The 42,962-nt window shown below is 57.2% G+C and carries 43 protein-coding genes, 2 tRNA genes and 1 pseudogene; 29 read left to right on the top strand and 17 right to left on the bottom strand.

What is annotated here, in order from left to right; translation table 11 throughout:
* Nucleotides 1-242 (bottom strand): hypothetical protein (locus ACTG4M_RS08950; RefSeq protein WP_439123306.1); only part of this gene is annotated, 242 nt, incomplete at its 3' end.
* Nucleotides 242-934: an ABC transporter ATP-binding protein gene (locus tag ACTG4M_RS08945; protein WP_439123305.1), complete on the bottom strand. Its 693-nt coding sequence runs from the start codon at nucleotides 932-934 to the stop codon at nucleotides 242-244. The genes ACTG4M_RS08945 and ACTG4M_RS08950, both read right to left, overlap by 1 nt.
* Before the next feature lie 69 nt (nucleotides 935-1,003).
* Between ACTG4M_RS08945 and ACTG4M_RS08940 the strand changes: the two genes are divergently transcribed.
* Both ACTG4M_RS08940 and ACTG4M_RS08935 read left to right on the top strand, forming a co-directional pair.
* Complete coding sequence (locus ACTG4M_RS08940) at nucleotides 1,004-1,627, top strand: arylesterase (protein WP_439123304.1); 624 nt, start codon at nucleotides 1,004-1,006, stop codon at nucleotides 1,625-1,627.
* Nucleotides 1,627-2,238: an SOS response-associated peptidase gene (locus tag ACTG4M_RS08935; protein ID WP_439123303.1), complete on the top strand. Its 612-nt coding sequence runs from the start codon at nucleotides 1,627-1,629 to the stop codon at nucleotides 2,236-2,238. Before ACTG4M_RS08940 ends, ACTG4M_RS08935 begins: the two co-directional genes overlap by 1 nt.
* A 6-nt stretch (nucleotides 2,239-2,244) precedes the next feature.
* Here the strand turns inward: ACTG4M_RS08935 and ACTG4M_RS08930 are convergent, their stop codons facing one another.
* Complete coding sequence (locus tag ACTG4M_RS08930) at nucleotides 2,245-2,451, bottom strand: cold-shock protein (protein WP_072776069.1); 207 nt, start codon at nucleotides 2,449-2,451, stop codon at nucleotides 2,245-2,247.
* Nucleotides 2,452-2,699: 248 nt separating this feature from the next.
* On the opposite strand from ACTG4M_RS08930, the gene ACTG4M_RS08925 reads away from it, so the two are divergent.
* Nucleotides 2,700-2,963: a hypothetical protein gene (locus tag ACTG4M_RS08925; RefSeq protein ID WP_439123302.1), complete on the top strand. Its 264-nt coding sequence runs from the start codon at nucleotides 2,700-2,702 to the stop codon at nucleotides 2,961-2,963.
* A 371-nt stretch (nucleotides 2,964-3,334) separates the two neighbouring features.
* Here the strand turns inward: ACTG4M_RS08925 and ACTG4M_RS08920 are convergent.
* Nucleotides 3,335-3,897 (bottom strand): annotated as a pseudogene (locus ACTG4M_RS08920) (L,D-transpeptidase).
* 252 nt (nucleotides 3,898-4,149) lie between these two features.
* Nucleotides 4,150-4,356, bottom strand: coding sequence for a cold-shock protein (locus tag ACTG4M_RS08915; RefSeq protein WP_299784372.1), 207 nt, complete (start codon nucleotides 4,354-4,356; stop codon nucleotides 4,150-4,152).
* Nucleotides 4,357-4,604: 248 nt separating this feature from the next.
* Between ACTG4M_RS08915 and ACTG4M_RS08910 the strand changes: the two genes are divergently transcribed.
* Both ACTG4M_RS08910 and ACTG4M_RS08905 read left to right on the top strand, forming a co-directional pair.
* On the top strand, nucleotides 4,605-5,027 hold the full coding sequence (locus ACTG4M_RS08910) for a thioredoxin family protein (RefSeq protein WP_439123301.1): 423 nt from the start codon (nucleotides 4,605-4,607) through the stop codon (nucleotides 5,025-5,027).
* Between the two features lie 62 nt (nucleotides 5,028-5,089).
* Entirely contained in the window at nucleotides 5,090-5,569 is a 480-nt protein-coding gene (locus ACTG4M_RS08905; protein WP_439123300.1) for a DUF2938 domain-containing protein, read from the top strand.
* A gap of 55 nt (nucleotides 5,570-5,624) precedes the next feature.
* Here the strand turns inward: ACTG4M_RS08905 and ettA are convergent, their stop codons facing one another.
* The 4 genes from ettA to putA all read right to left on the bottom strand — a co-directional run bounded on the left by ettA (nucleotide 5,625) and on the right by putA (nucleotide 11,952).
* Nucleotides 5,625-7,280, bottom strand: coding sequence for an energy-dependent translational throttle protein EttA (gene ettA, locus ACTG4M_RS08900; protein WP_439123299.1), 1,656 nt, complete (start codon nucleotides 7,278-7,280; stop codon nucleotides 5,625-5,627).
* A 109-nt stretch (nucleotides 7,281-7,389) separates the two neighbouring features.
* A complete protein-coding gene (locus ACTG4M_RS08895; protein ID WP_439123298.1) occupies nucleotides 7,390-7,758 on the bottom strand; it encodes a GFA family protein in 369 nt (122 codons plus the stop codon).
* Nucleotides 7,758-8,498 (bottom strand): rhomboid family intramembrane serine protease, encoded by a 741-nt coding sequence (locus ACTG4M_RS08890; RefSeq protein WP_439123297.1) that lies wholly within the window; start codon nucleotides 8,496-8,498, stop codon nucleotides 7,758-7,760. Before ACTG4M_RS08890 ends, ACTG4M_RS08895 begins: the two co-directional genes overlap by 1 nt.
* Before the next feature lie 31 nt (nucleotides 8,499-8,529).
* Nucleotides 8,530-11,952: a bifunctional proline dehydrogenase/L-glutamate gamma-semialdehyde dehydrogenase PutA gene (gene putA, locus ACTG4M_RS08885; protein WP_439123296.1), complete on the bottom strand. Its 3,423-nt coding sequence runs from the start codon at nucleotides 11,950-11,952 to the stop codon at nucleotides 8,530-8,532.
* 111 nt (nucleotides 11,953-12,063) lie between these two features.
* Between putA and ACTG4M_RS08880 the strand changes: the two genes are divergently transcribed.
* From ACTG4M_RS08880 to ACTG4M_RS08815, 14 genes are all read left to right on the top strand, one after another.
* Nucleotides 12,064-12,534 carry an Lrp/AsnC family transcriptional regulator gene (locus ACTG4M_RS08880; RefSeq protein ID WP_439123295.1) on the top strand — a complete coding sequence of 157 codons (471 nt, stop codon included), beginning with the start codon at nucleotides 12,064-12,066 and terminating at the stop codon, nucleotides 12,532-12,534.
* A 31-nt stretch (nucleotides 12,535-12,565) separates the two neighbouring features.
* A complete protein-coding gene (locus tag ACTG4M_RS08875; protein WP_439123294.1) occupies nucleotides 12,566-13,114 on the top strand; it encodes a tetratricopeptide repeat protein in 549 nt (182 codons plus the stop codon).
* 77 nt (nucleotides 13,115-13,191) lie between these two features.
* Nucleotides 13,192-13,277 (top strand) — tRNA-Leu (locus ACTG4M_RS08870).
* Between the two features lie 169 nt (nucleotides 13,278-13,446).
* Entirely contained in the window at nucleotides 13,447-14,613 is a 1,167-nt protein-coding gene (locus ACTG4M_RS08865) for a M20 aminoacylase family protein (RefSeq protein ID WP_439123293.1), read from the top strand.
* The gene (locus ACTG4M_RS08860) at nucleotides 14,610-15,542 is read left to right on the top strand and encodes an acetamidase/formamidase family protein (RefSeq protein WP_439123292.1); all 933 of its coding nucleotides are present in this window, start codon (nucleotides 14,610-14,612) and stop codon (nucleotides 15,540-15,542) included. Before ACTG4M_RS08865 ends, ACTG4M_RS08860 begins: the two co-directional genes overlap by 4 nt.
* Nucleotides 15,543-15,565: 23 nt before the next feature.
* On the top strand, nucleotides 15,566-15,805 hold the full coding sequence (locus tag ACTG4M_RS08855; protein WP_439123291.1) for a hypothetical protein: 240 nt from the start codon (nucleotides 15,566-15,568) through the stop codon (nucleotides 15,803-15,805).
* Nucleotides 15,806-15,943: 138 nt separating this feature from the next.
* The gene (locus tag ACTG4M_RS08850) at nucleotides 15,944-16,546 is read left to right on the top strand and encodes a Rieske 2Fe-2S domain-containing protein (RefSeq protein WP_439123290.1); all 603 of its coding nucleotides are present in this window, start codon (nucleotides 15,944-15,946) and stop codon (nucleotides 16,544-16,546) included.
* Entirely contained in the window at nucleotides 16,543-17,379 is an 837-nt protein-coding gene (locus ACTG4M_RS08845) for an aromatic ring-hydroxylating dioxygenase subunit alpha (RefSeq protein WP_439123289.1), read from the top strand. The genes ACTG4M_RS08850 and ACTG4M_RS08845 overlap by 4 nt, the downstream gene beginning before the upstream one ends.
* Nucleotides 17,376-17,990 (top strand): glutathione S-transferase family protein, encoded by a 615-nt coding sequence (locus ACTG4M_RS08840; protein ID WP_439123288.1) that lies wholly within the window; start codon nucleotides 17,376-17,378, stop codon nucleotides 17,988-17,990. The genes ACTG4M_RS08845 and ACTG4M_RS08840 overlap by 4 nt, the downstream gene beginning before the upstream one ends.
* Nucleotides 17,987-19,372, top strand: a complete 1,386-nt coding sequence (locus ACTG4M_RS08835; protein WP_439123287.1) for an amidohydrolase — start codon at nucleotides 17,987-17,989, stop codon at nucleotides 19,370-19,372. Before ACTG4M_RS08840 ends, ACTG4M_RS08835 begins: the two co-directional genes overlap by 4 nt.
* Before the next feature lie 2 nt (nucleotides 19,373-19,374).
* Nucleotides 19,375-20,469: a BMP family ABC transporter substrate-binding protein gene (locus ACTG4M_RS08830; RefSeq protein ID WP_439123286.1), complete on the top strand. Its 1,095-nt coding sequence runs from the start codon at nucleotides 19,375-19,377 to the stop codon at nucleotides 20,467-20,469.
* The gene (locus tag ACTG4M_RS08825) at nucleotides 20,466-21,965 is read left to right on the top strand and encodes an ABC transporter ATP-binding protein (RefSeq protein ID WP_439123285.1); all 1,500 of its coding nucleotides are present in this window, start codon (nucleotides 20,466-20,468) and stop codon (nucleotides 21,963-21,965) included. The genes ACTG4M_RS08830 and ACTG4M_RS08825 overlap by 4 nt, the downstream gene beginning before the upstream one ends.
* Nucleotides 21,966-22,006: 41 nt before the next feature.
* Nucleotides 22,007-23,032, top strand: coding sequence for an ABC transporter permease (locus tag ACTG4M_RS08820; protein ID WP_439123284.1), 1,026 nt, complete (start codon nucleotides 22,007-22,009; stop codon nucleotides 23,030-23,032).
* Nucleotides 23,029-23,904: an ABC transporter permease gene (locus tag ACTG4M_RS08815; RefSeq protein WP_439123283.1), complete on the top strand. Its 876-nt coding sequence runs from the start codon at nucleotides 23,029-23,031 to the stop codon at nucleotides 23,902-23,904. The genes ACTG4M_RS08820 and ACTG4M_RS08815 overlap by 4 nt, the downstream gene beginning before the upstream one ends.
* Nucleotides 23,905-23,947: 43 nt before the next feature.
* On the opposite strand, the gene ACTG4M_RS08810 is transcribed toward ACTG4M_RS08815, so the two are convergent.
* The 5 genes from ACTG4M_RS08810 to ACTG4M_RS08790 form a co-directional block, all read right to left on the bottom strand.
* Entirely contained in the window at nucleotides 23,948-26,476 is a 2,529-nt protein-coding gene (locus ACTG4M_RS08810; RefSeq protein WP_439123282.1) for a trypsin-like peptidase domain-containing protein, read from the bottom strand.
* Between the two features lie 69 nt (nucleotides 26,477-26,545).
* Nucleotides 26,546-28,339, bottom strand: coding sequence for a peroxidase family protein (locus tag ACTG4M_RS08805; RefSeq protein WP_439123281.1), 1,794 nt, complete (start codon nucleotides 28,337-28,339; stop codon nucleotides 26,546-26,548).
* Nucleotides 28,340-28,450: 111 nt separating this feature from the next.
* Nucleotides 28,451-30,517 (bottom strand): S8 family serine peptidase, encoded by a 2,067-nt coding sequence (locus ACTG4M_RS08800; RefSeq protein ID WP_439123280.1) that lies wholly within the window; start codon nucleotides 30,515-30,517, stop codon nucleotides 28,451-28,453.
* Between the two features lie 3 nt (nucleotides 30,518-30,520).
* A complete protein-coding gene (locus ACTG4M_RS08795; RefSeq protein WP_439123279.1) occupies nucleotides 30,521-31,639 on the bottom strand; it encodes a phosphatase PAP2 family protein in 1,119 nt (372 codons plus the stop codon).
* A 27-nt stretch (nucleotides 31,640-31,666) separates the two neighbouring features.
* Nucleotides 31,667-33,268, bottom strand: a complete 1,602-nt coding sequence (locus tag ACTG4M_RS08790; protein ID WP_439123278.1) for a hypothetical protein — start codon at nucleotides 33,266-33,268, stop codon at nucleotides 31,667-31,669.
* Nucleotides 33,269-33,442: 174 nt separating this feature from the next.
* Between ACTG4M_RS08790 and ACTG4M_RS08785 the strand changes: the two genes are divergently transcribed.
* The gene (locus ACTG4M_RS08785) at nucleotides 33,443-33,634 is read left to right on the top strand and encodes a hypothetical protein (RefSeq protein WP_439123277.1); all 192 of its coding nucleotides are present in this window, start codon (nucleotides 33,443-33,445) and stop codon (nucleotides 33,632-33,634) included.
* A 67-nt stretch (nucleotides 33,635-33,701) separates the two neighbouring features.
* On the opposite strand, the gene ACTG4M_RS08780 is transcribed toward ACTG4M_RS08785, so the two are convergent.
* Nucleotides 33,702-34,478 (bottom strand): transporter substrate-binding domain-containing protein, encoded by a 777-nt coding sequence (locus ACTG4M_RS08780; protein WP_439123276.1) that lies wholly within the window; start codon nucleotides 34,476-34,478, stop codon nucleotides 33,702-33,704.
* A gap of 128 nt (nucleotides 34,479-34,606) precedes the next feature.
* Here ACTG4M_RS08780 and ACTG4M_RS08775 point away from each other — a divergent pair, with 128 nt between their 5' ends.
* The 3 genes from ACTG4M_RS08775 to ACTG4M_RS08765 are packed head-to-tail and all read left to right on the top strand — an operon-like array spanning nucleotide 34,607 to nucleotide 36,497.
* Nucleotides 34,607-35,347 carry an amino acid ABC transporter ATP-binding protein gene (locus ACTG4M_RS08775; protein WP_439123275.1) on the top strand — a complete coding sequence of 247 codons (741 nt, stop codon included), beginning with the start codon at nucleotides 34,607-34,609 and terminating at the stop codon, nucleotides 35,345-35,347.
* Nucleotides 35,348-35,357: 10 nt separating this feature from the next.
* Entirely contained in the window at nucleotides 35,358-36,128 is a 771-nt protein-coding gene (locus ACTG4M_RS08770; protein WP_439123274.1) for an amino acid ABC transporter permease, read from the top strand.
* 12 nt (nucleotides 36,129-36,140) lie between these two features.
* Nucleotides 36,141-36,497, top strand: a complete 357-nt coding sequence (locus tag ACTG4M_RS08765; RefSeq protein WP_439123273.1) for a carboxymuconolactone decarboxylase family protein — start codon at nucleotides 36,141-36,143, stop codon at nucleotides 36,495-36,497.
* Nucleotides 36,498-36,544: 47 nt separating this feature from the next.
* On the opposite strand, the gene ACTG4M_RS08760 is transcribed toward ACTG4M_RS08765, so the two are convergent.
* Nucleotides 36,545-37,129: a TetR/AcrR family transcriptional regulator gene (locus ACTG4M_RS08760; RefSeq protein ID WP_439123272.1), complete on the bottom strand. Its 585-nt coding sequence runs from the start codon at nucleotides 37,127-37,129 to the stop codon at nucleotides 36,545-36,547.
* A gap of 97 nt (nucleotides 37,130-37,226) precedes the next feature.
* On the opposite strand from ACTG4M_RS08760, the gene ACTG4M_RS08755 reads away from it, so the two are divergent.
* The 6 genes from ACTG4M_RS08755 to ACTG4M_RS08730 all read left to right on the top strand — a co-directional run bounded on the left by ACTG4M_RS08755 (nucleotide 37,227) and on the right by ACTG4M_RS08730 (nucleotide 42,323).
* Nucleotides 37,227-37,508, top strand: a complete 282-nt coding sequence (locus tag ACTG4M_RS08755; protein WP_439123271.1) for a hypothetical protein — start codon at nucleotides 37,227-37,229, stop codon at nucleotides 37,506-37,508.
* A gap of 75 nt (nucleotides 37,509-37,583) precedes the next feature.
* The gene (locus ACTG4M_RS08750) at nucleotides 37,584-38,870 is read left to right on the top strand and encodes a homoserine dehydrogenase (RefSeq protein WP_439123270.1); all 1,287 of its coding nucleotides are present in this window, start codon (nucleotides 37,584-37,586) and stop codon (nucleotides 38,868-38,870) included.
* 86 nt (nucleotides 38,871-38,956) lie between these two features.
* On the top strand, nucleotides 38,957-39,922 hold the full coding sequence (gene glpX / locus ACTG4M_RS08745; RefSeq protein ID WP_439123269.1) for a class II fructose-bisphosphatase: 966 nt from the start codon (nucleotides 38,957-38,959) through the stop codon (nucleotides 39,920-39,922).
* Nucleotides 39,923-39,932: 10 nt separating this feature from the next.
* Nucleotides 39,933-41,690 carry a single-stranded-DNA-specific exonuclease RecJ gene (gene recJ, locus ACTG4M_RS08740; protein WP_439123268.1) on the top strand — a complete coding sequence of 586 codons (1,758 nt, stop codon included), beginning with the start codon at nucleotides 39,933-39,935 and terminating at the stop codon, nucleotides 41,688-41,690.
* Between the two features lie 128 nt (nucleotides 41,691-41,818).
* A tRNA-Glu gene (locus tag ACTG4M_RS08735) sits at nucleotides 41,819-41,893 on the top strand.
* 115 nt (nucleotides 41,894-42,008) lie between these two features.
* Nucleotides 42,009-42,323, top strand: a complete 315-nt coding sequence (locus ACTG4M_RS08730; protein WP_439123267.1) for a hypothetical protein — start codon at nucleotides 42,009-42,011, stop codon at nucleotides 42,321-42,323.
* A 234-nt stretch (nucleotides 42,324-42,557) separates the two neighbouring features.
* Here ACTG4M_RS08730 and ACTG4M_RS08725 read toward each other — a convergent pair whose 3' ends face one another.
* Nucleotides 42,558-42,827, bottom strand: a complete 270-nt coding sequence (locus ACTG4M_RS08725) for a hypothetical protein (protein ID WP_439123266.1) — start codon at nucleotides 42,825-42,827, stop codon at nucleotides 42,558-42,560.
* Nucleotides 42,828-42,962: the final 135 nt, after the last annotated feature.

The raw sequence follows: 42,962 nt of genomic DNA, 5'->3' as shown, positions 1-42,962 counted from the left end.
ATGCTTTCGAGATATGCACGTTCTTCAGGTTCGGCAAAGCGGTAAGTGAATTCAACCGACGCATCGCCGCCCAGGAGTATGGAGCCTTGCGCCTCTAGACCCGACTGAATTGCTGATCGTACGGACCCGACGCCAGCGATAGCAGCGACGCCAAGAGCGAGACACGCCAGAAAAATGCGAAAGCCCTTGAGACCTCCGCGCAGTTCCCGGCGGGCGAAGCGGGCCGCAGTCGTCAAAGCCATTATTCGGCAGCCTTTAGTTCATTGTCAGCAATGTGCCCGTCCGTCAGCCGGATCACGCGGTCGCATTTCGCCGCCAATTCGCGGCTGTGCGTTACAAGTACCAATGTTGCGCCATGGCGGTCACGCAGACCAAACAGCAAATCGATGATTGCCTGACCGTTTACGCCATCAAGGTTGCCTGTGGGTTCATCGGCAAGCAGGATTTCGGGCCGTGTGACAGATGCGCGGGCCAAGGCGACCCGCTGCTGTTCGCCGCCGGACATCTGGGCGGGGTAATGATCGGAGCGATGTGCCAATCCAACCGCCTCAAGCTCTGCCTCGGCGCGGGCATAGGCATCTTTCTCGCCTGCTAGCTCTAATGGGGTTGCGACGTTTTCCAGCGCTGTCATAGTTGGGATCAGGTGGAATGACTGAAACACAACGCCCATGTGGTCGCGCCGGAATCGGGCCATTTTGTCTTCGTCCATCGCGGTCAAATCCTGACCCAGAGCAAGAACGCTTCCCGACGTAGCATTCTCAAGTCCGCCCATGACCATCAGCAGCGAGGATTTGCCCGATCCAGACGGGCCGATCAGGCCCAAAGTCTCGCCCTTGTGAACAGAAAGCGTGATCCCATGTAGGATCTCGACCATTCCGGCATTGCCCTTGAGGCTGAGCGTGACATCTTTGAGGTCGAGAACGGACTGGGTCATGGGATACGAGGCTTTATGATGTTGCAATGGTTCACATATGGGGCGTCACAGGTGTTGAGCAAGGTGCGCATGACCGTTGTGTGTCTTTGCACAGTGACCGCCGCGCAGGCCGATACCGTCGAAGTGATCGCTTTGGGCGACAGCCTGACGGCTGGGTATGGCCTGATCGACCAGAACGGGTTTGTCCCGAAAATGCGCGAATGGCTTGAAGAACGCGGTCTTGATGTACGTCTGGTCAACGCAGGAGTGTCGGGTGATACCACTGCGGGTGGTCTTTCGCGGGTTGCGTGGTCGCTAAACCCGTCGACCGATGCGCTTATTGTTGCATTGGGTGGCAATGATCTGCTTCGTGGGCTCGATCCGGCTGTGTCGCGTGCCAATCTGGATGGCATTCTGACGGTGGCCCGCGACAACGACCTTGAGGTGCTTGTGGTTGGGATGGAAGCGCCCGGAAATTATGGCCCCGAATACAAAGCCGAATTCGATGCGATGTATCCTGAATTGGCCGAAAGCTATGGCGCGCTGTATTTTCCCCGGTTTTTCGAGGGGCTTTATAGCGTGGGCGAAACCCCGGCAGAGTTGCGTGACGTAATGCAAATGGACGGCATCCACCCGAATGCGGAAGGTGTCGACCTGATTGTGGAGGCGATGGGCCCGGCCGTGGCGGAACTGGTAGACCGCGCGTCAGACTGATGCCTGGGCGGTTCTACTTGGTTCGCGATACGTCCGAGTTGGCCAAAACTGTAAGCGTGCCTATGCCCGACGCAGAGCCACCGCGCAGCAATATCCAGCCTGGGCAGGACATTCTGGTTTTAACAGCCAACGGGTTTCAAAAGATGCGCTGGGGGATGATCCCAACAGGCCGCAAAAACGCCCGCGGGCGTCCTGTGATGGAAACGATCATCAATGCGCGATCCGAGACTGTGTTCGACAAAAGCGCTTTCGACGACCTGCGCCGCGCCGTGGTACCGGTTGATGGGTGGTACGAATGGACGGGGCAAACACGTCACAAAACTGTTTGGGATATTCGGCCCAAAGACGGGTCACCGCTTTGGTTTGCGGCCATCTTTGACGTTTGGCATGGCCCCGGCGGGATCAATGTGCCGCAGGTGGCAACGCTGACGTGTCCGCCCAATGGGGATTTGCGGGGCATTCATGATCGGATGGGTGTCGTTCTTGCGCCAGACACGGTCGACGATTGGCTGACGGGCGACGAAGAAGCCGCCCGTGCGTTGTTTCGGCCTTGGCTAAACGGCCGTCTATTGATCACCGACGCCAAGGATGTGGACTGGGCTAAGCCCTGAACGCAATCAGGCGAGCGAGATATTCACGGCCGCCTCGCGACCATCGCGACCTGCTTCGAGGTCAAAGGTCACTTTCTGATTGTCCGCTAGTCCTGTGAGACCTGACCGTTCAACTGCGGAAATGTGGACAAAGACATCTTTGCCGCCGCCGTCCGGTGCGATGAAACCGTAGCCTTTTGTGGTGTTGAACCATTTGACGGTGCCAGTGGCCATCCGTTCTACTCCTGTCTGTCATATCTTCCGTCGGGCAAGTCGGCACGACGGGCGCTGTCAGTCAAATTCGCTTAACTGAGCCGTGTCGGAGCAGTGGTCGAAAATGGTAACTTTGCGATACAATTTTTCAGATGATTCCAATTGCGACGCAAGAAAAAACCAGGGTCGTCGCTTTGATGTGAAACGGGGTTGCCTTGAGGGTAATCTGCCCCATCCTTAAACGGTCTTTGACTTATGGGAGAGTGACAATGTCAGGTATGGATGCACGGGTGGCTGCCAAGACTGAACAACAAGCGCTGGAAAAACGGTATGCCGAAGCCCGCGCTGATATTGAGCGTAACCGTTTGATTGAAAACGGGCAATCTGGGGCATTGTTATATGCTGCGATGGCTTATGGTGACGCGCTTGAGGAAAATACGCTTTTTCGCACTGCGTCGCATTGGGCAAAACTGTTTTGCATTGCCGCGGTCTGCATTATCCCGAACCTGCTGGTCATTCATGTATTGCTGTAACGCCTGACAGCATCCGCAAATAAAAAGTGCGCGATCCTCACATTGGGATTGCGCCTTCTTTTTAGGCGCATCTCCTCCGCTCTGAGGGCGGACACAAGATGGTGACAATCAAGAATGCCAAGCTGGTCAGCAGGAACATGACAAAGGCCGTCGACGCGACCGCACCCGCTATCAAGGCTAGGATTGCAGCTATCCAGCCAAGAACGCTGCCCACGATGAGTGCTATTGCCGCCATGTCCAAGCCCCTTCTGCGTCTACTACGGAATAGTCCGTCACCAGCCTTGCAATGGTCAACGATCGTGCTCAGTTTGTGGCAGCGGGTGGACAAACCGGAGGCACGTGCATTTCGCGCCCCGGTTTGAAGGGCTTTTTTACAGAACCGTCACAACCGTACCAATTGGGACGCGGTCATACAGGTCTTCGACATGGGTGTTGAGCATACGGATACAGCCATTCGACACCGACTGACCAATCGACCGTGGTGACGTTGTGCCATGGATGCGGAAGAACGTGTCGCGGCCATTCTGGAACAGGTACAGCGCGCGCGCGCCCAAAGGATTTCCCGGCCCGCCGGGTTGGACATAGTCGTTATCGACGAATTTTGAGTAGGTGTTCGGCTCGCGCTCAATCATCTCGTTCGTGGGACGCCAAGTGGGCCATTCTTTTTTAACGGCGATTTCGGCTGTGCCCGTGAACTCGAGGCCTGCGCGACCAACACCAACGCCATAGCGCCGGGCAACGCCGGATTGAGTCACGTGATATAAAAAGTGCGCGCGCGCGGCAGGATCAGGATCTGGCCCGGCGCGATATCAGCTTTGATACGCACGTTCTGTGGGCGGAAGACGGGGTCAATCTGAAACGCTTGCGCGGATGCGATGCTTGGGGCGGCCAAAGTGGCGGCCGAAGCGGCGATAAAGTGGTGTCTGGAAATCATGGGCAGCACTATTCCTTGTGGTTCTGGTCTTTAGACACTCGATAACAATCGCAATTTTGCCACTGATTTACTTGGAAACAAGCGGTATCGCACATGGTTTCACCATCGTCATGGGGCTGTTGCGGCACAAAGGTCACAAACCAGCAAATGGTAACCAGAGAGATGAGGCCACTGGTCCCTGTGCAGCGCAAAGAAAAACCGCCCGAAAACGATGTGCTCTCGGGCGGTTTTCGATCCGAAAATCTGTGTGGCTTATGCCAGCGCGAGGTTGATCGCGCTTTCGCGGCCGTCACGGCCTGCTTCGATGTCGAAGGTCACCTTCTGATCGTCGCTGAGACCTGTGAGGCCCGAACGCTCAACAGCGGAGATGTGGACGAAAACGTCCTTGGATCCGCCATCGGGTGCGATAAAGCCGTAGCCTTTGGTGGTGTTGAACCATTTCACTGTGCCAGTGGCCATGTGAAGTATCCTTGTGTTGTCCGTTGCCCACAGTATGCGGCAACCCGGCAAAGTCACGTCTGGATCGAAAGCTGCGTGCCGGTGTCGGAAAACAGAAGGTCGAGTAGAAGATCGTTAGCGCAGTAGATATGACAGGTTGACGCGAGTCTCACAAGATAATTCTCTCGCTGGATCAGCATGAGCGGGGACTTGCTGACGGATTGCGCAATACATATATCGTGTTTCGAATGTAACTGGAGGTTGCTGCGATGGCTGGAAAGAAACTCACTTGTCTAGATTGCGGTCAAATCAATCGCGTGCCTGTGGAACGGTTGGATGCTACCCCGAAATGCGGAACCTGCGGCGCGGTGCTGATGCCAGGCAAAGCAGTTGAGGTCGATTGGACGACGTTGCAAAAGGCTGCCCGCAATGACGAGGTGCCGCTTGTCGTGGATTTCTGGGCGCCTTGGTGCGGCCCCTGCAAAATGATGGGGCCAGAGTTTTCAAAGGCTGCGAGCACCTTGAAAACCCGCGCACGACTGGTGAAAATCAATACAGAAGACTTCCCGCAATCGGGCCAAGCATATGGCATCAGGGGTATTCCGACAATGATCCGCTTTGAAAAGGGCCGCGAAGGCGCACGCCAATCTGGGGCCATGCGCGCCGAACAGATCGTTGGCTGGGTGAGCTAACACTGCATTGGCATTTGTGACCCAATCTGTACTCTGTTCTTTCAATCGGAGGGGAGAACAGAATGGACTGGCTGACTACAGGGGTTCTAATGGGCATTGGCGGCACATTGGCCATGGATATCTGGGCGCTTTTGCTGCGGCAGCTTGTAGGGATGCCCTTGCCTAACTGGGGCAATGTTGGCCGTTGGTCGGTACAGGCGACCAAAGGACAAGTCTTCAACGACGATATCAGCGCGGTTGCCCCGGTCACTGGCGAAACCAGTATTGGCTGGGCGGTGCATTACGGCGTTGGCATTATCTATGGTGTTCTGTTTCTCGTGATTTTTGGACCAGACTGGCTTGTCAACGCTGCGTTCCTTCCGATCTGGATCTTCTCGATCCTGACCATTGCAGCCGGTTGGTTCCTGCTTCAGCCCGGCATGGGCCTTGGCTGGGCAGCCAGCAAAACAGACACACCGTGGCGTGCGCGCATTATGGGATTAATTGCACATACGGTCTTTGCGCTGGGGATGTGGGGCGTGGCCTTGCTAGTCGCTGCCTAAATGAAAAAGGGTGGGTAAAACCCACCCTCGTTCGGCCCACTGGTTCTAAACGATTTCAGCGCACGAATTTTTTAAACTTCACCCGCTTTGGCTCAAGCGCGTCAGCACCAAGACGGCGCTTCTTGTCTTCTTCGTAATCCTCGAAGTTCCCCTCAAACCACTCTACATGCGCATCGCCCTCAAATGCCAGGATATGTGTGCACAGACGGTCGAGGAAGAAGCGGTCGTGGCTGATCACCACTGCACACCCGGCAAAATCGGAAATGGCGTCTTCAAGCGCGCGAAGCGTTTCAACGTCCAGATCGTTGGTCGGTTCGTCAAGGAGAAGAACGTTGCCACCTTCTTTGAGAAGGCGCGCCATGTGCACCCGGTTGCGTTCACCACCTGACAGCAAGCCGACCTTCTTCTGCTGGTCGCCGCCTTTAAAGTTGAACGATCCGCAATAAGCGCGAGAATTCACCTCGGCATCACCCAGATTGATGATCTCCGCACCGCCCGAGATCGCTTCCCAGACGGTATCATCTGGGTTCAAATCATCGCGTGACTGATCGACATAGGCCAGTTGCACAGTATCGCCGTATGAAACGTCACCGTCGTCGGGTTGTTCGTGGCCCGTCAACATCTTGAAAAGAGTCGATTTACCTGCACCGTTGGGGCCAATCACACCGACAATACCGCCCGGCGGCAGGCTGAACGACAGGTCTTCGATCAACAGTTTGTCGCCCATTGCTTTCTTCAAGCCATTGACGTCGATCACTTTTGACCCAAGCCGTGGACCATTGGGAATGATGATCTGCGCGCGCCCGACGCGTTCGCGTTCGGATTGACCTGCCATTTCCTCATAGGCCTGAATACGCGCCTTCGATTTGGCCTGACGGGCTTTCTGCCCCTGCCGCATCCATTCCAATTCGCGCTCAAGCGTTTTTTGCTTGGCTTTGTCCTCGCGCGCTTCCTGCTCAAGCCGCTTGGCCTTTTGTTCAAGCCAGCTGGAATAATTGCCCTCGTAAGGCACACCGCGCCCACGGTCGAGTTCGAGAATCCAACCCGTGATATCATCAAGAAAATAGCGATCGTGTGTGACGATCAGGATTGTGCCCTTATATTCTATCAAATGGTTCTGCAGCCAAGCGATCGTTTCCGCATCAAGGTGGTTCGTCGGTTCGTCAAGCAGCAGCATATCGGGCGCTTCGAGCAGCAGCTTGCACAGCGCGACACGACGCTTCTCACCACCTGACAACGACTCGACGTTTGCGTCATCCTGTGGGCAGCGCAAGGCTTCCATTGCAACGTCAATCTGGCTGTCCAGATCCCATAGGTTGTTGGCGTCGATTTCGTCTTGCAGGTTGGCCATTTCGTCAGCGGTTTCATCGCTGTAGTTCATTGCCAATTCGTTAAAGCGATCCAGCTTGGCCTTCTTTTCAGCCACGCCCAGCATGACGTTTTCCCGCACATTCAGTGATGGATCAAGCTGCGGTTCCTGCGGCAGGTAGCCAACTTTGGCACCTTCGGCCGCCCACGCTTCGCCAGAAAAATCGGTGTCGAGACCGGCCATGATCTTGAGCAGCGTCGATTTACCGGCGCCGTTAACGCCCACGACACCGATTTTGACACCGGGAAGAAAGTTCAAGTGGATGTTTTCAAATGTTTTCTTGCCACCGGGATAAGTCTTGGAAACCCCGCTCATGTGGTAAACATACTGGTAGGAGGCCATGATCGCGTTCCTTTGAATTTTGATTTTGCCGAGGGATACACGCGCAGGCGGACCCGTGCAATCACGCGTGTTCAGGCTTTGTTTGGATTTGGTCCCTATCGTGGTCGGATCACTGATCCGAGGGGTGATTCACGCCGTCATGCCAGCCGATGGGTTCATAATCCTTGGGGTTCACGCCATCTATGCAGCCCATGTTCACCCCGTATTCTTCTGGGTCAGAGCGGCGTTGGTGATGCGTGTAGATGCCACAAATCTTGCAGAAATAGTGTTTCGCCGTGTGCGTTCCGAAACTGTACAAGGTCAAGGCGTCTTGCCCCTTTACTAGGGTCAGGTCTTGGCGGTTAACGGTTGCTGTCGGGGTCCCCCGGCGCCGGCAATACGAACAATCACATCGCCGGGCGTCTGACAGTTTGCCGGTCAGACGGATCACAAGTTCGACAGCACCGCAGTGGCACGTGACTTTACTTGGTGACGTCATCACCGGCGCACTTTTGGGATGTTTGAGCGGCTCAATTTGTATGTCGCCTCGGGATGCGGTGGGTGGCCTTCGGTGCGGTCCCAATACGTTGCACCACCGAGCCGGAGCCAGAGCGGCACGGTCAGTGCCAGACCGATCACAAACCCGCCGACATGCGCCCAATAGGCAACACCGCCTTCATCAGCTGCTGTGCCAAAACCGCCAAAAACCTGTATGGCGAACCAGAGGCCCAACATAATCCAGGCGGGTATCGGAAAAATGCGAAAGATGATGACGATGATGATCAGGATGTCGACCTTCGCCTTTGGAAAAAGCAGTAGATACCCCCCCATTACGCCTGCAATGGCACCTGATGCGCCGACGGTCGGAACAGGAGAGCCCGGCGCGCTGATGTAGTGGATAAAGCCGGCCCCCAAACCCGCCGCTAGATAAAACAGGGTAAAGCCGGCATGCCCCATTTCATCTTCCATATTATCGCCAAAGATGAACAGGAACAGCATGTTGCCGATCAGGTGCATCCAACCACCATGCAGGAACATCGACGTCAAAAAACCGCTCCACCCCTGACCTTCGCTAATCAGGGCCGGGATGAGCGCCCAGTCAAAGTAGAAGCGCAGGATTTCCTGATCGCTTTGCATCACCGGCCAATAGCTTAGGAAAATGCCCACATTCGCGACAATCAACGCGTAGGTGACAAACGGCGTTCGGCCTGATGGGTTGTGATCACGGATCGGAAACATGCCGCGACACTTGTGCCAAAGCGACGGCGCGTCAAGCCGCGCCGCTCAGGAGTTGTGCGTTTCCACCCGAGGCGGTGGTATCGACGCAGACATGACGTTCGCGGCAAGCATGGCCGGCGTCCGGTAATCCAGTGATCAAAGGAAGGATCGGCCCGGCCCTTGTCGCGAGTGCCGCCCGCAGGTCACGGGCGGTGCCAGCATCGCCCCACCACAGCGCGCCTTCCATCGGCAACTCTGACAACCAGTCGGGATCCACGTCACCGGCGCAGACCACCGCAACACCACCAACGGCGTTGACAGCTTTAGCTTGCGCATTCGCTGCGTCTTGGCCCGGCCCCATGCAGAGCAAGGGCCCGCGTGACAGAGCGGTCAACACGTTCGATTCTCCGGTGGGGCCCGGCAAGGTTGTCGTACTGACAGGTTGGTCTGATGTCGCGGCTGCGAAGGCTTTTGTCAGACGTTTTTGGTCGTCTTGTTTACTCCAGTCTTTACCAACCATTGCTGCTGGTTGTTTGCGGAACCGGGCAAGATAATTCGGCCCGCCTGCTTTTGGCCCCGTACCTGAAAGGCCCTCCCCACCGAAGGGTTGGCTCCCGACAATCGCACCGATTTGGTTGCGGTTCACGTAGATATTGCCGGCCTCAATCCGATCTGACACATGCTGGACACGATCATCAATGCGAGTTTGCAGGCCAAAGGTCAGGCCGTATCCGGTGCTATTGATCGCATCAATAATCTTGTCGATATCTTTGGATTTGAAGGTTGCGATGTGCAGCACTGGGCCAAAGATCTCGCGCTCCATGTCTGCTATACCGCCGACTTTAATCAGCGTCGGCGGCACAAATGTGCCACCGCCGGGCAGCGGCAGTCGATGCAAAACGCGGCCTTCGGCCTCGGCGGTATCAATGTAAGACATGATCCCATCTCGTGCCTCGGCATCAATCGCGGGGCCAACGTCCGTCCCATAGACCCATGGATCTTTAATCACCAACGCATCCATTGCACCGGTCAGCATTTCCGTAAACGATTTGGCAATGTCTTCCTGCACATAAAGGCACCGTAGGGCCGAACAGCGTTGACCTGCGGATTGGAAAGCGGATTCGACAATGGCCTGCACGGCTTGTTCGGGCAGGGCTGTGCTGTCCACGATCATGGCGTTAAGGCCACCCGTTTCGGCAATCAGGGGCGCGCCCGGGTCAAGATGGTCTGCCATACTGCGATGAATGATCTGCGCTGTTTGCGTGGAGCCTGTGAAGGCCACGCCTTTGACGACCGGATTCGAGGTGAGGGCGGCACCGACGTCACCCGCACCAGGCAAGAGCTGTAGGGCACTGCGCGGCACACCTGCTTCGTGCAGCAGTTCTGTCGCGCGATGGGCGATCAATGGGGTTTGTTCAGCAGGTTTCGCCAGCACGGCATTCCCTGTCGCGAGCGCTGCTGAAATCTGGCCGGTAAAGATTGCGAGGGGGAAATTCCATGGACTGATACAGGCAAACACACCTTGAGGATCTGGGCCTTCCGCACGGGCGGCGTAGTACCGCAGAAAATCCACTGCTTCGCGGAGTTCGGCCACTGCATCCGGCAAGGATTTACCAGCCTCGCGTGCCAAAACCGCAAAGAGTTCGCCGTAATTTGCCTCGTACAAATCTGCGGCCCGGTGCAGAATCGCTGCGCGTTCATCTGCCGCCGCAGACCAAGGTTTTGCCGCGGCGCATGCCGCTGCGACGGTTTCAGCCGTGGCCCATGTGACCTTGCCCACGATGTCGCTGGGCCGGGCGGGATTGGTCACTTTGTCAGAGGCGCCAACGCTGGCTTTGGTGGCCAGTAGCGGTTCAGCTTTCCAAGATGCAGATGCGAACGGCCCACGTGCGTCTTCGATTGCCACGCGTGTCGGTCGGTGGGCCAAATCCCAGCCCATAGAGTTCGGGCGTTCGGGCGTAAACAGGTCTGGTCCAGTTGGCAGCTTCGGTATCGATTGGGCGTCGAACGGATCTGCTGCAACCTCGGATGGTGGCACATCCGTATCGACGATTTGGTTTACAAACGAACTGTTTGCGCCGTTCTCCAGCAAGCGGCGCACAAGGTAGGCCAGCAGGTCCCGGTGGGCCCCGACGGGTGCGTAGATGCGGCAGCGGCTGCCTTCGGCGTCCTTGACGATGTCGTGCAATGCCTCGCCCATACCGTGAAGGCGCTGGAATTCGAAAGAGGATCGGTCTTTTGCCATGTGTAGGATCGCTGCAACCGTGTGCGCATTGTGCGTCGCGAATTGTGGGTAGATGCGATCAGTCATACCCAAAAGTTTTTGCGCATTTGCGATGTAGCTGATGTCGGTGTGATGCTTGGCGGTAAATACAGGAAAGCCGGGGAGGCCAGCAACTTGGGCACGCTTGATTTCAGTGTCCCAATACGCGCCCTTGACTAGACGCACCATGATCTTGCGATCAAGCCGTTCGCCAAGGTTGTATAGCCAGTCAATGACGTGTCCAGCACGCTGACCATAGGCTTGTACAACGACGCCAAATCCGTCCCACCCTTTGAGTGATGGTTCGGAAAGCACGGTTTCGATCACATCAAGCGAAATAGACAGCCGGTCCGCTTCTTCTGCATCGATGTTAAGGCCGATCCCGGCAGAGCGCGCCAATTGTGCCAATGTCCGAAGGCGTGGAACGACTTCGGTCATGACCGTTTCATGCTGTGCTTCTTCGTAGCGTGGGTGCAACGCCGAGAGCTTGACAGAGATGCCGGGGTTTTCACGGATGTCTTTGGACGTGGCTGCTTCGGCGATTGCGCTGATCGCCCGCGAATAAGAAAGGTGGTAGCGCCGTGCGTCGGTTTCCGTGCGTGCCGCTTCGCCTAGCATGTCGTAAGAATAGGTATAGCCGTTGGCTTCGCGCTTGGCGGCGCGCGCCATGGCTGACTGTATGGTTTCTCCTAGAACGAATTGCGCCCCCATTTCTTTCATCGCGCGACCGACGGCGGCGCGGATGACCGGTTCGCCCAACCTTTTGATTGCTCCGCGCAGGTGGCCTACAGGGCCGGGTTGTTCGTCCTGCAGAACCTTACCCGTCAGCATCAACGCCCAGGTTGACGCATTCACCAGCGGAGAGGTGCTTTCGCCCAGATGGCTGGCCCAGTTCGACGGGGCGATCTTGTCTTCGATCAGCGCGTCAATGGTGGCTGCGTCCGGCACGCGCAACAACGCTTCGGCCAAACACATCAGGGCGATGCCCTCTTCGGTCGATAACCCATATTCGCTCAGGAAGACTTCCATCATACCGGGGCGCGAATCTTCACGGATAGCCGAGACCAATTTGGTCGCACGCGACGTTATGGCATCACGATCATTCTGCGCGACTTGCGCGGTGCGTCGCAGTTGATCGACGACATGGCTCTCATCGGCATATGTGGTTTCGTCGATGAGGGCACGGAGGTTGGGCAGGTCATCACGGGGCATGGCGATCTCCAGTCATATCCCCTACAGTACCGTGTGATATGCAGAAAAAATGCCGGATTATTTCAATTTGGTGCTGTATTTGAACTGAAATTGAGCTGAAAGGCGGGCGATTTGATTATTTCTGATCTGGATAGATTCGATCGGGCGATCCTACAGGAAATGGCACGGGATGGGCGGGTGTCGATAACCGAGCTGTCCCGCAGGATCGGCTTGTCGAAATCCCCAACCCAAGCGCGCTTGCGTCGCCTCGAAGAGATGGGGGCGATCCAAGGATATCGCGCTCTGCTTGATCCGATCCGGCTTGGATTGGATCACATCGCCTTTGTCGAAGTGAAAATGACCCACACGAGAGAGGCGGCACTGGCGGCGTTCAACGAGGCAGTGGCTAAGATTCCCGAGATCGAACAGGCGCATTTGATCGCGGGCAATTTTGATTATCTACTCAAGGTGCGGACTGCGAATATGCGGAGCTATCGCAAGGTGCTGGCCGAACGGATCTCGACCTTGCCGCATGTGGCAGCGACCTCGACCTATGTTGCGATGCAAGCGGTCAAAGAAGAGACTTTCGGGAACGTGACTTGACCCCGGCGGCACCGGCTTAGTTTATATAGTCATGCGAAAGTTCCTTGCTTGCCTCATCGTTCTGAGTTCCGCGTCAAGCGCATTTGCTGACGGATGCCCCGTGGCGCCGGATCATACTGCTGCATTGGATGATTTGTATGCCGAGGTGCAACGGGCGCCGAACGAAATGATTGCGCGGCAGTTTTCGAACCAGATGTGGGATTTGTGGCTCGAGGCGCCGGACGAGCCGTCGCAGATGATGTTGGACGCAGCTCTTCGTGCAATGCGGGTGGGCGATTACCTAAGGGCGATGGACCGGCTGGACACCTTGGTGTCATACTGCCCGTTCTACCCCGAAGGCTACAATCAGCGGGCTTTCGTGAACTACCTGCGCGGTGACTACCCCGCCGTGTTGCCAGATATCGATCAGGCGATTGACCTGAACCCCCGCCACACGGGCGCTTTGACCGGCAAAGCCTTAACCCTTATCGCCTTGGGGCGCGAAGACGAGGCGCAGGATGTCTTGAAAGACGCCGTCGAACTGAATCCGTGGCTGGGCGAACGCGCGCTGATCAAAGAGCCGCTGGGCGACGAACTTTAATCGCAACGGATTTTTCCACAATTTCAGCATTCCAAACCATTGTTTTCACCAAACCTCCCGGCTAGGGATAAGCACACGCGGGCGTGATGGAATGGTAGACATATCGGACTTAAAATCCGAAGGCCTTAGCGCCGTGTGGGTTCGAGTCCCACCGCCCGCACCACGTTTACTGGGCATTCTTTTGCCGTTTGATCAGGACGAATTTGATCAATCCCTGTGCGCTGTTTCAGTTCACCCATTGTCAAACGAAGCCCCGCGATTTTCTCGTTTGCCCCTGACGTCTATATCGGGTCTGATGTCGGCATTCCCCGCGACCAAGGACTCGATATCTTATGCCCATTCGAAATCGTTTTGCCGAATTGCACCCTGAAATCACCGCATGGCGGCGGGATCTGCACGAAAATCCGGAATTGCAGTATGACCTGCCCAGAACGGCTGGGATCGTTGCGGAAAAGCTTCGGGCCTTTGGCTGCGATGCGGTGGTCGAAGGGATCGGGCGCACAGGTGTCGTTGCGCTCATCGAAGGCAAGACCAACACATCCGGTAAGACCATCGCGTTTCGCGCCGATATGGACGCATTGCCGATCCTTGAGGCATCGGGAGCACGGCATGCGTCCAAGACGCCCGGCAAGATGCATGCCTGCGGGCATGACGGGCACACGGCGATGCTCTTGGGGGCGGCGCAGTACCTAGCTGAGACGCGCAATTTTGATGGCACTGTCGCAGTGGTCTTCCAACCCGCTGAAGAGGGCGGCGCCGGGGCCGAAGCAATGGTGCAGGATGGTCTGATTGAAAAGTTCGGCATCGCGGAAATTTATGGCCTCCACAACTCGCCGCTTTTGCCATTAGGTCAGTTCGCGATCCGACCGGGCGCGTTCTATGCAGCAGTTGACAGTTTCCACATCAATGTGCGCGGCAAAGGCGGACATGCTGCGCGCCCCAATAACACGGTGGACACCACGCTTGCGGCGTCTGCGATAGTGATGGCGCTGCAATCCGTGGTGTCGCGCAACACGGATCCACAGCAGCCTTTGGTTGTATCTGTCACGTCGTTTCGAACGGAATCGGACGCATTCAATGTGATCCCCGAACACGTCATTCTGCGCGGCACTGTCCGTAGTTTCGACATGGACGTGCGCGCAAAGACGATGGACCGGATCAAGGCGCTCGCGACCCTGACAGCCGAGAGCTATGGCGCAGAAGCGGAGTTTGGGTTCGATGAAGAACCCTATCCCGTGATGGAGAACCACGAGGTCGAAACCGAATATTGCATCAGTGCAGCCAAAGACGTGGCTGGCGTTTGCATCACCGATGCGCCTCGTACCACGGGTGGTGAGGATTTCGCCTATATGCTTCGGGCATGTCCGGGCGCATACATCCAGCTTGGAATCGGTGAGGGGCCGGGGCTGCACCACCCGGAATATGATTTCAACGACGATGTGATTCCAACGGGCTGTTCATATTGGGTGACCCTTGCTGAACAGAGGCTGCCGACATGATCATCAATGCTGGGCCGAAGAACTGCCATTGGGGTTATTTCGACGCGTCGCTTGATCCGGTTGCAACCATTGCCAGCGGGAGTGAGGTGACGATGAATACCGTCTCAGGCGGCAAAGCTGTTTTGCCAGGTGACGGGTTTCACGTTCCGCCAGAGCTTTTGGAGATGCACAAAGCCGGAGAGCCGACCGCGCCGGGGCATATCCTGACAGGACCGGTTGCCATTGAGGGGGCGAAGCCTGGGGACGTCCTCCAGATTGATATACTTGATGTCCAGTTGCGACAGGACTGGGGGTACAACTTCATCCGTCCGCTTGCGGGCACATTGCCGCTCGATTTTGATCAGTTTCACCACAACACCATCCCGCTAGATATCGAACGTGGTGAGGCGAAAATGCCATGGGGTGCCAAGCTCTCGCTTGCGCCGTTCTTTGGGGTAATGGCCGTCGCACCGCCGCCTGAGTGGGGGCGCATTTCAACGATCGAGCCGCGTGCGCATGGCGGCAATCTGGATAACAAGGAACTGGTTGCTGGCACGACGCTTTACTTGCCGGTGTTTACTGAAGGCGGGTCGTTTTCCTGTGGCGACGGGCATGGCGCACAGGGCGATGGCGAAGTCTGTGTCACCGCGATTGAAACCGCATTGCAGGGCAAGTTCAGGCTGACGGTGCGCCGTGATCTGGATGTGACTTATCCTGAAGCTGAAACACCAACGCATTACATCACCATGGGCATGCATCCCGATCTCGACGTTTGTGTCGAGATCGCCTTACGCCGGATGATTTCAGTTCTGTCAGACCGCCTCGGGATCAGCCGCGCCGACGCATACATGCTGTGTTCCTTGGCTGGTGATTTGCGCATCACGCAATCGGTGAACCGCGAAAAGGGTGTTCATATGATGATGGCCAAATCGCATTTGACCAAAGACTAGAGGTGAAACCGGTGTCCTCCATCGTGTCGGCTAAAATCCACTTGACCGGCGATGTGCACAGTGACGACTTTCTGAACTGGATTGCCAAGCACGCGCACAAGCTAGGATTGGTCGCAGTGAAAACGCAATCGGTTGCAACGGGCCTTGAGGTCACGGCGCAGGGGGCAGAGGAAATGCTGCAAGCTTTGGCGCTTGGGGCGAGTCTTGGTCCTGAAAGCGTGTTGGTCGAAACTGTGACGATCACAACCGATGCGTGCGCCTGAAAAGGTAAGCGATCACATTTTCATCGCTTAGTGCAATAATTGGGCAAGTGCTTCGGTTTTTGCCCTAGTTTCAACGATCCAGTGATTGATAAGTCAAAGCGGCTCTGTCTAGTCTGGCGCGACTTACGTGGAGCGGACATGGACTGGATTGCTGTTGCTTTGAAAGAAGATGTCCCGCCCGGCATCGTAATCCCAAGCCGCATAGATGATACGGAACTTGCCATCTGGTGTACGCCGTCCGGCGTCTACCATGCGTGGTCTGACCGCTGCCCACATCGCGGCATGCGTCTGTCACATGGGTTTGTGCGCGGCGAAACGCTGGCCTGCATCTACCATGGCTGGCAATATAACGAGGCGGGCACTTGCGACTACATCCCAGCCCATCCGAAACTCACACCTCCAGATACGATTTGCGTTCCGACCTACCGCTGCGTTGAGGCTGGTGGTGTTATTTGGGTTTCGCTCGGCGACACGGATCAACCGCCGCCGGACGTTGGGGCGCGCAAGCCCGTTCGATCGCTGCCAGTCCTCATGTCGGCGGCAAACCTTGCGGCGCATTTTGGGGCAGGGGCATCGACAACTGTCGCAGTGGTATCTGATTATGATGCGCTATTGGCCGTGCAACCCTGTAGCGAGACCCAATGCGTCGTGCATGCGCTCGCGGCACCGGAACATGATCGCAAAGATGTTTCGCGCTGGCTCGAAGAGATGAGGGTTATGCTAGAGGGGGCTGTGAAATGAGCGATGCAATAGACAACCATTGGTATCCCGTTGCGATGATCTCGGGCATCGACGCACCGCGCGAAACGTTGCTGCTGGGACGCAAGATCATTCTGGGTCTTGATGATGGGACATGTTGGGTCAAAGATGCTGCAGGTAAGGCACTGCCGACAGTCGAACGTTTTGGCCATCTCTGGACCAGCCCGGGTCAGCCCAATCGTGATCTGTTCACCATTCCCGAAGTCGACGCACCCGGGCGTCGGTTGGTCGATGTCGGGTCGGTTCGGGTAAAATGCTCACCCTTGCGCGCAGTAGAGAATTTCCTTGACATCGCGCATTTCCCGTTTGTGCATACCGACATTCTTGGAGCCGAGCCGCATACCGAGGTAGATCGCTACGACGTGAAGATCCGAGAAGAGGTGGATGAAGTTTGGGCAACCAAGGTCAAGTTTTTTCAACCGCAAGCCGCCAAATCCGCAGAAGGCGGGATTACTACGGAATATATGTACCGCGTGCCTGCACCGACCTGTTCGGTGCTTTACAAGACGTGCCCGCCGCGCCCCGGCGAATGGGATATCATCACGCTGTTCGTTCAGCCATTGACTGATGAATGGTGCGAGGTTTGGCCGTGGATGGCGCTTTATGATGATGATTCCACGATGGCCGAGATGGTCAGTTTTCAGCAACTGATTTTCATGCAGGACAGATCGATCCTTGAAAATCAGATCCCACGTAAGCTGCCGTTGGATCCGGGAATGGAGGCACCAACACAGGCTGATATGACATCGGTCGCGTATCGCCGTTGGCTCAAAAAAATTGGGTACACCTATGGCGCGCAGTTGGTGGCAGCATGATCCTATACGACTACGTTCTCAGCGCCAGTTGCTACAAAATACGCTTGATGGCAGCGCTGCTGGGCAAAGACCTGTCATTGCGGGCCGTTAATTTTCATCCAGCCCGCGAACACAAATCGCCCGAGATGTTGGCCCTGAACCCCAAAGGAACATTGCCGATCCTGCAAGACGGGGATGTCATCCTCACCGACAGCGCCGAAATACTACGACACCTCATCGCCGACACGCCAACATGGCAAAGCGACGATGATGACCATTGGCTGTCATTTGCGTCTGGCTTGAACGACACCCTTGGGTTGGCGCGTCTGCACGACATATTGGGATATGACGCCGATATCGACGTGGTGCGTACACAGGGCAATCTGGCGCTTCGCCAACTGGAACAGCGATTGACCGAACAACGATTTGATGGCGAGACGTTTCTGACTGGTTCACAGCCAACCATCGCCGACATTGCCTGCTTCCCGAACACGGCGCTGGCGCCAGATGGCGGTGTCAGTCTTGATCCATACCCGTCGATCCGGCTTTGGATGCGGGCGATCCGTTCCTTGCCCGGGTTCATTGAAATGCCAGGTATCCACCGTTTGCACGAATTGGCGCATCCGGCATGAGCATTCTCCTTCTCAAATCCTGCGAAGCAATCATCACGTCTGCAAACGACCCGGTTCTTTGGCGTCAGGATGTTCTGTGCAAAAACGGTGCGATCAGTGCGATTGGTCCGGACTTGTCGAAAGACGCGCCCGAAGGGACCGAGGTGATAGATGCCACTGGGCACTTCATTTATCCCGGACTCGTCAATACGCATCATCACTTCTTTCAGTGCTTCGTCCGCAACCGGGCTGAGCTGGACTGGACCCGCTATTCAGTGATCGAATGGCTGGACCGCATCTATCCGATCTTTTCGCGCCTGACTGAGGACTGTTTTTACCACAGTTCGGTCGTGGCGATGGCCGAGCTAATCAAGCACGGCTGCACTACGGCGTTCGACCACCAGTATTGCTTTCCCCGACATGCCGGATCGCGGATCATCGACCGCCAATTCGAAGCAGCAGAGCTTTTGGGCATGCGGTTTCACGCAGGTCGAGGGGGCAACACGCTGCCTAAATCCGAGGGCAGCACGATCCCAGACGAGATGCTCGAAAGCACAGACGAATTCATTGGCGATTGCGAACGGGCGATCGATGCGTTCCATGATCCGTCGCGGTTCTCGATGCGTCAGGTTGCGGTCGCGCCCTGTCAGCCGGTCAATTGCTACCGCGAAACGTTCGAGCAATCCGTCAGCCTTGCTCGCGACAAGGGCGTGATCCTGCACAGCCATGTTGGCGAGGGCGAAAGCCCGGTCGTTGAGCAGGTGCATGGCATGCGCACTGTGGACTATTGCGCCGAGATTGGCTTTGCCGGGTCGGATACGTTTTATGCCCATGCTTGGGAACTGACCCGCAACGAACTTGCCAAGCTTGCCGCGTCAGGCACCGGAGTTTCGCATTGTCCGGAGCCCGTCTATCTGGTCGGGGCCGAAGTGACCGACATTCCAGCGATGGACGCGCTGGGCGTCCGAGTTGGGTTGGGCGTTGACGGTGCTGCGTCGAACGACAATTCGAACCTGATGCACTGTGTGCATTCTGCCTACATGCTGCAGTGCCTTGTGGCGTCAACGCGGCAGGACGGCGTGCCAGTGCCGGGGCAATTCCTGCACTATGCCACTGAAGGTGGTGCATCGCTTTTGGGACGGAATGATATCGGCGCGCTGCGCCCGGGTATGGCGGCGGACTTGTTCGCCATCGACACCCGCAAGCTTGATTACATCGGCACGCGCCACGATCCGATCAGCCTTTTGGCCAAAGTCGGCGTCGGCTCGCCTACTGACCTGACAATGATCAACGGTCGCATCGTCTGGCAGAACGGAGAGTTTCCGGGGCTCGACGAAGGCGCGTTATTTGCCGCTGCCGAAGACACACTTCACACAATTCTGCCAAACACCAACAGGGGATAACCATGTCTGATACACTCAAACGCCGAAGCTTTCTCAAAGGCTCGCTCGCTGCCACAACCGCGATCGCTTTACCACTGCGCGCTGCCGCGCAGGACGTGATCAAGATGGGGGTCGTTCTGCCATCACCGGAAGCTGATGTTGGCTGGTCACACACGCTGATGGAAGGCGTCCGCACAGTTAAAGATGCGTATGGCGACGGGCTTGAAGTGACCGTTCTCGAAAACATCGCCGAAGGCCCCGATGCAGATCGCATCGCGAACGGTCTGGTGGCAGAAGGCAATGAAGTTCTGTTGCTCGGCTCGTTCGGGTACCAGAATGGCGGCATCCAGATTGCCAAGCGCAACCGCGATGTGTCGATTATTCACGCTTCGGGCTATCTGGTTGAACCGAACTTCGCCCCATTCACGGCCAAATACTGGCAGGGCACCTACCTCATGGGTATGGCAGCTGCGTCACTCACGAAAACCAAAAAAATTGGCTGCGTCGGCGCATTTGCAATCCCGGAACTGATTACATCGATCAACGCCTTTATGCTCGGTGCGCTGTCGGTCGATCCCGAAATCACAATGAGTGTGGTATGGGTCAACAGCTGGTTTGATCCGGCCTCCGAACAAGAGGCCGCCAAGGCGCTGATTTCGCAGGACGTTGATGTGCTCTTCTCAAACGCGCAAGACACTCCGTCGGTAATTGCCGTCGCCGAAGAGGCGGGCGTATATGCCTACAATCTCAATTCCTCGATGAAGAAATACGCGCCGTCCAAGTATCTTGGCGTTGTCGGGACAGATTGGGGTCCACACTTTAAAAACCTTGTCGATGGTCACGTTGCCGGCGACTTCCCAAGCGCCAACTACTGGCTGGGCATGGAAGATGACGTTGTCTTCACCGCCGATTGGAACCCAGACATTCCTGCGGACATGATCGAACAGATCACGTCAAAGCAGGCCGAGATTGCGACGGGCGACTTTGTGGTCTTTAAAGGCCCGCTTACCGATCAAACAGGCACAGAGCGCGTCGCGGATGGTGTTGCGATGACCGACGCCGAGATCATCAGTATGGATTGGCATGTTACTGGCGTGACCACGCCGTTGCCGTCATGACCCAGCCAGCGCTTCTGAGGCTCGCAGGAGTTTCAAAGCGCTATGGCACAGTCCAGGCAAACAAAGAGATTGACCTCGACGTTTATGCGGGGTCAATCCATGCCGTGCTTGGCGAAAATGGCGCCGGAAAATCGACCCTGATGAAGCTGATTTACGGGGTCGAACAACCGGACGCGGGCCATATTTATTGGAACGGGCAAGAAGTCGACCTTGCCCGTCCCTCTGACGCTCAGGCGCTGGGCATTGGAATGGTCTTCCAGCATTTCTCACTTTTTGAGACGCTGAGTGTCGTTCAGAACGTATCGCTGATGATCCCCGGCAAACCGGCTGAACTTGCCCAGCGGATCACCGATTTGGGGGATCAGTTTGGTCTGTCGGTTGATCCCCATGCGATGGTGCATCGCCTGTCCGTCGGCGAACGTCAGCGGGTTGAGATCATTCGCTGTTTGCTGCTCAATCCAAAACTGCTGATCCTAGATGAACCCACATCGGTTCTCCCGCCCCAAAATGTGCGACGTCTGTTCGAAACCCTGCGCAAGCTGCAGACCGAAGGCATGGCGATCCTGTTCATTTCGCACAAGCTAGATGAAATCCGTGAACTTTGTGACACCGCGAGTGTGCTGCGCGGTGGCGAAGTGACGGGACGCATTGATCCACGCGAACACGACGCACGGTCGCTCGCGCAATTGATGATTGGGCGCGAGATGCCCAACGTGGCCCATCCCGCGCCGCGTCCTCCGGGAGCAGAACGCCTGCGCCTGAATGCGCTGAGCCACCCGCGCGCTAGCCGATTTGGGACCACGCTGGAAGGAATCGATCTCAAACTGCACAGTGGTGAAATCATTGGGATTGCGGGGATATCTGGTAATGGCCAACAAGAGCTAGCCGCCTTGGCGTCCGGCGAAACCCGCGCGCATGAACCGGGTATGATTGAAATTATGGGCAAGAAGGTTGGATATCTTGGCCCTTTGGCGCGACGCAAACTGGGGTTTGCCTTCGTGCCCGAAGAACGGTTGGGGCGGGGTGCAGTGCCGGAGATGTCGCTGGCCGACAACAGCCTTTTGACCGCCCACAGCCGCAATATGCTGACGCGTGGGTTTATCAAACGCGCAACCGAACGTGCTTTTACCCGTGAGTGTATTGAGGCGTTTGACGTACGCACACCTGGCCCGGATGCAGAAGCGGGGGCAATGTCAGGCGGGAACCTTCAGAAATTTATCCTTGGGCGTGAAATCATGCTGAACCCAGACGTGATGCTGGTGTCGCAACCCACATGGGGTGTCGATATTGGTGCCGCCACCGCGATCCGGCGGCGCCTGCTAGAGATGCGCGATCAGGGCTGCGCGATCCTCGTGATTTCTGAGGAAATGGACGAGTTGTTTGAGCTGTGCAGCAAATTGCATGTCCTGCACAACGGCAAGCTTTCCACGGCGCTTGATGCAGCCGACACAACCCCGCAAGAAATTGGCCGGTATATGATTGGGGCTGAGAGTTGAAAATTCGCCTGATCCGCCGCGATGCCGCATCCCGTTTAGCCATGTTCACAGCACCCGTCCTGGCGCTGCTGTTCACCTGTCTGGCAAGCCTTGTTCTGTTCGCGGCGCTGGGCAAACCCGCCGGTGCGGCATTGCATGCGCTGCTGCTAAAGCCGTTTCTGAGCTGGTACAGCTTTTCCGAAGTATTGCTGAAAATGGCACCGCTTTTGCTGATTGCGCAGGGGCTTGCCATCGGTTTCCGCGCCAACGTGTTCAATATCGGGGCAGAAGGCCAATTCATAGTCGGTGCGCTTTGCGCATCTGCTTTGCCGGTCTACTTCCCAGACGGGAATTTTCCAATGATGTTGCCCGCGATGATCGCCTTTGGCGCGCTGGGTGGAACGGTTTATGCCCTGATTGCGGCGGCTTTGCGCACCCGGTTCGGCGCGTCCGAGATACTGGTCACGCTCATGATGGCGCTCATTGCAGTCCAAATTCTGAATTATCTTCTGCTTGGTCCTTGGAAAGACCCGCGTGGGTTCAATTTTCCGCAATCAGTAATGTTCCCTGATAATGCATTGCTTCCGATCTTGTTCGACGGAACACGCACGAACATTTCCCTGATCTTTTCCCTGCTCGCGAGCGTTTTTGCCTACCTGATGATGCAACACCACTTTCGCGGATATCAGCTTCGGACTGCTGGTCTGGCACCTCGCGCGGCACTCTATGCGGGTTTCTCCGCACCCCGGATGGTGTGGCTTGGGCTGGGTCTTGGCGGGCTGGCGGCTGGCATCGCAGGAGCAAGCGAGGTTGCCGGGCCTTTGGGTCAGCTACAGCGCTCGGTCACGTCCGGTTATGGCTACGCCGCCATTATCGTCGCCTATGTCGGAGGCCTGAACCCGCTTGGAATCATCGCATCCAGCTTTCTGATCTCGGTCATTTATATTGGTGGGGATAGTGCAACGGTGTCGGCAGGCCTTCCCGTGGCCGCGGTCGAAGTGTTCCAAGGGCTGCTGCTGTTTTTCTATCTTCTGACCTTCACACTGATCCGATTCCGGATCGAGATTGATCGCAAGGTGGCAGCATGAGCGGCTTGGAGTTTCTTTTGGCCGGAACGCTGGCCGCTGCATTGCCGCTGCTGCTGGCCGCATTGGGGGAAATGGTGGTCGAAAAGACCGGGCTGTTGAACCTCGGGCTTGAAGGGATGATGGCGATTGGTGCGGCCATCGCGTTTATTTGTGTTTACCACACCGGGTCACACGTTGTCGGATTTGTTGCTGCCGCTGCGGTCAGCACCGTGCTCGCGATGTTCTTCGCGGCGCTCGTGATCGGCGTGCGCGCCAATGAGGTCGCAGCGGGACTGGCGATTGGTGTGCTGGGGCTTGGACTGTCGGCATTGTTCGGCAAGACTTACGAAAGCCTGACGATCAAAGGCTTGCCAAAGCTCGGCCTGCCGGTTCTGTCAGATATCCCTGTGATCGGTCCAACCCTTCTCACGCAGGACATTGTTGTTTGGCTTGCTATCCTCGGAACCCTCGCACTTTGGTGGGTTCTGAACCGGACCAAGCTTGGGCTGATCATTGCGGCTGTAGGTGAAAATGCCGATGCCGCAAGGTCCATCGGCTATCCAGTGGTACTGATACGCTTGGTGGCTGTGGCATTTGGTGGCGCAATGTGTGGACTAGCTGGCGCCTATGCGTCGACGGTCTATACGCCGCTTTGGGCTGACGGTATGATCGCAGGCCGGGGATGGATCGCGTTGGCGCTTGTGGTGTTCGGGACGTGGCAAACCGGTCGTGTGGCTTTTGGTGCGCTGCTTTTCGGCATTTTGTCCTTGGGCGAACTAACCGCGCAGGCTGTGGGCGTTGGGCTGCCATCACAGGTTCTGTCTAGCCTTCCGTATCTTGTAACGATCTTGATGCTGGTCGTTATCTCGCGGCGTAGGCAGGGGGCAGCATAAGACAGCAGAGCCTACAGTAGATCAGCTCTGCCAAGACCGGTGTCTAAGTCGATCCAGAAACGCGCGTGCTGTTTGACGACCCAAAAGAAATGTCAAAATGCACTGGGATGGTTATGCCCGCAGATTGGCCGGGGCGTATTTTTTGCTCAAAGACCGCAGGCGCACGCTCTTCGGGGGATGCTGGGCCTTTCAAGAACCCACCGGTGTGAACCGCGTCCCGTCCACGGGCGAGCACATCTTCGACCAACTCGGCCCCCAGAGAGCCATCGCGTGACAGTTGATCTGCAACCGTTTTGAGATGCGCCACGATCCGTGACACGCGGATGCCTTCGTTGGCGATCCATTTGACGGTTTTCATTTCGGGATCAGTGGACGGGTTCCAGATGCCTCCATCAACGGTTACGTAGTGTCCTGTCTCGGTTTGATCGGGCACCCCGGAATGGTGCAGCGCCACAACTTCCCATAGGTCACTGAACACGGGTGCGCCGGATGACCCGGGTTGCGTGTCGCCGGTATAGTGCGCCACGTAATCGCTGTCTGGGGGCAGGGCGGTAAGCAGGCTTTCCCGGAACACCACCTGTTTGCGCCCGGCCAGCGGGTGCTGGACGATGTTGACCGGCTGACCTTTGCGGATTTTACCTTCGACTCCGATCAGCGGAAGATGGCCAAAATCGGTAAGCGGTACGCCGTCCTCGCTGATTGGTGCGACCGCAACTATGGCCATATCCAAACGCTCGTTGGCGTGGAACAGACGGTTGGGTTCTAGCGCGAAGCAATGGCCGGTCGTCTGGCGGCTGTCGATGTCCAACTCATAGCGAAACTGGACCGACGCGCGGCTTGCGGCAAAGTTGTTTTGCAGAACGTGGTGGTTGGTCATCAAAACACCCGGCGCAATCAGGAACCCGGTGCCAAATCCTTGCCCTGTTGACGTGGAAACGACGCGCCCAACCGCACGCGCGGCGACCAAGGCGCGTTTGATGAACATGACCGATAGGAATTCCTCGGCTTCGCCAATGACCCGTTCAAGGATCGCGGCTGTCACACCTGTCGGTGGGTGCGCTTCAGGAACAGATGCCTCTAGCCCCTCCAACGCGGTCTCAAGCTCGCGGCTCAACTTGCGACCCTGTCCGTTGGCGCTGGCGGCATCCACCAGTGTCAAAAGACGGCGCGTGTAGGCGTCGATCCTTTGTGGGGTTTCTGCGCCCAGTGGGCGTGCCTCGTGCTGTGATTGGATCACCGTCTTGCGTTCCGCATCCGACGCTTTCCAGCGCAAACTTGCAGCATCGACAATGGCACGCGGATAAGCACTTGGATCGGTCTGGTTCATGTCCGATATGACAGCTCCCATCGGGGGTGCGATATCAGCTTTGCCAGAAAGGAACGATCCAGCAAAGTCGGTTTCCCGCACTGGCGGCAACGCAGACAGGGTTTCCAGCCGCAGGTCTTTGCTGGCCAGACCTGGCATTACGCCTTCGACCGCGCGAATACGCGGCGTGCTGTCCAACGCATGTGTCGCGCCGGTGCCGATCAGATCGATTGTGCCGGCAATCACGTCAGACCGATTGCACAGCCAGCCATGCGCGCCTTCGCAATAATACCGCGCGACATCGCCCATTTCGGCCAGGTCACGTGGAACGGTTCCGTCGCCGTCGAACGACCTGTGGTAGACAAAACCGCTGGCGGTCTTGTCGGCACCCACAACAGTTTCTTCGCCTGTCCCAACGATTTGATGAAACCGCGCATCGGGTTGTGGTAAGTCATGTCGCCCAAGCTTTGCTGCCCGCAGCGTGTTCGAGGTGGGCGGGATCGCACCGTTCGGCCAGAAAGATCGGCTGAAATAGGTCTCATCCGGGCGTTTATCTGGGTTGGGCATCATCTCGACCAAACCGGGGAAGCCTCGCAGGTATTTCTCGAAAATGGTTTGGCGGTCATGAGACAAATCGGCAAAACCTAGCGGACCCAACATGTCATGGCTCAGATCGAATACCTGCACCGGCGCGTATGAGCCGTGGTTGGGCGTGCCAATGGTGACAACCCGTGAAATGAGAGTGTCGTCTTTGTCTTCAAAAGCCATCTGGCGGGCAACAAGACCGCCCATCGAGTGGCAGACCAGAGACACATCCGTCAAACCGCGACTGCGGATACGGTCGATCAACATCTTACCAGCAACGGCGGGCGATTGCCGCCAATCGAAGGGCATAAATTCGGCGTCGAACCCAGCCAGCTTCAGTCGCAGCTTCATACGCAGGTAGGGTGCGAGCAACGTGCCCGTGGCGGCCACGCTTGCGCCCCATTTCAGCTTGGAAATTCCGCCCGTCGCAAGATCAGATGGATGTACCCAAACAAGATCCGCCTGCCCATTTCGAATGGCGCTCAGACGACTGCCCATGATGCCGGGCAGGATAAACACCTTGCGCCGTCGAGTTTCGAGCAGCGGGGCCTCGCGTTCCAGTTGGTGGGCAAGGTGCGATAGGTCTTCGTAAAGGTCGTCCCCCATTTCAGCGCGGAGCGTATCTTGGTATTCGCCCGTTCGCAGAAAGGTTTCGACCTGAAAGTCATCAAAGGGCAACATGGCAGGCTCCTCAGGTGTCAAAGGAAAAAGGGTGGCTGGCCCCCGGGAGGAAAGGACCAGCCAAGGCGGTCAGGCGAGGACCGCCGCAAAGCGCATCCACCGCTCGATCGAGTCGATCGGATCACCATCCGGTGTACGCAAAGGGCTTTGCTCGGGCGAGAATTCGCGCGACAGGGCTGAATCTGCGTCGTCCATCAGCGCGCCGATAAAGGTTGCAGCAACGATCCAACTGCCCATTTCGCCCAATCCCGGACCTGGTGAGCCTTCAGCTTCGGCCAGGCAATAGAACCAAAGCGGTGTGGCTTCGCGGAACGCATGCCCGTCAAGGAAGGCCGCAAGCTCGGGCTTGTTGTCGAGCCATACGCGCACGTCATTCTGCGGACCGCTTGTAACAGCACCGATGCTTTGCAGATGTGCGTGCAAGGCTTGCCCAGTGGGGAGACGGAGGCTTTTGCCGCGCCGGAGGTTGCGCCGGGCGAGGTGGCGGAACAGCGCGCGCAGAGCGGCGCCATCAGGTGTTGCGGCATCGAAATCTGCGCCTTCGTTTGCCATGTCGCCAAGCGGCGGTGCGATCACGGTATCGACAGCACGCGCCACACGCTGTGGGCCGCCATCGGCAAAGCTGGCATCCGGTGTCACGAACCGCGCCCAGTCAATGACCCAGTTTTTGGGAATGCTGTTCAGGTCCAGCCCAAACCGCGCGCCGATGCCGCCGCCGCCGGTAAAGGCGAAGACCTGATCGAACGGGGCCGTACCGTTCGGGCGTCCAAACGTACGGTTGTAGTCGTAGATATTACGTACCATCGAATGACCGAACCGAAACGCGGCAACCGAGAATTCCAGTGGGATCACGTTGCCGACCACACGCCCCGGATTGCGCGCGGCATAGTCGGCGCGGAAGGCATCATAATGCGCGTTGCGGGTGTCGAGGATGCGGGTGACCACCGCTGGATCGCAGATCTCTTTGAGATACCCGTGCACCACGAGCCATTGGTAATGCAGTTTGGTCAGGGATTTGGCTGCGTCGAAATCGGCAATCCAACCGGTGTCATTCGCGGTCAGGAAATCTACGACCTTGTTGTGGAACCGCAGAAAGCTCAGGTGGAATTGCGCGATGATGATGTTCTCGTCATTGCGCATGTCACCGATCAGTGCGCGCTTGGGAAGACCAGCTTCGAACTTGGCAAAACTCTCCGTGTCCATCTGCGCGCGAGCAATGTCTAGCGCAGCATCACGAACCTTTTGTTCGACCTGGTGAAAGCGCGGCAGATCGCGGTGCGGATCAAGCGTGTCGTCTGGGAGGGGGCCGGGTTCAACAGCTGTGCCAACGCGCATCTTGGCGGTGTGAACGGGATGGCGTAGGCCGGTGCGCAGGACCGAAGCGGCGTGTTGAGTGGCTGGGTCAGAAAACGTACCAACCGGCAGCCCGCCATAAACCGAGTCCAGATCAAAGCGCGGGGTGCGCGCGTTCTTGAGCTTGCGTTCGATCTCTTGTCCGGATGCTTTGGGCGTTGGATCATCGATGCTGGTAAGATCGCTTTCGCGGTCTGTGCGGGCTGTCATCTCGTGGTCAAGGAACTGGCCCCAATATGTTAAAACCGGTGCCATGCCTCCGTCAGGCGTTGCGTCGATGCTATCGACGTCTGGCACCATAAGATCCCCCAATTGGTCGAGATCAGCCTCCGGTACATCGGGAAGGTATTGGCCTGCATCGCCGCTTGGCGGCAGCAGAAAGCCGAAATCAGCGGCCTCGTCTACGGCGATATCTCCATCGGCGGGGCGTAGGGCTTCTAGAAGTTGGGGTTTGGCGGTGGGCGCGCGTTTCGCCTGCGCCCCACCGTGTGATTGCATTTGGAACGTCATTGTCTTTACTCCGAGGGATCGTGCGCGGCGCTGGCAGGTGCCGCTCAACACAATCCCAAGGGTAAAGGGGTGGTTTACGTTGGGTGAGTGAGTACGCTGTGAGTGCGGTTTTCACACCCCGATAAAGGGCTGCTCTGGACTTTGTTTCGGGGCAGTGTTGCAAACTGGTGGGACGCGGTAATGCCCTGTTCTTGAGAGGGTTTGCGCGCTTGGATCGCCGTCTTGATACAGGGTCTCGAACCCTTCGCAGGTTGGTTTGCCGGCTATGTAGTTTAGAGCAATCAACCGCGTTGCTGTCGCTGCCGCCGCACTTGTTCCAATGATCCGCGCACCGGATCCGGACAGCACGCCGATAGACGGCAATCCGGGTTTGAACCAGCCCTGATCGGCGACGGCGGTGGCGGCAGGCAAGTTGGCATCAACCCGTTCCGTGCCCTTAGCATCGACGGTGATTGAAGCGCTGCCGCTATAGCTTGAGGGTTTCAGCGTCGACTGCGTATAGCCCGCGATCCGGAAAACGGATGGAGCTGTACCAATCCCATTGAGGCAACCAAATCCGCGTACGGGTGTCAGGGCCTTTGGCTCGAACCTGCGAGGCGGTGTTGGGCGGGCCAGATCAACAAGATAGCTTTGTTGACCACCGGTGCCCAACTGCGTCGGGTCATCATCGCGTTGCACCCAGATATCGATATGGTCATCTGTTGCAAGAGGATCCGCGCCCATGTCGATCTTGATGGTCCACATTCCAACCGGTGTGCGCCTTTCCGCCCCAAGACCACCAGCGGTCGGGATCATGGCCAGCATTACGCGCCAGCGGTTGTTCAGATGTTTGTCAGCCGACAATTGACCAATGTTTTTACCGTCTTGCTCAAGCTCAACAAACCGTCGCGGGTCGCCATCTTTGAGCAACGGATCAGCCGAAACCGGAATACTGGTTTCCAACGCTGGATCGTTGCCGGGCGGTGGTTTGATTGTGATGGTCCAGCTTTTGGGGTCGCAGTCCGGCGGTAGCCAAATCTCAAGATAGCTCGGCGTGCGGTCGTCGGGTTTAAGCTGCCAACCAATGCTGTAGGTGCGATCCGCGCAGTCAGTAGACGAAATGCGTGCATGCATGTCGTTGGCAAAGTTGTTGCCCGTTGGCATGACCAATTCTGTGCACGGCTGGCTTTTTCGCCGATCCGTGATCAACGCCTCGACCGCACGTTCGAAACTGGATTCCCCGTCATGCCGATTTGCGCTCCAGCCGTAGCTGAAGTCGATCACGAGCGGGATTTCCGGGCTGTTGTACGCTTTGGCAATCATCCTGGCACGGTTGAAGATGTATTCAATCGCGCTGAGCATCATCATTTCCTTACCAAACCCAGACGTGTCCCACGCGATGGTGTTTGGCAATTGCACCGCGATGATCGCGGCGTCATCAGGCAGGTCTGTCGCGCCCACGAAAGGATCATTCCCACCGGCGATGCCCGAGATGTGCGCGCCATGCGTGGCATGATGCATCAACACCGTGTCCATTTCTGGTAAGTCGCGGTCAATGGCCTGAGCAGCTTGATATGCCCGGATTTCACTCTCTCCGTGTTCGGCCCTCAGGGTGTCGATCTGATGTCCGGTAATTTCCCGACCAAAGGGCACTGCGGCGGACGCATTCGCGCGGGCGGCTTGCAGCCAGCAAAGCGATATCCGTGAGTCACCTTCAGCGTCGCGAAAGGCGCGATGCATGAAGGGGATGCCGTCGTCTATTACTCCAATGATCACGCGGGGTTTGACCTTGGGGGCTTGCCACTCAGCCGGTGTCGCACCCGGTGTGTAGGTCTCTGGCCACGTGGCGGGGTCGATGGGCATATTGAGCCGGTAACGGGTGCCGTTCAGGCCATGCAAGCACTTGGCCAATTCGACGTCCTCGTGGTGGTCGGTTTCTTCTGGATCGACCGATTTATTCCACATGACAAACGGGGTGACGTCTGGGTTGTCCTTCCAAAGCGGCGGGATGCGGATTTCGAGGTCGTCCAACATGGTCAGCATACCGTCGCCCTCCATCAGCGCTGTTATATGCGTTGATGGACCTTTGCGAATGGCAGGAAAGGCAAAGGGACGACCAAGGTCTTGGGAGAAAATCCAGCGCTCGTAGGGACCCGTGTATTTGTCGATCCGTTCGTGATCATGGCGATTTGGGAACATGGCTCAAGCCTTCTGCGCTTCGGTTGTGGCACCGGACCAAAGCCACGAGAATGTGGGTTTGCTGTCAAGGGTGACGGTCGTGCCTGTGGTCGAAAGCCCCTTGGTCGCAGCAATGGTGCGATCGCGCTGATCTTCGTCGAAAAAGTCGTGGTCACCCGCGACATAAGCCAAATCTTCGATGGGTGTTCCCGCACCAGCGCGGTTTAGAACGACCTGACCGACGATGCGCCCAAGAGCTGCGCCCGCCCAACTGTCGATGGGATAGTGAACGCCAGCCACAGTGCGATTGACGGCAATGCGTTCGGCAAGGCCGCGCAGGGCCGAAAGGCGCTGACCCTGATCCGACAGACTGTCCCATGCGGTAATCAAGGCTTCGAGGACGGTCAGAACCGCGTACGCCTCAGTCGCGTGAGCGGACGGGAAACTGCCATGTCCCGGCGTCGGGATCATTGGCATCAGTCGCGCATCCAGCTGGTCGGGGCGGCGGATGGCAAGGTGGTTCTTGACGATCATCGCGGTATGCGCGGCGGCCACTTGAGTGGCCGTGATCAGTTCGAACGTCTTTTTGTTTTGGGCGCTGTGCAGGCCCAGGATCATCGCGAAATAGGGTGTCGGGAACCCAAGCTGAGATGTGATCTCGGCGCTTCGTTCTGCCCGAAGAGTGGCATAGTCCGACACCAATCTGCACTGGGACCGCAAAAGGTCATTTGCAGGCCGGTCGAGCGTCAGGCAGGTGGTGCCATCAAAGGACAGCGTCACACGGTCGGGTGCGCCGCCGGTTCCCACCATCGCGTCCGATCCGATGCCCGCGAGGAATTCGCTGACATACAGCGACCCTCGCACCCACGTGGCCAGTCCGTTTAGGTTGTTGGGGTCAGAAAAGCCCATCTCTTTGTCGGTTGGCGTGGTGCCGCCTTCGGTCAGGTGACGCAGCCCTTCAGCAGTGGTCTGAAGACCATGCGTGGTCATCGGGTCATATCCGCCAGGGTCTTCGCTGCCCAGAAACCCACCAAGCCCAGTAAAGTTGGTGCCGCCACCAAAACCGCCGAAACCGCCAAAACCCCCGAATCCGCCAAAGCCACCAAAGCCGCCGAACCCGCCAAATCCACCATATTGTGACATGATCAGATATCCCTTTTTGAAAACGTTTTATGAAAGCCCTGACGCAGACAGCGCATTGATCACCAGTTTCCCGGTTTTGCTGTCAGCAGAGGGATGTGTTTTTCGATAGTCATCCAGACTGAAATATGGGAACCGCCGAAGCAGGTCCTGTGCGGTGCTCCGGGCCTCTTGGCCACGATCAAGCGCGTGGAGAGCCGCAATACGCGTCCGAAGCGTTGAGATGTGGCGGTCGTTGGATTCAAGTGACCGATCCGCAAGCTCCAAGGCTTTTTCGTATTCACCTCCAGCGAGATATGCCGAACTGCCCAAGCTGTCGAAATAATAGCCGAACGGGTCAATTGGGGACAAATCGCGGGCCATTGTAGTGGCGCGGATTGCGGATTGCCCTTCGTCTCGAAACGCCATCAAGGATCCGCGCAGAAGCCACGACAGGCTTTCGCTTGGGTTGATATCTTGCGCTGCAGAATATCGGCGTTCGGCGACATCCATGTTTTTGAGAATATTGCCATTTACAAAGCCATCTATCGTCAGCCCAAAACTTGACTGCGGATCAAGATCAAGCGCGCGCGCTGTGCAATCCAACGCCTTTTGTGTGTCGCCCTGGCGGTCAGCGCTGTAGTTCTTGAAGATGCTCAACACGTACCATTTTCCCAGCCACGCAAACACATGTGGGTTCGCGGGCGCGCGTGCAGCGGCTTCATCAAGGAATTGGCGCGCGCGTAGGAAATCGCCCAGCTTTGGGTGATGCATCGCGGTGGCCCCGGCGATCAACAGCTTATGGTCCGGCAATTCGGGTAAGGGCGTTTGACGCCCCGCATGCAAAGTTGTCTCGGCGATTGAGCGGCCAACGGTTTGTACGACATTTACCAACCAAGCGGATGCTTCCTGTGAAAACTCGGCAAATGGGCAAGACAGGTGGCGGTTCCACAATAGTGTTCCGGTCTGCACATCGGTGAAATCCACATCCGCAATCAGGGTATCACCTTGCCGGCGCATACTGCCGGTCATCAGGTAGTCGACATCCAAGGTCTCGCGGACATTCACGATGTCGATGAACCGCTGGGACATCGCCCGCCCGGACAGGTGCGAAATGACCGAAAGTAAGCTGGAGCGCGACATCATGCGGCTTGCCTCTTCAGCGATCCAATCTCCCGCGATGGCAAGGTCACGATCGCCCGGGGGCACGTTCAGCGGCAGTGCACAGACACGCGGCCTGATCCGTGTTGGGCCCTTTTTGTTCGAGATGAAACACAGTGCCTTAACGGCGCTGGGATCAGCGCGGATGCTGTCGCGCCAGTCAACGAACGACGCTTCGCGCACATTCAGATCATAGAGGAAAGGGCCGTCGGACGGGTGGCCGATCACTTTGACCCGGCTCATGTCGATTTCGATTTCTTTGTTGGTGACCGTCAGGATTTGGTCGAAATCATCCCCGATTTTCTTGCGCAGGTCCGACAGTGCACGACGGAGATTCTGATGACCGCTTTCGTAATCCGCAAACCCCCAAAGCGTTTCCTGCAGAAAACCTCGAGAGCGACGGTTCAGCGGTGCGGTGACAAGAAGCGCGAACAGGGCACGATGTTTCGCCCCGGTGATTTCATCCGAAGGCGCGTCTGCACGTCGCAGCACGCAAGAACCAAACAAGGAAATTTCCAGCCCTGCGGCCACGTTAGCGTCTCCCTTTACGTGGCGTGATGCTAGCTGTGGTTGGCCCGGGAACCAAGCCGTTCACACTTATTTCACAGTAGCTCGCAAGTTGTATTTGCTAACGTCCAAGAACGGTAACGAAAAAAGGACCGGCCAATGTCCGAACGGCACGTTTCAGTCGAGATCACAGATGCGGTGGATTTTTACAGCCAATGGCCGAAACTGCGATCACAGGCGGAACAGATGGCGAAGTCATACGCGTTGGATGATGCTGATGCCGAACTTCTGTTTTGGATGATCAAGATGGTCGATATGGTCGGACCGAAAGACATCGTTCGGGACAAGTGATCAATGCTGAATTGGTGGCAAGAAACCGACCAAATGGCCGGTTTCCTTGTTGGATATCAAAGGTGTCCTACAGACCCCAATTTGCTGCCGTCGCTTCAAAGAAACCCTGCGCTTTTTTCAATTCGATCCAGCTGTTCACATAGTTGATCCAGACCTGATCATCCTGCGGCAACAGCATCGCGATCGGCGACGGGGCACGCGGACCGTCGGTTTCGATCTGACGCAGGTTCGGGAACTTCTCAAGCAATGTGGCCCCTTCGATATTCGAGGTCACAAATACGTCGGATCGGGCAGACAGGACCTCTTGAAAACCACGGGCTGGTGCTTCGACCACGGTGATTTCGGAGTCAGGGAACCATTCACGCACCATGCCTTCAAAGCTGGTGCCAAGCGTTGTGGCAACTTTGACGTCGCCCGCGTTGATTGACTCCCATCCCGAGAAACGGTCAATCTTGTCTTCGGTGGTGAAAGGGAAAATCTCGACAGCGATATAGCTGTCCGAGAACCCGGCCGCTTTCATGCGCGCAGGACTGATCGATGCGGAACCTGTCATGTGGTAATTGCCCGCAACAACACCGTTGACCAGAGTTTTCCAATCGGTTGGCACAAACTCAAGCTCAACGCCAAGGTCTGCAGCCAGTTCGGTCATGACGTCGATGTCATACCCTTTGTAGCTGTTGGTGGCCGGGTCGCGCACGGTCATCGGGTTCCAGTCGCCGGTTGTACCGACTTTCAAGACGCCGCCACTCAGAATGTCTTGTAGCGCGGATTGTGCTGACGCGGGTGCGCCGAGGAAAGAAACGGCAACAGCCGCCGCTAGTCCAAGTGATTTCAGAAAACGCATGGTATTTCCCTTTTCGTGTATGTCGTCGTGAGGTTACATAGGTCGAACGCTCTATCGGCCATCAAGGCACGCTGATTTTTTGGCGCGCGCGCTATCTCGAGAGCATTAAAGATGGATCGGAGGGCGAAATGAGTGCAGAGCGCGTCATCGAAATAAGTGCGCTGAATAAGTCTTTTGGTGACTTCCAAGTCCTGACCAATGTCGATCTGAATGTCAGTCTGGGCGAGCGTATTGTCATTTGCGGACCTTCAGGATCAGGCAAATCCACTTTAATCAGATGTGTAAACGGATTGGAACAATATGATTCCGGCAACATCACCGTGGACGGTATTTCCCTTGCCCAACCGGGGTCTGTAGAGCGGGTGAGGGCCGAGGTTGGAATGGTGTTTCAACAGTTCAATCTGTTCCCGCATCTGAGTGTTATCGAAAATCTGACGCTTGGGCCGATGAAGGCGCGTGGTCTGTCGCGCCAAGAAGCCGAAGCGTTGGCGATGGAATATCTGGAACGGGTGCGTATCCCGGAACAGGCGCGCAAACGACCGCGCGATCTTTCTGGCGGCCAGCAACAACGTGTGGCCATTGCGCGGTCGTTGTGCATGAAACCCAAGATCATGCTTTTTGACGAACCAACCTCGGCGCTTGATCCCGAGATGATCTCCGAAGTGCTTGATGTGATGGTAGAGCTTGCACAAGAGGGCATGACTATGCTGGTGGTCACCCATGAGATGGGGTTTGCCCGAAAGGTTGCCGACCGCATGGTGTTCATGGATGGCGGCGAGATCGTCGAAACTGGAACTCCCTCGGCGGTTTTCGAAGCGCCCAAATCACAACGCTTCAAGGCGTTTCTCGACAAGATTTTACAACATTGAGGCAGCGCAGATGACACGGTCTTTTAAAGTCTGGGCGCTGCTGGGTGCCCTCTTATTCGTTGCCGGATGTTCGGGCAGCGGCAACTGGGGGTGGTACGTGATCGATCCAACCACGCCGCAGGGGCAATCGAACGTCCGTTTCCTGATCGGCGGTTTCTGGGCGACAATCCAGCTGTCCTTGATCGCGGCTGTGATGTCGATGTCGATTGGTTTGCTGGTGGCGCTGCCGGGGATGTCAACGAACCGGTGGATACGATTGCCGTCGCGCATCTACATCGAGTTCGTGCGCGCAATTCCTTTGCTGCCGATGCTATTCTGGGTGTTCTATGGCTTGCCAGTCGTGATGCGTTCGATGGGCGTGCCGATCACCATTGATGCCTTTTGGGGGGCGATCATCACACTGGCCATATCCGACAGCGCCTTCACCGCAGAGATTTACCGTTCGGGGATCCAATCCATTCCCAAAGGCCAAACCGAGGCCGCGCGTACGGTTGGGCTCACCTACAATCAAACCATGCGGTATGTGGTCCTACCACAAGCCATTCGGCGCATTCTGCCGCCACTGGCGAACCAGTTCATCTATATCGTAAAGATGTCCGCTTTTGCGTCTGTGATCGGCATGCAGGAATTGACTAGGCGCGCCAATGAATTGGTGGTGACGGAGTATCGCCCGCTCGAGATCTACACGCTGCTAATCCTTGAATACTTGGTGCTGGTTTTGATCATCAGCTTTTTTGTTCGTTGGTTGGAGCGAAAGATGGGTGCAGATGAGAGTCGCTAAAGGGAGAGACGAATGAGCTGGTCAGACTTCATGAAAGATACGGTGGGGCGTTTGGACGTCCTACAAAAGGAAACGCCCGAGACCTTTGCTGGGTTCAACCAGATGGGTCGCGCGGCCAAGAGCAACGGCGCGTTAGATGAAAAAACCAAGGAATTCATTGCGCTAGGTATTGCGATTGCAACCCGATGCGACAGTTGTATCGCGTTTCACGTCAAATCACTTGTGCGGCTCAAGGCGACCCGAGAAGAACTATGCGAGGCTTTGGCCATGATTGCTTATATGGGTGGCGGACCTTCGGTGGCGTTTGGTGCAAAGGCGCTTGAGGCGTTTGATGAATTCACGGGTGGTCCTGCCGGGACGTCCGTGTAACGCGAAAAAACTGTTCAAAAGGGCTTACTGCGGTTTGTGACCCTCGTTCAGGTCACGGCTTTGCGGACCATGTCCCAATAAATCGCTTCGACCTCGGGCAGGGACAAACGCCCGCCGCTGCGATACCACGTGTTGACGCCGGTCAGCATCGCAATGATTGCAAGTGTTGTGATCTTGGTGTCGGCGACGTGAAACGCGCCGGCATCGCGTCCGTCTCTGAGGATGGCCTCAAGCTCACCTTCATAGTGACGGCGCAGGTCTTCGATCGCAGCGAAATTCTCAGGCGTCAGGTTTCGCAACTCCATGTACGAAATAAACACGGCTTCAGGCCGCTCCAGATGAAATCGGATGTGGAACCGCGTGAAAGCTTCTAAGCGATCTGACGGTGTTTCCAGCGCTGGCTCTTGGCTGCGGGCTTGCAGAAGATCATCCATATGTCCGCGCATCAGTTCAAAGAGCAGCGATTGCTTGTCTGGCGTATAGTTGTAAAGCGCACCGGCTTGTACACCGACGTCTTGGGCTATGCGCCGCATCGAGACCGCGGCATAGCCATGTTGGGAAAACAGGGCCAAGGCTGCTGCGCGGACACGAGGCCCAGTGATATCTGAATGTGAGCCAGCCGTTCGTGCCATGGCGCGTAGATTATCTGAACAGGTGTTCAGATCAAGCCCGCGGTTGCGTGCGCGCTTGTGCTGCGGCATGACAGTTGGGACAGAAGGAGCAAGTCGGATGTGGCGTGCGTGGATCATCATTTTATTCGTGGCGACGGCCTGTACGGAGTTTCCGGAAGTCGATGCCGCATTGTCCGGAGGTGATCCCAACGCCGAATATCCAACCCTTTTGCCCTTTGAGCAGCTTGTGTCCGACCAAGACACCAACCTGACCGAAGCGGATGACGACGCGTTGCGTGCCCGCGCGGCAGCGCTTCGCAATCGAGCTAACGGTTTGCGCACACCTGTGATCGACCAAGGAACACGTGACCGAATGGACGATGGCGTAGTCCAACCCTGATCACGGGCGTTGCAGCCATGAACGCAAGGCGCTATTGCGGGCAAAATCTGTCCAGACTGCAAAAGGATTGCCCGAATGACTGAACCTCTGCGCCTTGGAATAGCGGGTCTGGGAACTGTTGGTGCAGGCGTCGTCAAGATTATTCGCCAGAAAGCCGCGTTGCTTGAAACCCGTGGCGGACGCCCGATTACAATCTCAGCCGTATGTGCGCGCAGCCGGGTTAAAGACCGTGGCGTGCCTTTGGACAGCTACGACTGGGAAGATGACCCCGTCGCACTGGCGCAGCGTGATGATGTCGATGTTTTTGTCGAACTGGTTGGCGGCAGCGACGGACCGGCCAAAGCGGCAACCGAAGCGGCGTTGCGTGCGGGCAAAGACGTGGTGTCCGCGAACAAAGCCTTGCTTGCGCATCACGGTCAGGCATTGGCCGAAGCCGCCGAAGCAAGTGGATCGATTCTGCGTTTTGAGGCAGCGGTTGCGGGAGGTATTCCGGTTGTTAAGGCCCTGACAGAAGGGCTTGCCGGTAACGACATCGAACGCGTGATGGGTGTCATGAATGGCACCTGTAACTACATCCTGACGCGAATGGAGTCTGCGGGTCTGACGTATGATGAAGCCTTCGCCGAAGCTGATGGCCTTGGGTACCTTGAGGCGGATCCGAACCTTGATGTCGGTGGCATCGACGCGGGTCATAAGCTGGCTTTGCTGGCGTCGATCGCCTTTGGCACGCAGGTTGATTTTAATGCGGTCGAGCTCGAAGGTATCGGGCGCGTCAGCATCGAGGACATCCGGCAAGCAGCGGATATGGGTTACAAAGTCAAACTGTTGGGTGTGTGCCAGATGACCGGTCGCGGTTTAGAGCAACGCATGTCACCCTGCCTTGTGCCTGCCACATCGCCCTTGGGGCAACTTGATGGTGGCACGAATATGGTCGTGATCGAAGGTGACCAGGTCGGGCAGATTGTCATGCGCGGCGCCGGTGCCGGTGAAGGCCCCACGGCGAGCGCGGTTCTTGGCGACGTTCTGGACATTGCGCGCGGCACCCGCGTGTCGACTTTTGGTCAGCCAGCCGCGAGCCTGACCAAATCCAAACCTGCCAAAACAGCGACGCCTGCACCGTACTATCTGCGTCTCAGTCTTCTCGACAAACCCGGTGCGCTGGCCAAGGTGGCTGCTGTGCTGGGCGAGGCGGGTGTTTCGATCAACCGGATGCGTCAGCGCAGCCATGACCAACTTACAGCGCCTGTTTTGATCGTGACTCATAAAACCACGCGGGCCGCGTTGGACAATGCGCTTGCCGCAATGGTTGGCACGCGGGTCGTCGAGGGCGAGCCAGTCGCGCTGCGGATCGAACACGTCTGACAGCTTTAGCGCAATCAACCTTGTCAGGCTTGGGTCACAGGCTTAACACGCAGAAGACCTGACTTTATTCGTGACTGGAGAGTTTCATGACTGCGCGCCCCGATTTCAACGACCGTATGCTGTCCCTGGGTTTGGCGCGAGTGGCCGAACAAGCCGCGATTGCGACGGTCAACTTGATTGGGCGTGGTGACGAAAAAGCCGCGGACCAAGCTGCCGTCAACGCTATGCGCGAACAGTTGAATATGTTGGACATTGCAGGCGTCGTCGTGATCGGCGAAGGCGAACGGGACGAAGCGCCTATGCTTTATATTGGAGAAGAGGTTGGCACCGGCAACGGCCCCGGAGTGGATATCGCGCTTGATCCGCTGGAAGGCACAACTCTGACTGCCAAGGACATGCCGAACGCGTTGACTGTGATTGCAATGGGGCCACGTGGGTCAATGCTGCATGCGCCTGACGTTTACATGGAAAAGCTCGCAATCGGGCCAGGCTTTGCCAATGATCTGGTGACACTTGATATGTCGCCGCGTGAACGGGTTGCTGCGCTGGCAAAGGTCAAGGGCTGTCGCCAGAGCGATATCACAGTCTGTGTGCTTGAGCGTCCACGCCACGAAGAGATGATTGCCGAAGTCAGATCAACCGGCGCTGCGATCCGGTTGATCACGGATGGCGATGTGGCTGGCGTAATGCATTGTGCAGAGCCGTCGCAGACCGGTATCGACATGTACATGGGCACGGGTGGCGCTCCCGAGGGTGTGCTTGCCGCTGCAGCACTCAAGTGCATGGGCGGCCAAATTCAGGGTCGCCTGATCTTCCGCAATGACGACGAAAAGGCCCGTGCGGCAAAGGCCGGTATCACCAACCTCGACAAGATTTATTCGCGTGATGAAATGGTGACGGAAGACGTGATCTTTGCCGCCACCGGTGTGACCGGCGGGTCGCTTTTGTCCGGTATCAAGCGCGAGGTCGGGTTCTACACCACGGAAACACTGCTCATGCGGTCGAAAACCGGTTCGGTGCGGCGTATGACCTATCGGAACCCGACCCACTGATGAGGTATTCGTGACCGGCTATCTGGGCGTTGACCGGTCCTTGACGGGGCGGCGCTGGATCGGTCCGGCGCCAGACGTCACGCGACACGCCGAAGCATTGGTGCAACAGACGGGTTTGCCACCCGCATTGTGCCAAACGCTGTCTCGCTTGGGCGTCGCGGCAGAAGACGTTCAAACCTACCTTGAACCGACGCTGCGCGCTTTACTGCCTGATCCCCGATCCCTGCGCGATATGGAGCGGGCTGCCACGCGTATTCTGCAAGCGGTCCGGTCGCGCGAACGTATTGCGATCTTTGCGGATTACGACGTGGACGGCGGCGCCTCTGCGGCCTTGCTGATCGACTGGCTGCGCCAATTGGATCGCAAAGCAACGCTTTATGTGCCGGACAGGATTGACGAAGGTTACGGGCCGAACGAACCCGCCATGGCCGATTTGGCGCGTGATCACGATCTGATCATCTGTGTCGATTGCGGAACGCTGTCACACGGTCCGATTGCAGCGGCCAATGGCGCTGACGTGGTGGTTCTGGATCACCATCTTGGCGGGGAAACGTTGCCTGATGCCTACGCGATTGTGAACCCGAACCGGCAGGACGAAGATGGCGTGCTGGCGCATCTTTGCGCGGCGGGGGTGGTTTTTCTCGCTCTTGTCGAAGCCGGACGACAAATGCGCGAGGCCGGTGCGAAAGGCCCCGACCTGATGTCGATGCTGGACCTCGTATCTTTGGCCACTGTGGCCGACGTTGCGCCTCTTAAAGGCGTGAACCGTGCGCTGGTGCGACAAGGCCTGAAGGTTATGGGGCAACGTGCCCGCCCGGGTCTGGTGGCGCTTTGCGATGTCGGTCGCTTGGATACCGCGCCCAAGTCATATCATCTCGGGTTTGTGCTTGGCCCCCGGGTCAATGCAGGCGGGCGCATCGGCAAGGCTGATCTGGGCGCGCGTCTTTTGTGCTGTACCGACACCCATGAGGCCAAAGCGATGGCCGAACGGCTTGATGCGCTGAACACGGAACGGCGAGACATTGAAGAAGCGGTCCGGGCTCAGGCCCTTGAGCAGGCCGAAGAACGTGGGTTCGACGCGCCGCTTGTCTGGGCTGCTGGCGATGGTTGGCATCCGGGTGTGGTTGGCATTGTTGCCTCCCGCCTGAAAGAGCGGACCAACCGTCCTTCGATTGTTATCGGTTTTGATGGCGACGATGGGAAAGGTTCTGGCAGATCGGTCAGTGGGATCGATCTAGGTGCTGCGATTCAGAAGCTGGCATCAGAAGGTCATCTGCAAAAGGGGGGTGGTCACAAGATGGCAGCTGGACTGTCTCTATCGCGTGATCAGCTCGAACCGGCTATGGCACGCCTGACCGAGCTTTTGGCCAAGCAGGGCGCGGATGAGTTGGGCGCGTCAGATCTAAGGTTGGATGGGCCCCTTATGCCGGGTGCGGCTACGCCGGAACTGGTCGAACAGCTTGAAGAAGCCGGACCTTTTGGGGCAGGGGCGGCCGCGCCGAGGTTCGTTTTCCCGGATGTGCAGATCGGTTTTGCCAAGCGGGTCGGCAGTTCACATCTGAAGCTGAGCTTTGGCGATGGCCTTGGTGCCCGGATCGACGCGATTTGTTTTGGCGCATTCGATGGCCGGCTTGGCCCAGCATTGGAACAACACGGTGGCGCACGATTCCATCTGGCGGGGCGTTTGGAAATCAATGAATGGGGCGGTCGCCGTTCCGTACAGTTGCGTTTGGAAGATGCCGCCGAAGCATCAGGTGGTTTGGCGTAATGCGCTGTTTTATAATGAAAAACTCAGGCGCAGAACTTTTCTGTGTGAAGATTGAAAAAACCACACTTTCCACTGAATTTCCACTTGCATGGCCGCGCTGCTTTGCCTAAACACCGCTCACCAAGAGTGGCCCGTTCGTCTATCGGTTAGGACGCCAGGTTTTCAACCTGGAAAGAGGGGTTCGATTCCCCTACGGGCTGCCACACCTCCCTGCAATGCACTGATTTAAAACAGAAAACTCATGCGGTGTTCTGGTGGCCATCCAAAAAGCATACCATCCGTGAAACGGTTAGGAACAGCCGATTTGAGCTCTTGGGGATGACAACGCGGAAATCAGGTGACCACATGAAACGCCCGACGACCTTGCTCGCGACGATCCGGGCGCATCATCTCTATCTCGAATGCGCGTGCGGGCGCGGCGCGGAGGTTTCGGTGGCCGATGCGATCGGGCGGCTTGGGCATGGCGCGAACGTCGGCGACGTCGTCGACAAGGCCCGGTGTGCCGCCTGCGGCGCGAAGTCGGTCAACGAAGTGCGGATCGTCTACAAGGGCGCATCGGACACAGCGATGGCCGGCGCAGCGGGTAAGGTCGATCAGGGCCGTGAAGATGGTGGCGGGGTTTCGGACCGGTAAGCCGGGTCTCGCCGCCTCTTTGGACTCCGGCGACAGCGCCGCGACCTTGAGGGACCGCGCCACCTGATCGCGGGACATGCCGAGATTGCGGGCAGCTTCGCGGGTACCGCCTTTGGCGCCTTGCCCTTTGCTCAGTTCCTGTAGCGGCTCAACTTGCGCCACGAAATCCCGCTGCACCGTGATCCGGACCCACTCGGCTGCCAGCTCCGCGCGCCGACGCTCACGTCGCACGATCTACGCCGCCGCCGTGTCCTGCGCCCAGTGACCCAGCGCGGCCCGTCCCATAGTTCCAGCCCCTGCCAGCATCTCCGTGGCGGCAGGGTCTTTTTTGCCCGGCCGGTTCAGGATAGCGAGCGCGTCGCCGAAGAAGGTACGGGTGTCCTCGATGGCAGTGCCCTCGCGGCGGTGACGGCTAGGGTCTTCTGTGGTTGCCGCCCGTAGTGCAAGTAGCTTTTGACCCCAATTGGCGTGTGATCGAATGCAGTCTTCTGTAAGGCCTTTCATCGCGGCGCTATCAGAAGCCGCTGGCCGATATGGTGATCCGCGGAACGGGTCCAAATCTGTAGAGCGAGCTTTGAGCTCGTAGGCCCTATCTGGTTTTCCCATTCCAGATCTTTCGATCGTTTTGCCCATTCAGGT

The sequence above is a fragment of the Marivita sp. genome, from assembly GCF_965656765.1.
Lineage (GTDB): Bacteria > Pseudomonadota > Alphaproteobacteria > Rhodobacterales > Rhodobacteraceae > Marivita.
Note: the sequence above shows the minus strand (reverse complement) of the source record. Positions and strands in the feature narration are given on the sequence as shown.

Bases quoted from the DNA above. Each gene is read 5' to 3' on its own strand.
- ACTG4M_RS08730 (WP_439123267.1), top strand. From the start codon at position 42,009: ATGACAACGCGGAAATCAGGTGACCACATGAAACGCCCGACGACCTTG.
- ACTG4M_RS08865 (WP_439123293.1), top strand. From the start codon at position 13,447: ATGCCCATTCGAAATCGTTTTGCCGAATTGCACCCTGAAATCACCGCA.
- ACTG4M_RS08785 (WP_439123277.1), top strand. From the start codon at position 33,443: ATGTCCGAACGGCACGTTTCAGTCGAGATCACAGATGCGGTGGATTTT.
- ACTG4M_RS08805 (WP_439123281.1), bottom strand. From the start codon at position 28,339: ATGACGTTCCAAATGCAATCACACGGTGGGGCGCAGGCGAAACGCGCG.
- ACTG4M_RS08945 (WP_439123305.1), bottom strand. From the start codon at position 934: ATGACCCAGTCCGTTCTCGACCTCAAAGATGTCACGCTCAGCCTCAAG.
- ACTG4M_RS08890 (WP_439123297.1), bottom strand. From the start codon at position 8,498: ATGTTTCCGATCCGTGATCACAACCCATCAGGCCGAACGCCGTTTGTC.
- ACTG4M_RS08825 (WP_439123285.1), top strand. From the start codon at position 20,466: ATGACCCAGCCAGCGCTTCTGAGGCTCGCAGGAGTTTCAAAGCGCTAT.
- ACTG4M_RS08800 (WP_439123280.1), bottom strand. From the start codon at position 30,517: ATGTTCCCAAATCGCCATGATCACGAACGGATCGACAAATACACGGGT.
- ACTG4M_RS08755 (WP_439123271.1), top strand. From the start codon at position 37,227: ATGTGGCGTGCGTGGATCATCATTTTATTCGTGGCGACGGCCTGTACG.
- ACTG4M_RS08750 (WP_439123270.1), top strand. From the start codon at position 37,584: ATGACTGAACCTCTGCGCCTTGGAATAGCGGGTCTGGGAACTGTTGGT.
- ettA (WP_439123299.1), bottom strand. From the start codon at position 7,280: ATGGCCTCCTACCAGTATGTTTACCACATGAGCGGGGTTTCCAAGACT.
- ACTG4M_RS08775 (WP_439123275.1), top strand. From the start codon at position 34,607: ATGAGTGCAGAGCGCGTCATCGAAATAAGTGCGCTGAATAAGTCTTTT.
- ACTG4M_RS08875 (WP_439123294.1), top strand. From the start codon at position 12,566: ATGCGAAAGTTCCTTGCTTGCCTCATCGTTCTGAGTTCCGCGTCAAGC.
- ACTG4M_RS08810 (WP_439123282.1), bottom strand. From the start codon at position 26,476: ATGTTGCCCTTTGATGACTTTCAGGTCGAAACCTTTCTGCGAACGGGC.
- ACTG4M_RS08895 (WP_439123298.1), bottom strand. From the start codon at position 7,758: ATGACGTCACCAAGTAAAGTCACGTGCCACTGCGGTGCTGTCGAACTT.
- ACTG4M_RS08820 (WP_439123284.1), top strand. From the start codon at position 22,007: ATGTTCACAGCACCCGTCCTGGCGCTGCTGTTCACCTGTCTGGCAAGC.
- glpX (WP_439123269.1), top strand. From the start codon at position 38,957: ATGACTGCGCGCCCCGATTTCAACGACCGTATGCTGTCCCTGGGTTTG.
- ACTG4M_RS08830 (WP_439123286.1), top strand. From the start codon at position 19,375: ATGTCTGATACACTCAAACGCCGAAGCTTTCTCAAAGGCTCGCTCGCT.
- ACTG4M_RS08925 (WP_439123302.1), top strand. From the start codon at position 2,700: ATGTCAGGTATGGATGCACGGGTGGCTGCCAAGACTGAACAACAAGCG.
- ACTG4M_RS08770 (WP_439123274.1), top strand. From the start codon at position 35,358: ATGACACGGTCTTTTAAAGTCTGGGCGCTGCTGGGTGCCCTCTTATTC.
- ACTG4M_RS08845 (WP_439123289.1), top strand. From the start codon at position 16,543: ATGAGCGATGCAATAGACAACCATTGGTATCCCGTTGCGATGATCTCG.
- ACTG4M_RS08850 (WP_439123290.1), top strand. From the start codon at position 15,944: ATGGACTGGATTGCTGTTGCTTTGAAAGAAGATGTCCCGCCCGGCATC.
- ACTG4M_RS08860 (WP_439123292.1), top strand. From the start codon at position 14,610: ATGATCATCAATGCTGGGCCGAAGAACTGCCATTGGGGTTATTTCGAC.
- ACTG4M_RS08725 (WP_439123266.1), bottom strand. From the start codon at position 42,827: ATGAAAGGCCTTACAGAAGACTGCATTCGATCACACGCCAATTGGGGT.
- ACTG4M_RS08930 (WP_072776069.1), bottom strand. From the start codon at position 2,451: ATGGCCACTGGCACCGTCAAATGGTTCAACACCACAAAAGGCTACGGT.
- ACTG4M_RS08915 (WP_299784372.1), bottom strand. From the start codon at position 4,356: ATGGCCACTGGCACAGTGAAATGGTTCAACACCACCAAAGGCTACGGC.
- putA (WP_439123296.1), bottom strand. From the start codon at position 11,952: ATGCCCCGTGATGACCTGCCCAACCTCCGTGCCCTCATCGACGAAACC.
- ACTG4M_RS08840 (WP_439123288.1), top strand. From the start codon at position 17,376: ATGATCCTATACGACTACGTTCTCAGCGCCAGTTGCTACAAAATACGC.
- ACTG4M_RS08795 (WP_439123279.1), bottom strand. From the start codon at position 31,639: ATGTCACAATATGGTGGATTTGGCGGGTTCGGCGGCTTTGGTGGCTTT.
- ACTG4M_RS08910 (WP_439123301.1), top strand. From the start codon at position 4,605: ATGGCTGGAAAGAAACTCACTTGTCTAGATTGCGGTCAAATCAATCGC.
- ACTG4M_RS08765 (WP_439123273.1), top strand. From the start codon at position 36,141: ATGAGCTGGTCAGACTTCATGAAAGATACGGTGGGGCGTTTGGACGTC.
- ACTG4M_RS08815 (WP_439123283.1), top strand. From the start codon at position 23,029: ATGAGCGGCTTGGAGTTTCTTTTGGCCGGAACGCTGGCCGCTGCATTG.
- ACTG4M_RS08905 (WP_439123300.1), top strand. From the start codon at position 5,090: ATGGACTGGCTGACTACAGGGGTTCTAATGGGCATTGGCGGCACATTG.
- ACTG4M_RS08935 (WP_439123303.1), top strand. From the start codon at position 1,627: ATGCCTGGGCGGTTCTACTTGGTTCGCGATACGTCCGAGTTGGCCAAA.
- ACTG4M_RS08780 (WP_439123276.1), bottom strand. From the start codon at position 34,478: ATGCGTTTTCTGAAATCACTTGGACTAGCGGCGGCTGTTGCCGTTTCT.
- ACTG4M_RS08940 (WP_439123304.1), top strand. From the start codon at position 1,004: ATGACCGTTGTGTGTCTTTGCACAGTGACCGCCGCGCAGGCCGATACC.
- ACTG4M_RS08835 (WP_439123287.1), top strand. From the start codon at position 17,987: ATGAGCATTCTCCTTCTCAAATCCTGCGAAGCAATCATCACGTCTGCA.
- ACTG4M_RS08760 (WP_439123272.1), bottom strand. From the start codon at position 37,129: ATGGCACGAACGGCTGGCTCACATTCAGATATCACTGGGCCTCGTGTC.